Origin of the sequence: Cupriavidus sp. Met-2 (assembly GCF_049843575.1) — a bacterium.
In the GTDB taxonomy this organism is placed as follows: domain Bacteria; phylum Pseudomonadota; class Gammaproteobacteria; order Burkholderiales; family Burkholderiaceae; genus Cupriavidus; species Cupriavidus metallidurans.
Genome location: NZ_JBBHZL010000016.1, coordinates 1 through 57,272, shown reverse-complemented (window position 1 = coordinate 57,272; position 57,272 = coordinate 1). Strand labels below are relative to the sequence as shown.

Annotated in this window: 56 protein-coding genes and 1 pseudogene (1 of these 57 running past the window's edge); 51 read left to right on the top strand and 6 right to left on the bottom strand. The window is 59.5% G+C overall.

The genetic code is table 11. The features are described from left to right. The 46 genes and pseudogenes from WD006_RS26480 to WD006_RS26255 all read left to right on the top strand — a co-directional run. Window positions 1–176 carry the end of an LPD7 domain-containing protein gene (locus tag WD006_RS26480; protein WP_024569708.1) on the top strand. 1,948 nt of this gene lie to the left of the window's left edge, so the window shows 176 of its 2,124 coding nt (coding positions 1,949–2,124); the start codon falls outside the window, past its left edge; the stop codon is at window positions 174–176. Between the two features lie 90 nt (window positions 177–266). After that, a pseudogene (locus tag WD006_RS26475) lies at window positions 267–1,181 on the top strand (recombination-associated protein RdgC); the annotation flags it as partial. Window positions 1,182–1,339: 158 nt separating this feature from the next. Further along, window positions 1,340–2,164 carry a KfrB domain-containing protein gene (locus tag WD006_RS26470; protein ID WP_024569710.1) on the top strand — a complete coding sequence of 275 codons (825 nt, stop codon included), beginning with the start codon at window positions 1,340–1,342 and terminating at the stop codon, window positions 2,162–2,164. Window positions 2,165–2,203: 39 nt separating this feature from the next. Next, window positions 2,204–3,916 carry an ankyrin repeat domain-containing protein gene (locus WD006_RS26465; RefSeq protein WP_080672768.1) on the top strand — a complete coding sequence of 571 codons (1,713 nt, stop codon included), beginning with the start codon at window positions 2,204–2,206 and terminating at the stop codon, window positions 3,914–3,916. Window positions 3,917–4,037: 121 nt separating this feature from the next. Beyond that, window positions 4,038–4,358 carry a hypothetical protein gene (locus WD006_RS26460; protein ID WP_024569712.1) on the top strand — a complete coding sequence of 107 codons (321 nt, stop codon included), beginning with the start codon at window positions 4,038–4,040 and terminating at the stop codon, window positions 4,356–4,358. After that, complete coding sequence (locus WD006_RS26455) at window positions 4,358–6,988, top strand: DUF5710 domain-containing protein (RefSeq protein WP_024569713.1); 2,631 nt, start codon at window positions 4,358–4,360, stop codon at window positions 6,986–6,988. Before WD006_RS26460 ends, WD006_RS26455 begins: the two co-directional genes overlap by 1 nt. A 67-nt stretch (window positions 6,989–7,055) precedes the next feature. Continuing rightward, window positions 7,056–7,775 (top strand): hypothetical protein, encoded by a 720-nt coding sequence (locus tag WD006_RS26450; protein ID WP_024569714.1) that lies wholly within the window; start codon window positions 7,056–7,058, stop codon window positions 7,773–7,775. Between the two features lie 18 nt (window positions 7,776–7,793). Beyond that, window positions 7,794–8,066 (top strand): hypothetical protein, encoded by a 273-nt coding sequence (locus WD006_RS26445; protein ID WP_024569715.1) that lies wholly within the window; start codon window positions 7,794–7,796, stop codon window positions 8,064–8,066. Between the two features lie 266 nt (window positions 8,067–8,332). Further along, window positions 8,333–9,328 carry a hypothetical protein gene (locus tag WD006_RS26440; RefSeq protein ID WP_024569716.1) on the top strand — a complete coding sequence of 332 codons (996 nt, stop codon included), beginning with the start codon at window positions 8,333–8,335 and terminating at the stop codon, window positions 9,326–9,328. Between the two features lie 104 nt (window positions 9,329–9,432). After that, a complete protein-coding gene (locus WD006_RS26435; RefSeq protein ID WP_024569717.1) occupies window positions 9,433–10,020 on the top strand; it encodes a hypothetical protein in 588 nt (195 codons plus the stop codon). Window positions 10,021–10,023: 3 nt separating this feature from the next. Next, complete coding sequence (locus WD006_RS26430) at window positions 10,024–10,992, top strand: KfrB domain-containing protein (RefSeq protein WP_035835047.1); 969 nt, start codon at window positions 10,024–10,026, stop codon at window positions 10,990–10,992. Between the two features lie 4 nt (window positions 10,993–10,996). Continuing rightward, window positions 10,997–14,134, top strand: a complete 3,138-nt coding sequence (locus WD006_RS26425) for an LPD1 domain-containing protein (RefSeq protein ID WP_060784993.1) — start codon at window positions 10,997–10,999, stop codon at window positions 14,132–14,134. 51 nt (window positions 14,135–14,185) lie between these two features. Then, on the top strand, window positions 14,186–15,871 hold the full coding sequence (locus WD006_RS26420) for a DNA cytosine methyltransferase (protein ID WP_029700459.1): 1,686 nt from the start codon (window positions 14,186–14,188) through the stop codon (window positions 15,869–15,871). Between the two features lie 82 nt (window positions 15,872–15,953). After that, a complete protein-coding gene (locus WD006_RS26415) occupies window positions 15,954–16,778 on the top strand; it encodes a KfrB domain-containing protein (protein ID WP_024570532.1) in 825 nt (274 codons plus the stop codon). A gap of 115 nt (window positions 16,779–16,893) precedes the next feature. Further along, window positions 16,894–17,472, top strand: coding sequence for a hypothetical protein (locus tag WD006_RS26410; protein WP_024570533.1), 579 nt, complete (start codon window positions 16,894–16,896; stop codon window positions 17,470–17,472). Window positions 17,473–17,572: 100 nt separating this feature from the next. Then, on the top strand, window positions 17,573–18,001 hold the full coding sequence (locus WD006_RS26405; RefSeq protein WP_152536358.1) for a hypothetical protein: 429 nt from the start codon (window positions 17,573–17,575) through the stop codon (window positions 17,999–18,001). A gap of 646 nt (window positions 18,002–18,647) precedes the next feature. After that, window positions 18,648–18,938, top strand: a complete 291-nt coding sequence (locus tag WD006_RS26400; RefSeq protein WP_160171262.1) for a hypothetical protein — start codon at window positions 18,648–18,650, stop codon at window positions 18,936–18,938. A gap of 176 nt (window positions 18,939–19,114) precedes the next feature. Then, complete coding sequence (locus WD006_RS26395; protein ID WP_160171263.1) at window positions 19,115–25,633, top strand: Eco57I restriction-modification methylase domain-containing protein; 6,519 nt, start codon at window positions 19,115–19,117, stop codon at window positions 25,631–25,633. Window positions 25,634–25,678: 45 nt separating this feature from the next. Then, window positions 25,679–25,981, top strand: a complete 303-nt coding sequence (locus WD006_RS26390) for a hypothetical protein (RefSeq protein ID WP_024570539.1) — start codon at window positions 25,679–25,681, stop codon at window positions 25,979–25,981. Window positions 25,982–26,087: 106 nt separating this feature from the next. Continuing rightward, window positions 26,088–27,410 carry a type IV secretory system conjugative DNA transfer family protein gene (locus tag WD006_RS26385; protein WP_035835992.1) on the top strand — a complete coding sequence of 441 codons (1,323 nt, stop codon included), beginning with the start codon at window positions 26,088–26,090 and terminating at the stop codon, window positions 27,408–27,410. 18 nt (window positions 27,411–27,428) lie between these two features. Further along, window positions 27,429–29,771 carry a type IV secretory system conjugative DNA transfer family protein gene (locus WD006_RS26380; RefSeq protein ID WP_024570541.1) on the top strand — a complete coding sequence of 781 codons (2,343 nt, stop codon included), beginning with the start codon at window positions 27,429–27,431 and terminating at the stop codon, window positions 29,769–29,771. A 36-nt stretch (window positions 29,772–29,807) separates the two neighbouring features. Further along, window positions 29,808–30,554: a lytic transglycosylase domain-containing protein gene (locus WD006_RS26375; protein WP_080672892.1), complete on the top strand. Its 747-nt coding sequence runs from the start codon at window positions 29,808–29,810 to the stop codon at window positions 30,552–30,554. Window positions 30,555–30,582: 28 nt separating this feature from the next. Beyond that, window positions 30,583–31,686: a putative bifunctional diguanylate cyclase/phosphodiesterase gene (locus WD006_RS26370; RefSeq protein WP_024570543.1), complete on the top strand. Its 1,104-nt coding sequence runs from the start codon at window positions 30,583–30,585 to the stop codon at window positions 31,684–31,686. A 132-nt stretch (window positions 31,687–31,818) separates the two neighbouring features. Beyond that, complete coding sequence (locus tag WD006_RS26365; RefSeq protein WP_024570544.1) at window positions 31,819–32,241, top strand: hypothetical protein; 423 nt, start codon at window positions 31,819–31,821, stop codon at window positions 32,239–32,241. 17 nt (window positions 32,242–32,258) lie between these two features. Further along, window positions 32,259–32,582, top strand: coding sequence for a hypothetical protein (locus WD006_RS26360; RefSeq protein ID WP_060784995.1), 324 nt, complete (start codon window positions 32,259–32,261; stop codon window positions 32,580–32,582). Between the two features lie 472 nt (window positions 32,583–33,054). Further along, window positions 33,055–33,354 carry a hypothetical protein gene (locus WD006_RS26355; RefSeq protein WP_152536359.1) on the top strand — a complete coding sequence of 100 codons (300 nt, stop codon included), beginning with the start codon at window positions 33,055–33,057 and terminating at the stop codon, window positions 33,352–33,354. A gap of 18 nt (window positions 33,355–33,372) precedes the next feature. Then, complete coding sequence (locus tag WD006_RS26350) at window positions 33,373–34,056, top strand: hypothetical protein (protein ID WP_024570547.1); 684 nt, start codon at window positions 33,373–33,375, stop codon at window positions 34,054–34,056. A 41-nt stretch (window positions 34,057–34,097) separates the two neighbouring features. After that, window positions 34,098–34,457: a hypothetical protein gene (locus WD006_RS26345; RefSeq protein WP_024570548.1), complete on the top strand. Its 360-nt coding sequence runs from the start codon at window positions 34,098–34,100 to the stop codon at window positions 34,455–34,457. A gap of 18 nt (window positions 34,458–34,475) precedes the next feature. Next, complete coding sequence (locus WD006_RS26340; RefSeq protein WP_024570549.1) at window positions 34,476–35,228, top strand: ATP-grasp domain-containing protein; 753 nt, start codon at window positions 34,476–34,478, stop codon at window positions 35,226–35,228. Window positions 35,229–35,246: 18 nt separating this feature from the next. Continuing rightward, complete coding sequence (locus tag WD006_RS26335; protein WP_024570550.1) at window positions 35,247–35,666, top strand: hypothetical protein; 420 nt, start codon at window positions 35,247–35,249, stop codon at window positions 35,664–35,666. 158 nt (window positions 35,667–35,824) lie between these two features. Beyond that, window positions 35,825–36,250 (top strand): PH domain-containing protein, encoded by a 426-nt coding sequence (locus WD006_RS26330; protein WP_024570551.1) that lies wholly within the window; start codon window positions 35,825–35,827, stop codon window positions 36,248–36,250. A 52-nt stretch (window positions 36,251–36,302) separates the two neighbouring features. After that, window positions 36,303–36,542 (top strand): hypothetical protein, encoded by a 240-nt coding sequence (locus WD006_RS26325; RefSeq protein ID WP_024570552.1) that lies wholly within the window; start codon window positions 36,303–36,305, stop codon window positions 36,540–36,542. A 168-nt stretch (window positions 36,543–36,710) separates the two neighbouring features. Beyond that, on the top strand, window positions 36,711–36,989 hold the full coding sequence (locus WD006_RS26320; protein ID WP_024570553.1) for an HU family DNA-binding protein: 279 nt from the start codon (window positions 36,711–36,713) through the stop codon (window positions 36,987–36,989). 115 nt (window positions 36,990–37,104) lie between these two features. Continuing rightward, window positions 37,105–37,368, top strand: a complete 264-nt coding sequence (locus WD006_RS26315) for a hypothetical protein (RefSeq protein ID WP_024570554.1) — start codon at window positions 37,105–37,107, stop codon at window positions 37,366–37,368. Between the two features lie 15 nt (window positions 37,369–37,383). Then, window positions 37,384–37,554 (top strand): hypothetical protein, encoded by a 171-nt coding sequence (locus tag WD006_RS26310; protein ID WP_155714392.1) that lies wholly within the window; start codon window positions 37,384–37,386, stop codon window positions 37,552–37,554. Between the two features lie 11 nt (window positions 37,555–37,565). Then, window positions 37,566–37,823: a hypothetical protein gene (locus WD006_RS26305; protein WP_024570555.1), complete on the top strand. Its 258-nt coding sequence runs from the start codon at window positions 37,566–37,568 to the stop codon at window positions 37,821–37,823. An 11-nt stretch (window positions 37,824–37,834) separates the two neighbouring features. Further along, complete coding sequence (locus tag WD006_RS26300) at window positions 37,835–38,023, top strand: hypothetical protein (RefSeq protein ID WP_152536360.1); 189 nt, start codon at window positions 37,835–37,837, stop codon at window positions 38,021–38,023. A gap of 19 nt (window positions 38,024–38,042) precedes the next feature. Beyond that, window positions 38,043–38,273 (top strand): hypothetical protein, encoded by a 231-nt coding sequence (locus tag WD006_RS26295; protein ID WP_024570556.1) that lies wholly within the window; start codon window positions 38,043–38,045, stop codon window positions 38,271–38,273. Window positions 38,274–38,314: 41 nt separating this feature from the next. Next, window positions 38,315–38,887, top strand: coding sequence for a hypothetical protein (locus tag WD006_RS26290; RefSeq protein ID WP_152536361.1), 573 nt, complete (start codon window positions 38,315–38,317; stop codon window positions 38,885–38,887). A gap of 1,122 nt (window positions 38,888–40,009) precedes the next feature. Beyond that, entirely contained in the window at window positions 40,010–40,321 is a 312-nt protein-coding gene (locus WD006_RS26285; protein WP_024570560.1) for an H-NS histone family protein, read from the top strand. Window positions 40,322–40,351: 30 nt separating this feature from the next. After that, the gene (locus WD006_RS26280; RefSeq protein WP_412093862.1) at window positions 40,352–40,744 is read left to right on the top strand and encodes a DUF6283 family protein; all 393 of its coding nucleotides are present in this window, start codon (window positions 40,352–40,354) and stop codon (window positions 40,742–40,744) included. Continuing rightward, complete coding sequence (locus WD006_RS26275; protein WP_024570562.1) at window positions 40,726–41,151, top strand: hypothetical protein; 426 nt, start codon at window positions 40,726–40,728, stop codon at window positions 41,149–41,151. Before WD006_RS26280 ends, WD006_RS26275 begins: the two co-directional genes overlap by 19 nt. Before the next feature lie 64 nt (window positions 41,152–41,215). Further along, the gene (locus WD006_RS26270; RefSeq protein WP_024570563.1) at window positions 41,216–41,422 is read left to right on the top strand and encodes a hypothetical protein; all 207 of its coding nucleotides are present in this window, start codon (window positions 41,216–41,218) and stop codon (window positions 41,420–41,422) included. A 53-nt stretch (window positions 41,423–41,475) separates the two neighbouring features. Next, the gene (locus WD006_RS26265) at window positions 41,476–41,658 is read left to right on the top strand and encodes a hypothetical protein (RefSeq protein ID WP_080672895.1); all 183 of its coding nucleotides are present in this window, start codon (window positions 41,476–41,478) and stop codon (window positions 41,656–41,658) included. 4 nt (window positions 41,659–41,662) lie between these two features. Beyond that, window positions 41,663–41,986: a hypothetical protein gene (locus WD006_RS26260; RefSeq protein ID WP_029700466.1), complete on the top strand. Its 324-nt coding sequence runs from the start codon at window positions 41,663–41,665 to the stop codon at window positions 41,984–41,986. Between the two features lie 12 nt (window positions 41,987–41,998). Beyond that, window positions 41,999–42,307, top strand: a complete 309-nt coding sequence (locus WD006_RS26255; protein ID WP_425648323.1) for a zinc finger domain-containing protein — start codon at window positions 41,999–42,001, stop codon at window positions 42,305–42,307. Here WD006_RS26255 and WD006_RS26250 read toward each other — a convergent pair. Then, window positions 42,219–45,185 carry a Tn3 family transposase gene (locus tag WD006_RS26250; RefSeq protein WP_024570564.1) on the bottom strand — a complete coding sequence of 989 codons (2,967 nt, stop codon included), beginning with the start codon at window positions 45,183–45,185 and terminating at the stop codon, window positions 42,219–42,221. The two genes, WD006_RS26255 and WD006_RS26250, sit on opposite strands and share 89 nt — an antisense overlap. A 145-nt stretch (window positions 45,186–45,330) precedes the next feature. On the opposite strand from WD006_RS26250, the gene WD006_RS26245 reads away from it, so the two are divergent. From WD006_RS26245 to WD006_RS26225, 5 genes are all read left to right on the top strand, one after another. Next, window positions 45,331–47,034, top strand: coding sequence for a site-specific integrase (locus WD006_RS26245; protein WP_024570565.1), 1,704 nt, complete (start codon window positions 45,331–45,333; stop codon window positions 47,032–47,034). A 431-nt stretch (window positions 47,035–47,465) separates the two neighbouring features. After that, entirely contained in the window at window positions 47,466–48,683 is a 1,218-nt protein-coding gene (locus WD006_RS26240; protein WP_152536362.1) for a YncE family protein, read from the top strand. 43 nt (window positions 48,684–48,726) lie between these two features. Next, window positions 48,727–49,209, top strand: coding sequence for an MFS transporter (locus WD006_RS26235; protein WP_200876159.1), 483 nt, complete (start codon window positions 48,727–48,729; stop codon window positions 49,207–49,209). Window positions 49,210–49,367: 158 nt separating this feature from the next. Next, complete coding sequence (locus tag WD006_RS26230) at window positions 49,368–49,757, top strand: CzcE family metal-binding protein (RefSeq protein WP_024570568.1); 390 nt, start codon at window positions 49,368–49,370, stop codon at window positions 49,755–49,757. A 165-nt stretch (window positions 49,758–49,922) separates the two neighbouring features. Further along, window positions 49,923–51,818, top strand: a complete 1,896-nt coding sequence (locus WD006_RS26225) for a heavy metal translocating P-type ATPase (protein WP_024570569.1) — start codon at window positions 49,923–49,925, stop codon at window positions 51,816–51,818. 68 nt (window positions 51,819–51,886) lie between these two features. Here WD006_RS26225 and WD006_RS26220 read toward each other — a convergent pair whose 3' ends face one another. The 5 genes from WD006_RS26220 to WD006_RS26200 form a co-directional block, all read right to left on the bottom strand. Further along, the gene (locus tag WD006_RS26220; RefSeq protein WP_024570570.1) at window positions 51,887–52,201 is read right to left on the bottom strand and encodes a P-II family nitrogen regulator; all 315 of its coding nucleotides are present in this window, start codon (window positions 52,199–52,201) and stop codon (window positions 51,887–51,889) included. A 248-nt stretch (window positions 52,202–52,449) separates the two neighbouring features. Beyond that, complete coding sequence (locus WD006_RS26215; protein WP_024570571.1) at window positions 52,450–53,694, bottom strand: ATP-grasp domain-containing protein; 1,245 nt, start codon at window positions 53,692–53,694, stop codon at window positions 52,450–52,452. A gap of 102 nt (window positions 53,695–53,796) precedes the next feature. Then, entirely contained in the window at window positions 53,797–54,732 is a 936-nt protein-coding gene (locus WD006_RS26210) for an aldo/keto reductase (RefSeq protein ID WP_024570572.1), read from the bottom strand. Between the two features lie 1,245 nt (window positions 54,733–55,977). After that, the gene (gene dmeF / locus WD006_RS26205; RefSeq protein WP_024570573.1) at window positions 55,978–56,982 is read right to left on the bottom strand and encodes a CDF family Co(II)/Ni(II) efflux transporter DmeF; all 1,005 of its coding nucleotides are present in this window, start codon (window positions 56,980–56,982) and stop codon (window positions 55,978–55,980) included. 44 nt (window positions 56,983–57,026) lie between these two features. Further along, window positions 57,027–57,272 (bottom strand): metal/formaldehyde-sensitive transcriptional repressor (locus WD006_RS26200; RefSeq protein WP_425648321.1); only part of this gene is annotated, 246 nt, incomplete at its 5' end.

Below are 57,272 nucleotides of genomic sequence, written 5' to 3'. Positions count from 1 at the left end.
TCGAGGAAGGGCGCATCGCGCAGAAGGCCGGTCGTGACCCCAACAAACTCATCTGGCATGACGTCTCCAAGCTGCAGGGCAAAGTGCCTGGTGTCGGTGAGTGGGCAGAGATCAACTATAGCCGTGGCGTCGGGCAGGTGAAGGAGCAGCCGCGCGAGCAGGCGCTTGCGCGATAGGTGCCATCCGGGGCAAGCCCTTCGAACAAACTGAACCGATCCCAAATGAGCCGTCGCGTGCGGCTCCAACTCACATCAAAGGACAACGTCATGTGGTTTCGCAACCTTTCAATCAACAAGCTTGGAGCGTTCAGGCTGAATGCCACCGAGTTGTCGCAGGCGCTCGCGAAGCACGCGTTTCATCCGGGTACCAGCCTTGAAATGCAGACCATCGGCTGGGCCGCTCCGCGCGAAAACGGCGAGCTTGTACACGCAGTGGAGCGCCAAATGCTGCTGACACTACGTACCGAGAAGAAGCTGTTGCCGGCGAGCGTCGTCAATCAGGTCACGAAAGCCCGTGCGGCAGAAGTCGAAGAGCAGCAAGGCTTCAAGCCAGGCCGCAAGCAACTCAAGGAGCTGAAGGAACAAATCACGGAAGAACTGCTGCCGCGCGCTTTCAGCATCCGCAGTGATACCCGTGTCTGGATCGATCCGGTCAACGGTTGGCTAGTGATCGACGCCGCCTCCGCCGCCAAAGCCGACGAGGTCAGGGGCATGCTCTTCAAAGCGGTGGACTCCCTGCATCTGACTACGTTGCAAGTCAATGTGTCGCCGGTTGCTGCTATGACGGAATGGCTCAGCGGTGACGAGGCACCTGGAGGCTTCACGATTGATCAAGATATCGAGCTGCAGTCGTCGGCAGAAAGCAAGCCTACCGTGCGCTATGCACGACACCCGGTGGACGTGGACGACGTCGGCCGTCACATTGCTGCGGGGAAACGCTGTACCAAGCTGGCGATGACATGGAATGACCGCGTTTCTTTTGTGCTGACTGAAGCGCTGATCGTCAAACGCGTGGCGCCGCTGGACGTGCTGAAGGAAGGGAAGACGCAGACAGAAACCGCCGACGAGGCTTTCGATGGCGACTTTCTTTTGATGGCCGGCGAACTGAATGGCTTGCTTGGTGACCTGGTGGAGGCACTCGGCGGCGCACGGGTGCCAGAGGGGGCGAGCACGGAAAACCCGGCTCACAGTGGCGATGGTGTGGCGGGGAAAGGTCGGCCGCACAGTCAAGAACGCACTGTGGAGCAACTGGCAGTGCCGGAGCCCGCATGATGATTGCGGACGGGAGTGATGGGACGCCCGTGGTAACACCGAAGTCTATCAACGCGTGAGGTGGGAATATGAGTGAGAAGGAAACAACCCCCGAACTGGCGATCAGCGCAGCCGAAGCCGAACGACGCATTGAAGGACGCTGGGAGGCGTCCTTTGATGAGATGGATGAACAGACTGCCCGCGAGTGGGCGCGACTGGATGTGGAAGATTTCGGCAAGATCAACGACAAGAACCTTGCACGCTTTGCCGCCGTCACGATCACCGACAACATGAAGAACCCGGCCTACAAGGCTGAATTTGAGCGCGCGGGTGTGCAGGCTGTAGCGAACATTCATGCACTGAAAGCGGCCGATGACGCCTTGGTCGCGGAGAAGGAAGAGCGCAAGGCGCGTGAGTCCCAGGCCATGCGTAAAGAACGCCAAGAGCGCGCGATGACCTGGACGCCAGAAGAGGCGGCTGCTCAAGTGCAGAGCGATGTAGTGGACTATGCCAGCGCGCTGTATGACCAACTCACGAATTTGAGGCCCGTGTCGCGCTACGAAACGGACTACCGGCTCAACGATATGGCTGAGTATGCCAAGTCAAGCCCAGCTTATCGTGAAGCGTTGGAGAAAGCTGTCCCAGACTTGGCAAAGGAAGTCGCCCAGCGAAATACGATGGCCGAACAACTGGCGGTCACAGGGACGTATGTGGGCAAGGTCACGGCACTGAGTGGCACCCATTTGGAGCAGAAGGTCGGGCGAGATCCGCGTGATGTCATGGTCCACGATAGGCGAGCGTTGAGCGGGGACGACGCGGCGCTTGGCAACGTTGTGACGATCAGCTACGAGATGGGCAAAGGGCGGTTGCGCAATCACGATCTGGCTGTCGAGCAGCGGGGGATGGGACGTTGATCCCTTTCGCCATTTTGATGTGTTTTAGATTCGGGGGGAATGATGTCGAAGGACAATACTGGTGGTGAAGTCGCAATGATGGAGGCGCTTGCGTCGGGCGACATCGATTCGGCAAAGGCGCTGTTGGCCGAGCACAAGATCCCGGCCACGGTGCGGGATTGGACACGTTCCAACATGTCGCCGCTGGCGTATGCAGTACGCCGCAACGACGCGGAGTTCGCTGCCGAGTTGATTGCGGGTGGCGCCGACGTGAATGCATTCGCGTTTGGAGACATCCCCTTGGTCGCGCTGGCGAACGCAGAGTGTGCTGAACACCTTGTGCGGGCGGGCGCCGACGTGAATGCGTCGATCAGGCGGGATTCCAGCGCGCTTGGCCTGGTGCAGGGCGCCTCCGCGCTCATCCGTGCGGCACACCGCAACGATGGCGCATTGGTCGCAAAGCTCATTGAGTTGGGCGCGGACACTCGTGCGGTTGATCGCTTTGGCAGGACTGCGCTTCACTACGCCGCACGTAGCAATGGTGAGGCTGCCAAGCAGCTTGTCGCGGCCGGCGCGGACCTCATGGCGGCCGATCAATTCGGTAAGACGCCGAGCGACTATGGACTGGCCAGCAGTGCGCCAGCGCGGACGTCCGAGACGCGGACCCGCACGAATGCTGCAGTTCGCGCTGCCCTTGGGGCAGAAGCCCCTGCGGAGGAGGACCTCCTGCAAGCGCTCGACGGGTTCGAGTACGCGGTGGGAGACAAATTGTCTTTGGACCACGGCGAATTCCTGTACCTGGATGGCAAAGACAGTTTGGGCAAGGGCATGAACTTTGCCGTGATTCCACGCACGATTGACCTTCCGGTGCACCGGTTCAGCGAGGAAGGGGAGTTGGAGTCCTACATGGCTGGCCAGGAACTCGTGACGCGCGAGCGCGACGCCGTGCGTGCGTTCTTCTTGATCAGCCAACTGCGCGACCGTCAGGCACACGAGCTGATTGCTGAGCCGCCAGAGAATGCCATCATCGGCATCCCCCGCACTGTCAGCAACAGTGCCATCGACTTGAACGAATACATCTCGCGCATTGAGAGCAGCGGTAGCCCGGCTGTTGGCGACGTTACACAAGACGGGCCGGATACGCTCCTTCGTGGCCGATATGTCCGTGATGGCGCAGGGCAGTACCGCCGCCTCGGCGAGGAACACATTGCCCTGGTGGATGATGGCGACAAGATCCGGTTCGCGGACAAGGAAATCGACACCTTCCAGGCAGCGAGTGAACTGGCTGATGCAAAAAATTGGCAAGGGATTGAGGTCACGGGCGAGGTGGAGTTTCGCGCTAAGGCCTGGTTTGCTGCACGGCTCGCAGGGTTGGATGTGCGGGGTTACGAGCCGACCAACAAGGATCTCGACCGCCTTGAAATCGCAGTGGGGCAGGGGCTATCGAGCTTGCTGGCAGACGCTCCCTCCCGTGTAACAGGGGGAATACCGTCACGGACGGACGCACCACCTCAGGAGATGACCCCGAATGGCAACACACTCTACCAGGTGCCGGAAAGCGGGACATTCGTAGGCAAAGTCATGGCTCTGAGCGCCGGTCACCTTGAGCAAAAAGTCGGACGCGACCCCCGTAACGTTGTCGTGCATGACCGTAGCGTTCTGAGCGGCGATGACGTGCAGGTCGGTCACCTGATCACGGTCAGCTATGAGCGAGGCAAGGGCCGGCTACAGAATCACGATCTGGCTGTTGAGCAGCGCGGAGTCGGGCGTTGATTTTGGGGTAACGGCTACGGTATGGCACGCGAAGCAGTCATCGCGCGTGCCAACTATGTACTCGTCCTGTATGATATGCAACATTATTTGATGTTATGCGCGTGGACTACCGAGCACAAGAATGATCCCGATTGAGGTTTTTGCTGCAAAAGATCCGTCCGGGGCGCTGCAGGGAATCATGATCACAGTCCCTGTGGGTTGCGGCCTGAAGCAAGCCGACACCCTCCGCATCCATGGAACGCAACTACTCGCCCTGGAGCGGCGCTCGATCCTTCCTATCGATCTGCCGAAGGTCGACGAAGAGACTCTGAAGGACTTGGTGGAGATGGCCAAACAGGGGCGCCCGCTAGCCATAGGCGAATTCACGGCGGTGGGCCTTGCCGACTGCTACTTGGTCACGCTCGAAGTTGCCGGCACGCAGGCTTCTGAGGTAGGCCTGTAATGGACCAGATTCAAGAGATTTCACCCGCGCCGGCCGATGCTGAGCCGGCGTTGCAGGCGAAGGAAGACGCGCGAGCGGCAGGGTATGCGCACCGCCTGGCGATTGCCAAGCGTTTTGGGGAGCGTGTGGAGGCCGGCGACGCCGTATTCATGAGCGGCGGGACCGTCGCCATGGAAATGCCCCATACCGTCAGCGCTGGTGAGCGACGGCCGATCACGGGCTTCAACCGGTGGATGTTGCTGCAGGTGATGCAGGATCGCGGATGGTCCGATTCGAGATTTTTCACAAGCCAGCAGATATCGGCCTCGGGTTGGAACTTGCGCGATAACGCGCAGCCAGTTGTTCTCCAGTTCGTGAACGCGACGGATAACACTGGGACGGCGCTGGCGGTCCCGGAGGTCAAACGGTTCGCCGTGTTCAATGCCGTGCACGTCGAAGGCGTACCTGCTTATGAACCCGCTCCGAAGCTCTCCAGCAAATCGCTGGAAGCTGCAATGGTGGCGGCGGACTTCGAGCCTGGCACAGAGATCCTCGAAGCGCTGGCGGATTGGGTAGATACCCAGTACCGCGAACTCGGCGGGCAAGATGGGCAAGCCGATCAAGCTTTGGCGCAGGCGCTGGCCATGTCGGCGGTGTTTTCCGAAATCGATTGGCAAGCGTCACCAAACATTTCCGCTCAAGTTGCGTTGCAGAAGCAAGTGGCGCGGTGGTCTAGCTCAGAGTGGGTGCGCGACACGGCCGCACTGATCGAGGCCGACCCATCGGCATTCTTTGATGCCGTACGCGTTTCAGAGCTTGTGGCATCCCAAGTCATTACCCAAACGCGCGTAGCGCAGCAGGAGCTGCAGATCGCAGACGAGGTTGCCGTAGCCCGCCAAGAAGAAATATCAGAACCACAGGCGGAGCAACTGGCACGGAGGCTACAAGGAACAGGCCTAAGCGAGGTCACGATGGAAGAAACTCAATCTGTTTCACCGCACAGCGGCAGTGACCGGCAAGCTGGCAATGTTGCTTACGGCGCGCGTCTGGAAGCCATGTTTGCGGAGCGCGAAGCGGTACTTGCCGTGCCATTTGAGGAAAAGGACCGTGCCAAGGAACTCGGGGCTGTTTGGTACAAGCCGCAGATGGTGTGGTTCGTGCCGAAGGGCTTGGACTTGGCCAAGTTCAAAGAGTGGGACCCGCGCGACCACTGCCTGGGTAAGACTGCTGCCGAGAGCGAGGTCATCAACAGCTTCCGAGCCGCAATGATGGACATGAATCTTAAGGTCCCCGACGACATTAAAGCGGATGGGAAATGGCATAACGTGCGCGCCTTCAGCAAGAAGGGACCGAATACAGCAGGCGCCTATCTTCTGGATCTCAAGGGAGGTCGCGATGGCACACCGATTGGCGCGATCAATGACAAGTACACGGGCGAGCAGCAGTCATGGAGGTTCGATGGCCCGCTGCTGACACCAGAGCAGAAGGCGCGCATGCGCGCCGAGGCCATGCGTCGAGCAGAGGAAGCCGACCGAGCGACGAAGCGAGCGCAGGCGGTTGCGGCGGAGCACGCCGCTGAGGTTGTTGCTCAAGGACAGCCGGCAGCCGGCCACGGGTACGTGATCAAGAAAGGGATTTCGACCGAAGGCCTGGTCCAGGTCTCGGGCAAGGTCTTGCTCGGATACGCAGAGTTCGTCGGCGAGAACGGCAAGTCGGCGATCCGTGAGGATCAAAACTATTTGATCGTGCCGATGCGCAACGCGGCGGGCGAGATCCGGGCGGTGCAGGCCATCAATGAGGATGGCACTGTCAAGTCGTTCATGCGCGGGGCGCAGAAGAAAGGAACGATGACGGTGCTGGGCGCGCCGTCTCTTGATGCCTTGTGCGCCCATGCTGTCGCATCGCCTGATCAAGCGGCCAGGGCAGCGCTGTTCGTGGAGGGCTTCGCTACCGGCGCATCGCTCAGGCAACCCACGGGCTTACCGGTGGTCGTTTGCTTTGACGCCGGTAATCTGGAAGCCGTGGCGGCCGAGGCTGCGCGCAAGTGGCCAGACAACATTGTGCCCATCATGGCTGTGGACAACGACCAGTTTCATGTGGAGCGCGCCCTCGGCTACTTGGCTAAAGACTTGGGCGTCAATCCGAATTCACAGCGCGGCAGCATGGTGGAAGTGCTCAGCGGCAAGAACTCCTCTCGCATGGTGTCGCTTGGCGATGCTGTGGCCGATGGCCAGTGGCACCAAGCGCCTCAAGGGCGCTATTGCATGTCGCTGGAGCGCGAGCCCGACTCTACGGAGGTGCGATCCATCTCGATTGAGGCTGTGACTCAAGAAGGGCAGCGCCCAGTCAGGCTTTCTTTTGGCAACCGGGGAGTAGAGGCCGGTCGCGCCGCGCTGGAGGCTTTCGCTGGGCCCGCGAAAGAGGGCGAACAAGAGCAAAGGACTTCACGAGCGGTCATGTTGGTGCCCGAGTTTAAGTCCCTTCAGGGGCGGCCGACTGACTGGAACGACTTGGCTGGGAGCGAGGGCGCTCAAGCGGTTTCCAGACAGGTTATGTCGGCGCTGGGGACTCCACAGCAGAGAGAGGTGCGAACGGTTGTTCAAAGCCCTGCGCGGGTCATGCAGCACACCAGCGGCGCGCTGGAACGGTAATGACACATAGGCGATGCGACCCACTCGCAAGCCCACGTGGAAAAAATCAGCCAACTTGAGGGTGACTATGGAAGCAAAATTTGAGACGGAGTTAGGCGTACGTCGTATGGCGCTGAGGAAAATTTTCAAGGCGCATTCTTTAGCAGAAAAGTTCGGAGGACCACGGGGTATTTGGCTGGGTGGAACGGGCTTGCTGGCTTTCACCACCATGTTTCTTTCGGCTGCCTGTGGAGTTTTGGGCATCGCCGTCTTTGCACTGCCATTGTTCGTGATTGCCGTGGGCATGGTCGGTATGCGGGGGACTAGCCATCGCGCATTCTGGGACAAGTTGTTTGAGCTACTGGAGGGATATGAGCCTCGTGCTCAGTGGGAGTATCAGCATTTGCAGGAGGTCGTGAAGGAGAATCGGTGGGATGAATTCAATGCCGCATTCCGGCAGTGGCACGCATCAGAACGCGTGTTCACTTTGCCGGCGCCTCCCCAGGCGAACAGTGGCGCGGCTCATCGCTTTGCGAGCAAGGCAATATCTCGCGAGCCGACTGTCATCGAGCCAGACGAGAAGTGGAAGGCTCACGCCTATCCATTACAGCAGGTTTCGATCTTTCTGCAGGGAACGCGGCACAGTGACAGGGCGAGCTTGGTCGATCTGCTTCAAACGGTGGTCGCCAGACTGCATGCGGGCGACATGGCGGGGACGGAGCATGACGACGACTTCGGATACAGCTTCAAGGTGGATCTGGCATCGAAGGGGCCGTCGTTCTTCGATGGCCCCTGCGGGAGCGCTTGAAAATCCGGAGCCTGACGTATGCGCAAAGAGAACGTTTTTTTGGTGACGGGCCGGCTTTCCGAGGGGACGGCGTCGGGCCGTGAGCCGCGTGGCGAGCTGATCCAGCGAATCGTGTGCGCCGCGAATGAGCCAGCGCTGCACGAGTTCTTGGAACAGTCGTTCCCGGGCTTCCTCGTGGTTGGCATGGTGAACCTGGCCGCCTTGGAGGATACAGCGCGGCAAATCAAGGCCGCTCTGGCTGGGACAGCCGGCGCGCTGCCAGTGTTCGTAGACCCCTCCATGTCTCATTGACGCAAAGGGCAACAAAATCTCACGCGTCTGGTGCTTCGGCCTGGCGTTCTACGCGCCTGCGTGCAATAATCGAAACTGTTAATTATGTGTTAATTAGGTGTTAATTGTGAGCGTCGGTGAGGGGTCCTATGGAGATGAGTGAGGCACGGCATTTGGGCGGTCGCCCCAGCTACATGAGCCCAACCGTCGGTAAGGACGGGGTATGGGGCTCTGCGGGCTCTCACGCGCTGCGTGGCGGCTTGCAGCGGCAGTCGCCCCGAGGGGTGATGGACTTGCTGAAGTCCATGGATGCCCATTCCATGGCCCAGGTTCTGCGCGAAACCAACTTCAAAGTCGATGAGAGGCTGGTGGCTCGTGGGCGTGCGGCGGTGTTTGAAAGCGTCAAAGCCGATCTACAGGCGGCATTGACGAAGGGCGTCGATGGATCTGGATTGCGCAAGGCAGAATCCGGAATCCGACGCGAGATGAATGGCCGGGAGGCGCAAGAAGCCGCCCGGCCACGTGTTGCAGCCGGGACAGACTTTGCCGGTGATCATCGTGCAGCGGAACTGATTCAATCCGTTCTGAAAGCCCCGATGGTGCGAGTCGCTACGCTCGGAGATCAGCCGCTCCCGCAGCGCGCCTCGCTGCAGATGGTTGCAGCGCAGGCGCTGCAAAAGGGCGTTCTTGGCTTCGGGTTCGATGGGCTGCCTGGCAAGTACGCTGTGCCGGCACCAATGGCCGATGTGGTTGAGCTGCATCGACAAGCGGCCATTGAAGTTGCTACGCAAACAACGCGTGCTGGCCTGCTCGCTTGGGCTTCTGGCACGAAAGTGACGGGGCTGAGTGAGTGGGTGCCAGACAGCGTCCAGCGACTACTGCACGGCAGCGTTTCACAGGACGCGGCCGAGATTGTCGTAAGTGGACTGACCAGTGGCAGCATTGCGCGCCATGCGCAGGAATACGGCCTCCACGGCGTAGCAAATCTGCTTGCAGCCAATGGTCTCGATCCCAATGCGCCGACTATTGGCGAACAGGCGCAAGAGATGGGGCTGCAAATCAAAGAGCCGGATCGCGAGCGTGGCCAGTATTTTGGGACAGTGGTCGCTCAGGACCACCGAGCGAGCCTGATCAAGGTCAAGCGCGATGAAGCAATTGAGCTTCCATTTGCGCAGATGCCGGGGGTTCGGCCGCGCATCGGCGAGGCGCTACGGCTCGGATTCAAAGCGGGAACGCTGAGCGTAAGTTCGAAATCCGTTGGCCTCGAAAGCAACGCGCGGTAGTTGCAAACGCTGCAAGCCAGTGAGGGGCGCGACTCGCTGGCTTCATCACTGAGGTGATTGCCTCATTCGATCGGTGCGCATCATTTATTCACAATTAATTAATAATGAAAATCGACCAGCAAGAACTCTCGTTGTATGTGCAGGCGATCAAATCGTCCTTTGAGAACGGCGATTTCTCGCAGTCAGACTGCCAACACCTGGCATACATGTTTGCCCAAGGCGGGCTGTACGGTTGCGTGCTGCAGCATGGCACTCTGCTGGACCTGCCGGCCAAAGCAGGCATCGCGAACTACATCAGGTTGATTCGCGAGAATCTCGAAGCCCCTGAGGTCGATGCGAACACCGATATCTCCTATGCGCTCAATCGCAAAGCTAATTACGTGAGCGCAGATCGCTTGCGGCCTGAGTTCGTCAAGGATTCGGACGTGTCTTTCAGAGAGTTCCTGACGAATCTCTTGAGCGGCATACAAGCGGATATTGTTGAACTCTCTGTTGAGGCAGAAGCACTGCCCACGGACAAAAAGGGTGATGCCCACTACGTGATTGGCATGTTGGAGGTGACTGCCCAAAACCTTGGAGCGGCTTTTGCCGGCCCTGCGGGCGCCTCCGATATGCCACCGAGCGAACTGACGCGCTTTTTCGAGGATAGCTGCCGCTTTGTCGCCTCGGTAAAGGGCGAGTTGCATCATTAATCAATGAACAAGGAGGGTGCGATGTCGGGGATGTTTGAACGCCTGCGTGCGGAAGCTGAGCGAGCGAGCGCAGCCAACAAGATGGCTCTGCTGCATACGAAAAGCCGTGGGAATCTGGATCTGGTGGACAAGTTCAGTGGCCGGGCGGCACAGCAGAGGATCCAGACTGGAGGGATCCTGGTGAGCGCCGGGTCATTCTTGGGAATGGCCGGCGTAGCCATGGCAAATCAAGCCGCCGCTATGGGCGCTTCTGGTCTGTTGGCGTCGGCTTCCACGGCGATGGCTGGGCTTGGCACCGTGGCTGTCGGAACTACTGTACTTCCCGCTGTAACGGTGGCGGCGTTGGGTGCATCGGTGGCAGGTTTGGCGGTGGTGGCGGCAAGCAAGCTGATGCGCGTCAACATGGATAAAGGATATGCGTTTGCCGATGCGCTCCAACAGGGGGATAAGGAGCAGTTGCAATCCCTGGGGAAAACAAACATCGGGCTCGGTGACTGGATCAAAGGGGCGCGGAGCCTGCTGGTCAACAGCTTCAAGCAGCAGAGCAATCTGGAAGCCAAACGCGATGTTCCCGCCGCAAAGACATATGACGCGGCGTTCGAGTACGAAATGGAGGATCTGTTTGGCGACGCCGAGGATTCCAGACTGGGCAAGCAGGGTCTGGTTGACCGGGTGGCGTCTGAGATTTGGGATAAGCATGGGATCGTCGTCACTGACGATAAGGTCCATGCTTGCCTCGGTAAGGCTCGTGGCAACGACTCCACTTACGGCAAGATCCTTGGGATCGACAAAGACCGAGGGCTTGTCATCCAGTCAATCGGCCGAGGTCAAGCCACGATTCACAATCTGAAGGACTTTGCCGTTGAACCCAAGCTGGGCGCGGAAATGATGGTTTCCTACCGATCCGGCCAGATGCTGAATACACCGGCAAAAGACATGTCACGCAGCGTCGGCAGCGATCTGGGTCGCTGAGATCATGTCCAAGGACAACGGCAACCTCGCAGCGGCTTCGCTGCAAATGGATCTGTTCAGCGAAGCGGCGCTGCAGCATGCGCAGCGCGTAGAGCAGCCGACAGCAGTCTTTGAAAAGCCGACGCAGCCTCAACAGGCTGAAGCAAAGGGAGGGCCTGCCGTTGCCGCCGCCGTGGAGACGGCGCCGGCCGTAGTCGGGGGCATTGCCGACGCTGGTGAGGAGTTAGTAGCCAATCGGCGCAATCGCGGCAAGGTGGCTACCACCTGGTCGGATCTTGAGGGGCTGAATGACACCCTGAAGGTAAAGGAAGCGGTAAAGGCCAATGTCTGGCTCAAGCCGGACTACCAACAGCTCATCGATGCCGGTATGCAGCCGATGGTTGCGCATATCTTCAAGCAAGTCTACGACAGCGTCGCCGCGAAGCCTGCGATCACCGCCACGAAGACTACCGATGCGCACCTGCAGACCTACATCAGCGGACTGCAGCGCATCGAGCAAGGCTTGATGAAGTGGACGCAGGACACGAACGCGCTCAAAGCCTGGGCCAATTCGAATATCCGTGTAGCAGGCGCCATGCTGGGGAAACAGGTAGCGCTGTCTGAACTCGGGCCGACCACGTCTCTGCTGGAGTATGTTTATCCGGACGGATGGCGTGCCCATCGGGATGAACTGCGGATTGTCGGGGGGAACAAGCTTCTCGGCGCCCTGCAGCCTGGGTACGAAGAGATCAAGCGCGCGGGCAAGGCTATCGATGCCGGTTGGCCGAACAAGCGAGAATCCTGGGAAGTTCAGGGATACAAGGTTCTTGAGCAGCCGAAGGTAAGCGTTGACCCCAATGAGTTCAGGTCCAGCAAGAAGTACTCGCTCTCGGTCGACCGCTACTACCTCGATACATTCAACACGGAGGAAGCCGCACAGGCAGCCGCAGCGGCCATTAAGCCTTTTGTACTGGTTGGCAAGCGTGGCTTTGTAGGCTCGTTCGACTCGCGCGAGTTGGCAGTTGAGGCGGCAAAGGGACGTTCTCGCGGCGGCAAAGACACGGAACGCCAACTGATCGAGAAGGGCTACAACGTCGTCGACGCTGAGCGCGTTGGCGTGAATCGGCGCATGGACGGCGAGGACATCAGCAGCGAACGGCTGATGGAAGAGTTTGGGCTGCGCGGTGTGAACTTCGGCAATTGGATGAAAACGCCTGCAGCGCGTGCCGAGGCTCAGATGCATCTGAACCATGCCTATGACGCCTTTCACGATCTGGCCGACATCCTGGAAGTGCCGCCGAAGGTATTGTCGTTGGGTGGCATGCTCGGGCTGGCCATCGGCGCGCAAGGGCATGGAGGCAGGAACGCAGCGCACTTCGTGCCAGGTGTGAACGAAATCAACCTGACCCGTACCACTGGTGCCGGCGCCCTCGCGCACGAGTGGGCGCACGCCGTCGATCACTACTTCGCCCGACAGGCGGGGCTCGATACGGCTGAAGAGCCCTACCTTAGCGAGCATGCTCTCTTAGGCGACACGAAGACCCGGCATGAACTGGTCGGAGGGAAGTTCGTGGCCGTTGCCTCGCCGCGCTTTGGCGAAGTTCGCTCAGAGATCGTTGGGGCCTTCAAGGGGCTGGTACAGACGATGACCAAGCGCCCCCAGACCGTGGAAGAAGCGCAGGCCGTTGATGCGGCCTATCAGCAGCGGCTGGAGAAGAATGTTACTGGATGGCTTGCCTCGATTGGCCGCGACTTCAAGGGGCAAGAGGCTGAGTTCGGTGTGCTGGCTGAGCGCGTGCGCAGCGGCGATTTTGGTGGTGAAAGGGTCGCGGTTGGTCGAAGCACTTTGCTGCATCCGGTCGTGCTGGAGATGCGAGACCTCTACAAGGCCCAGCATGGCCGTGTCTACTCGATTGAGCAACTCAAGGGTCTGCAGAGCAATCTCGACTCACTGGCTTTTCGGCGAGAGAAGGCCGAACACCAGCAGGCGATGGCTGCGGACGCGGAGGTGGTTCCCGAGCGCCGACAGGTCAGCACCGACTACGCGTTGAATGCGGCCAGGCTGGACAAGGACAAGGGCGGAAAGGTCTACTGGTCCACGAAGTGCGAGCTGTTCGCACGTGCCTTTGACTCGTTCGTCGCGGACAAGTTGGAGGCGAAGCAAGCCAAGAATAGCTACCTCTCCTTCGGCGTACGGGAAACGGAAACCGTGCCCGTTGGAACGGAACGAGATGCCATTCACTCGGCCTTCGATAGCCTCATCGGCGAGTTTGTCGTACGCGAGTCGGAGCTAGGACCGGCATTGTTTTCGGTCGGGCCGGAGCGGGGTTCGACGCTACCACTACCCGAGATCCACGCGGAGATCGAGCGTCTGCGCGGCGCGTGGAAAGGTATGCCGCCCGTGCTGGTCATAGGTAAGCCCGCCGACTTGCCGTTCGATGTGTCGCCCTATGCTGATGGCGTGTACCACGATGGCAAGGTCTACGTGGTGGCGGGAAACATCGGCGACATGCGACAGTTGCAGAAGGTGATGGCGCACGAATGCATCATGCACCATAGCCTGGAGGAGATGCTGGGGAACTATGGCTTTGCCAAACTTCACCACGGCGTCCAATCACTCATCGCAAAGGGCGACGAGACGGTATGTGCGATTGCCGAGAACGTGAGATCACGTTACGGCGTCCTTCCTCCTGATATGCAGACCAAGGAAATTGTGGCCAGGGCAGGGGAGCAGTGTTTGGATGAACAGGGCAATGTCCGTGTCCAGTACGGATTCATGAAGGGAGTGTTTGCGGGCGTGAGCGGCTGGCTGCGCGATCACGGCATCTCAGTGCCTTTCACCAATGTCGAGCTGCAAGGCATTCTGCACAAGAGCGCCGAGTGGGCAAAGGACGGCCCTTTGCTTGGCGCCGGCCGTCGTGAGCAGTCGCTGCAGGAAAAGGTTGTGGGCAAGCTGAGCGGTCTCTTTATCGGAAAGATTGTGGGCGTCGGCGATGGGGTGGTGACGCAAAAGATCGGCCGAGCCGGCGAGGCTGTCGTGCACTCCATGGCGGATCTTTCCCGGCCAGTAGAAGTCGGCGAGATTGCAGAGATCGCCTACCAGGATGGCAAAGGTGTCGTGCGGGAGCAAGACCGTGGCCAGGTGCGCGGCGTTGATCGCTGAATGCAGCGCACCGCAAATTTCAATGTTTAAGAACCAGAAGAAGAGGCGGCCATGATCGACGGCTACTACATCAAGAGAATCGGGCAGAACCGTGGAGCGCCCAGAGTTTGGCTGGATCGTCAGACGGAGCGGGCCGGCTTTGAGCCTGGCCAGCGCTATGACGTTGTCGTGCAGGGACGCACAGTCGTACTGCAGGCGAATCCTGACGGGAGCCGCGTTGTATCCAGCAAGAAGGATGGCGAGAAGACCAATCCGGTCATCGACTTGAATTCACGCGAGCTGCTCGCGTTGTTCGATGGCATGAGTTCGATTCGCGTTGCAGTACAGCATGGGAAAATTTTCCTGTTGCCGCTCGCATCCGAACTGAAAAAGCAGGAACGCTTCGGCCGGCTACGCGAGAAGCTTGAGGCGGGTGATCCGTTGGCCGTGGGGAGTCTATCGCACGGTGGCGGGATTTTGTCCCATGCGATCCATTCGGGCCTGAAGGCCTCCGGTGTTGATAACAGATTGGCCTTTGCGAACGAGATTCGTGAGGAGCTACTGGAGCATGCAGCCGTCCACAACGACGCATGGGACGAGAACACCGTGCCGTTCGCTGCACCCTTGCAGGAGCTTGCCTTTGATGAGCGCGGTGTTGCGCAGATTCCGAAGGTCGAGATCCTTGAAATGGGATTGCCTTGCAGCGGCGAATCGCGTGCTGGGAAGGCCAAGCGCGGGCTGAGCAGCGGCGAAGCGCACCCCGATGTCGGGCACCTGGTTGTAGGCGCGTTGGTCATCTTGAGCAAGGCGAATCCGGCAGCCGTTGTTTTCGAGCAAGTGCCTACCTACGCCACCAGCGCGAGCGCCAATATTCTGCGGAACCAACTGCGTGACATGGGGTACGTCTGTCACGAGCGCTTGCTTCGCGGCAGCGAATGGGGCGCCCTTGAAGATCGAACTCGTTGGTGCATGGTCGCAGTGAGCGAAGGCATTGAGTTCGATTTCGATCAGCTTCAGCCGCCTGGCCGTGGCCAGCAGAAACTGGGGGATATCCTTGACAATGTTCCTGCGGATCACTCATCTTGGTCGACGATGGCGGGTCTCCGGGCAAAGGAAATCCGCGACCGGGAAAATGGGAAGAATTTTGCAATGCAGATCTTCGACGCCGACAGCGATCACGTTGGCACCATTACCAAGGGCTATGCCAAGGTGAGATCGACAGATCCTAAATTGCGTCACCCCACTGACCCGACTTTGCTTAGACAGTTGCGTCCAGCGGAACATGCGCGCGCAAAAAAAATTCCAGAGCATCTTGTGGAAGGAGTCTCTGCGACGATAGCCCATGAGATCCTCGGACAAAGCATCGTGTACCCGCCGTTTGTCGGCGTAGGGAAGCACCTGGGCGAGTCGCTCGAATCAGTGGTTCCTGGCCGACGGCCAGCGCGAAAATCGGCCGTGATCGTCAATGACGATGACGCGCCACTCTCGGCAGAGGTGCGAATTGCCGCGCTCGCTGCGGAGGTGGTTGCGGAGTTGAAGAAGCCCAACATGCAGGCCAGCACCTATTTCGGACGGATCGTCGCGGCTGATCGCGACGTGTTCATCATGGATGTTGGCCGACAGTCAGGCATTGTGCTGGAGCGTGAGGCGCTGGATCGAGCGCCCAAACTGGGTGAGAACGTTCGCGTGGTGTGCCGGGAAGGCAGGGCTGTTGTCGAGGCGCAGGCGAAGCCCGTGCAAATGGCACTGGGCCTGTAGCCTGGGCATCGAGCGGGGGCTGTACTCCGGCCAATTGCTGGGCGTAGACCGCTGAAGTCGGTCCTTCACGAGGCTCGCAGAAATGGGTACGGAAGCGGCTCTCTCGGTCGATGAGTGCAAAAGAGCAGTCATCGAGTTTTGCCAAAGGTACCCAATTGCGCTCACAATTGGGTACGTGATCAGAGACAAGCAGGAGGATGCCCTTGGAATCCCAGAAGCCACAAAAGAATGCGTCGGCACCATTGCAGGAGCCTACTTTCCTGCAAGACGTCGAGTCGCCCTCGCAGTTTCCAACATTCGTGGTACGCAAGACGTTGAACGAACGCTGCGACACGAACTCCTCGGGCACCTTGGAATCAATTCTTTCTCGGCAACTGACAAGCGAGCCCTACTCGCCGGGATCGCAGAGGCCCGAGAGCAGCCAGGCTTAATTGATCTGTGGCGTGATGCGGAGGACGAGTATCCGCATGAGCCTGTCGGGAGACAGGCTGAAGAGGTGTTTGCCTCCGCCTGCGAGTTCATTTCGCCTGAGTGGTACCGCCGCGCGCCGGCTGGACAGGCAGCCTTCGCAGACGTGTGTGTGAGCCGCAAGCGCCCGATGTCGCTGCAGGACCTGGTGGACATTGCCGCGCTGGTAGCGGATGGACTGCACCGGGGCGAGCGGCAACAACAAATATTCCCAGTCCGAGACAACGATCAGTTCTGCGACGGCTCGTATGTTGGTCCCATCTTGAAGATCGATGGTCCGGTCGCTTTGCAGCGCATCAATCGGCAAGGGGAAGTAGTGAGGCACAGCCTTGTCGCCCTCTCCGGGACGGTCGAAGCGGGCAAGTTGGTTGAGATCAGCTACAGGGATGGCCTCGGGCGCGTCAGCACGCCGGGCCCAGCTCGCGAAGTAGAGCGGTGATGGCGCCGGATCCTTGTGGGAAGTTTTTGGTACGCTCCTCACATCAGTACGCGCATTCGTTACCGCCATGATCCGCAGGCAAACCACAACGATATCGCTCGCAGACGTTTCCCCCATGCTGGCCGAGCGTCGCACGGCGCTGCCGCGCACCGGCGTTTGGTCCTTCGAGCCGAAAATGGACGGCTACCGCATGCTGGCCACGCGCGACGCGCTGAGAACGCGCGGCGGCGCGGATGCGACGCGCTGGTTTCCGGAGCTTGTTCGCGCCCTGTCTGCCCTTCCTGCTGGCCACCACATCATTGACGGCGAGGTCTGCGTTCTGGATAGCGTCGGCCGGTCGGATTTCAACCGTCTTCACGAGCGAGCCTTGCGGCGGGGCTGGTATGCCGGCGCCGACCCAGTGGTGCTTTGTGCGTTCGACCTGCTGGTGCATGCTGGTGTCGACATTCGCTCCCTGCCAATCGAGGCACGAAAAGAGCGCCTGCGGGACTTGGTGGCTGGCGTGCCGGGTGTTTTGCTGGTTACGGGCACTGACGACGGCGCCTGGCTATGGGGCCACGTCGAAGCGCTCAAGCTCGAAGGCATAGTGGCCAAGCGTGCGGGCAGTGTCTACGTTGCCGGCCCCTCGCGTGACTGGCTGAAAGTGAAGCGCACGGGAGCCACGCCGGCAGGGAAATTCCATAGGCCTGAATGAAAGAGGAGGGCGCACGTGCGCGTCCTACGAGGCATTGGTGCCTTCGGTCGTTCCCCCGCCTGCTGGATGCTGTATATTTATACAGTATTCTGAGCGAGCAATGGGAAACACGAAATCTGCTGCCGGTTGCCAATTTCCGGCACCGCCACTCATCAATCGTCCAACTGTCCGGCAGGCTGCGAAGCGCCTGTTGGTGGCGCTTGAGCGCCTGAGCGATGGTATGGAGGCGCCTGGCTTCCACGGCTGGGAGAACGGCAATGGAGACCAGGTGGGCGACGAAGTCGAGGAGGCGCGGCACGAACTGGAGGTGCTGCTGGCCGAGACTCCCCGTGCGAGCCAGCTTTTGACTGGGGCGGATTTTGACCCGAGCGCCTTTGAAGCCGTGTGGAGGTCTGATGCTGTCCAGCTAGCCGGCAGAGACTATGGGTTTCGTGGGATCGCGGAAGCCATTTGGGCGGCGGCGTTTTGTCAGGCGCAGGAGCCTCTTGGCGCCACGCCTACTCGCGTGGACGACACTTCTCGGCCATAAACAGTGGAAGCCGCCCGGCGCGCAATCCGAAATGGACAAGCAAAAGCCCCGCAATCGCGGGGCCGGCCTCTACTTTTGCAGCAAAAGTGGGCGGGGCAATGCACTGCAAACTATAGGTGGATTTTTCCGAAGTCACTTGATGTAAAGTGTTAATTCGGTGTTAAAGAAATGGACGGATACTCGTCCGCAACGTAGCATTATTTATTTGCCATCAGTTTGGAGATACAGATGCAGCTCGACCTGTTCGGCGCCACACGAGAAGAGGCGACTCAGGACACGGCACCGCCCGTTCTAGCCCAAGAGGGAACGTGGCGTCCCCCTGAAGCTCTGGCCTTCGATGCCGCCTTGCGTAGTGGATCGCTGATCAACGTCGTTGCGATACTGAACAAGCTCAAGACCGAAGCTGCGGCCAAGGTTCTTCTCGCATCGGGGTTCGCGGTCACTACGATGAAAGACCGGGCCCAACTCATGAAGGATGTGCAGCCGCAACTGATGGCGGCAGTGCGCCTCAAAGTGACTGGATCCGAACTGCACGAACATCGCCGCCAAGGGCAGCAGCCCCAACAAACCGCCCTTGATGTGCCGGAATCTGGTACATTAATTAATAACATTGACAACACACAGGACCCGGCTGGGAGCCATGATCATGGAAGCACTCTACAAACGCGAGCTGTACGGGGAGACGACGGCCCTCAAGATCGAGGTAATGGGATCGACGGCGGTCTCCATCGCGAATCGCTGGGCGATGGGTTGGCCGGATCGAGTGGTCTCGCTGCTGGTGGCGAACCAGTACCTGGGCAAGCTGACCGAGCAGACCGATCTGGAGAAGGACGTACTGGCGAACGAGACGGACAACACGCATCTGTCGCGCAACGAAATTCTGACGATGCACGGCATCCAGCAGGAGCCACCGGAAGTGAATCGCCCGGTGGACTGAGCGCACCGGCCACGGGTGCCCAACCACCCTCCGCTCAAACCGCTAACAACGGCATAGCCCTACTGCGCCAAATCGAAGAGGCCTGGCGTCGCGCCATCCCCGAAGACGGCCGTTTTGTCACCCATCACCTGTACCCGGCAACGGTGACACTCAATGGAGTGTCGCGCCGGTTTGGCGTGAGCAAAGCCAGCGGCGCCGGCCCCTTCCACCTTACGGCCTTGGTGAAAACCCAGCATGGCCCCCAGTTCAACTACTACAAGCTCACCCGAGGCGGCGAGTTGCTCCGGGAAGGGCAGAGGAACCTTTGGGCGCTGACTGCCGAAGCCCGCGAGATTCAGATTCAAGAATTCAGGGACGTCTTTCAGTCGCCGGCAGTGGACCAGCAAGCGCCGACTGTTGCCACGCCGAGTATTGCGCCCGCCGAAACACCTACTGCTGTCGCGCCTGCGCCAATGGATCAATCGCCAGTTGACGCGCAACAGGCTCCGCAGCCAGGCGTCGCCACAGAGGCAGCCATCCCCTCCATCCGCCGCCCCGCTTTTGTCGGCCCAGTTTCGTACACCCGCGAGCAGTTGGAAAGCTTGTACGTCACGCAGATGACGGACCAACAGTTGCGCCAGGCCTCCACGTTCTTCACCGAGGGCAGCCGCGCGCAAGCGATTCGCCTGCAAATCGAAAAACGCGAACAAGAGGCACGAGCCGCCGAAGCTGCAAGGCAGCAAGCGGAAGAGGCCCAAGCGTTGGCCTCGGTGCGAGAAGTTAAGGCGGCAGGACAAGAGCGATACGGCGAGCGACTGGACCACGTCATCACGGATGCCGACCGGATCGGGCAGGGCGGTCTTATGGAGAAGTACCGCGACAACGTCCGTGCAATCGAACTGGTGCGCACGCTTGATGCGCAGAACCGCAATGCGACAGAGGATGAGCTGCGCGTGCTGGCCAGGTATGTGGGCTGGGGCGGACTGAAAGGCGTCTTCGATCCTGAAAACAAGGCCTGGGCGCAACAGCATATTGAGTTGAAGTCGCTCCTGACGGATGCGGAGTGGGCAGCGGCGAGCCGCTCGCAGCTTGATGCCTTCTATACGGCGCCGGTGGTTGTCGATGCCATGTACGCAGGCCTGTCCCGGATGGGCTATGACGGTGGACGCATGATTGACCCGTCCATGGGCAGCGGCAACTTCGTCGGCATGATGCCGGCAGAGATGCGGCGCGAGTCGAGCATTCACGGCGTGGAGTTGGACATTCTGACGAGCCGCATTGCTTCGTCGTTGTACCCAACGGCAAAGATCGCACAAGCTACGGGTTTTCAGGCATACAACGCCCCGGCCGGCTACTTCGATCTAGTAGTAGGCAACCCGCCCTTCGGGAGCCAACCCATCGCAGACGAGCGAGGGTCGGCATATTCCGGCTGGTCCATTCACAACTACTTCTTTGCCAAGAGCATAGAGCTGCTGCGTCCGGGCGCCCTGATGTCCATGGTGGTCTCCCACAACTTCCTCGACAAGCTCGATCCCCATGTGCGGCAGTGGATTTCGCGGCGTGCGAAGTTGGTGTCAGGCGTGCGGCTGCCCAATGACGCATTCAAAGGCAACGCCAACACGGAGGTCGTGACCGACGTCCTGATCTTCCAGCGTGTCGACCACGAAAACTCGCTCGGCCGTGACGAACGTCCGGACTGGCTGGAGACGACGGACATTGGCATCGAGAATCCGAAGACGGGCGAGATCGCCTCGCTCGCGGTCAACAACTACTTCCTGAAGAACCCGCAAAACGTTCTCGGCACGCATTCGGCCGAGGGCACGATGTACCGGGCCAACGAATACACCGTGCTGCCAGACGAGTCCAAGGGCACGCTGCAGGAGCAACTTGCGCGTTGGGTCGAAACACTGCCGCAAGGCATCTACTCACGCGTCGAGCGCACGGATGAGGTCGAGGTATCTGCAGAGACGACCGACATCCCAGAGCACGTGAAGGAAGGGTCGTTCTTCATCAAGGAGGCAAAGGACGGTCCTCAGGTCTGGCAGCGCTTGTCGGATTTGCGAAACGTGCAGCGCGCGGCCCAATGGGAGGCGCCCAATGAACGCGCTGGCGAACGGATGGTGGGAATGATCCGCATCCGTGAGGCCTTGCGCGAGCAAATGCGTCTGGAGCGCAGCCCAGAGGCCAGCGATGTGCAAATTGAGGCGAGCCGCAGAGAGCTGAACCGAGTCTATGACGGCTTTCGCGGCAAGTCCGGCTTCCTCAACGATCCCGTCAACCGGCGCATCTTCCTTGACGACACCGAGTCGCCTCTGGTGCAAGCGCTTGAGTTCGATTACGAGAAGGCAATCTCTCAGACCTACGCGCAGGAGCATGGCGTCGAAGCCAGGCCTGCGCGTGCGGTAAAGGCGGACATCTTCAGTCGTCGCGTGCTCTTTCCTCCCGGCGAATTGGAGGTCGTGGAGACGGCCAAGGATGCGTTGCTGCACTCCCTCAACCAACGCGGTCGCGTCGATCTGGAGTACATGCAGCGTGCCTATGGCCGAGGGGAAAAGGAGATCCTTGCCGAGTTGGGCGAGTTGGTCTACTTGGATCCCAAGTCCGGTACGGTGGTCACGGCCGATGAGTACCTGTCGGGCGACGTGAAAACGAAGCTTGAGCAAGCGCTGGCCGCAGCGAAGGATAAACCGGAGCTGCAGCGCAACGTGCAATCCCTGCAGGGCGTCATCCCCGCCGACAAGATGCCTTCGGAAATCCACGCCGCAATCGGTGCGAGTTGGATACCGACGAAGTACTACCAAACCTTTGCCCGCGAGATCTCAGGCGGTGAGGCCGCCTTCACCTATGTACGCGCCACGGGCCAGTGGCTCATGAGCGAAAAGCAGGGCATCGATTTCGCCAAGAACAATGGCGAGTTCGGCACACCAAAGTTGGGCGCCATCGAGATCCTGGCGCTTGCGATGAACAGCCGCGCCCCAGAGGTCAAGAAAGCAGAGGTAGTGGATGGGCAGACCCGCTACGTCACCGATGAAGAGCAGACTGAAGCGGCACGCCAGGCGGCCGACAAGATTCAGTCGCACTGGGACTCCTGGCTCTGGGCCGACCCTGACCGGGCGCAAGAATTGGCCGGGATCTACAACGAGCGGTTCAATCGCTCGGTGGAGCGCAAGTTCGACGGGGCGCATCTGACATTCCCCGGTATGAATCCGGCCATCGAGCTGCTTGGCCACCAGAAGAATGGGGTGTGGCGAGGATTGCAAGACAGAGTGGAGTTGCTGGACCAGACCGTTGGTGCCGGTAAAACGTTTGAGATCATCGCCTTGCTTATGGAGGCACGCCGATTGGGGATCTGCAAAAAGCCGATGCTCGCAGTCCCGAACCATCTCACGCTGCAATGGCGAAGCGACTTCTACCGCCTCTACCCCGGCGCGAACGTCCTTGCTGCCACACCGCAGGATTTCGAGAAGGAGAACCGTGAACGCCTGTTCTCCAAGATTGTCACGGGAAACTGGGACGCCGTGATCATCGGTCACTCGGCCTTGAAGAAAATCCCTTTGCCGCCTGGCGCAGAGATAGAGGTCATCGGCGAGCAGCTTGACGACATCAGCGGCGCCATTGAGGACATGAAGCGTGAGCGCGGGGACCGCCACGTCATCCGCGACATGGAGAAGATCAAGGCCAATTTGGAGGCCAAGGTCACGCGGCTTAAAGAAAAAGCTGGCGAGAAGAACAAGGTGGTTGACATGGCCGATCTGGGTGTGGACGCGGTCGCCATCGACGAGAGTCATGAGTTCAAAAACCTCTTCTTCAACACGCAGATGAACCGCGTAGCGGGTCTGGGGAACCCGGCAGGTTCTGGCAAGGCTTTCGACTTGTTCGTCAAGACCCGATGGCTGCAGAAAACCTATGGCGAGGATGCGCTGATGATCCACGCCACAGGAACGCCGATATCAAATTCGCTGGCCGAAATGTTCACGGTCCAGCGTTACATGCAATACAACAAGCTCAAAGCCCAAGGCCTCCATGTCTTCGACGCCTGGGCCAAACAGTACGGCGACGTGCAGAACGTCTATGAGGTCGCGCCCTCTGGCACGGGCTATCGCTTGTCGCAACGCTTCGCCAAGTTCAAGAACCTGGGCTCGCTCATGGGCGAGTACCGCAGCTTCGCCGATGTGGTCACGCTCAATGATCTCAAAGCGCAAGAGCTGGCGCGCGGCAAGGTGTTCCCCGTGCCGAAACTCGCCGGTGGCAAGCCCATGAACATTGTCGTGCCGCGCTCCAAGCTGCAGGAAGCCTTCTTCGGTGTGCCTGAAATTGCGCGCGAGAACGACGGAAGCATCCGCTTCGAAATGAGCCTGGATCCGGACAAGCCCATCAGCATCCAGCGAACTGAGGACGGAAAGTTCGAGATGCAGCAGCAGGATGGCGGGTACGTGCGTCGGGGTGCCCGTCGCTATGAGACGGCGGAAGAGGCGGCCTACATGACGGCGCTATCTGCTATCACCCCGGTCATGCGCATCGATCCTCATTCGATCATCGGCCAGTTTGAGAATCTGCGGCAACTCACGCGCGAGACCAAAGGCAAGATCAATGCCTTGTCGCTGACAGGGCTGGCCAACAAGGCAGGCCTGGACTATCGCCTCATCAACCCGACTGCGCCTGACGACCCCAACAGCAAGATCAACCACGCCATCGACAATATGGTGGACCAGTGGAAGCGATGGGACGCGGACAAGGGAACACAACTCGTGTTCTGCGATCTGTCGGTGCCTTTGTCGGCCAAAGCAAAGATGGCCAGCAAGGAAAAACGGGTCTACGTACGCGACGAGAACGGGGCGCTTACCCACAAGAAGGGAACGCTGCACACGCTCAAGGAGTACGAGGGCCTTCCGTACTACCTTGTCGCCAGCGGGCGCAAGAACGACCGAACATTCTCGATGTATGACCCGACCACGGGCCAGCTCATGAAGGAAGGGCTGGACAGCAAGCCAGGTGCGCACGAGTTCTTTTCGCGGCTTGTGAAGCAGGAGGGCGGAACCGAGCGCTGGCTGGACATGCGCGAGCAATCCCGTCCAATCGGCGAGGATGAGATTGAGGAGTACAAGAACGAGAATTCGCTGGACGTGGAAGGTGACGCTGCCGACGTTGAGTTCTCGATGGCGGACATCGAAGGTGCCACGGGGGTCTCTGGCTTCTCCGTCTACGACGACATGAAGGCCAAGCTGATTGCGCGCGGCGTGCCAGAGTCGGAGATCGAGTTCATCCACGATCACGACACACCGCAGGCAAAGGATGCGCTCTTCAAGCGCACGAACGCCGGCGAGGTGCGCTTTCTCTTTGGCTCGACACCAAAGATGGGCGCCGGCACCAACGTGCAGAAGCGCATCGTCGGCCTCCATCACATCGATGCGCCGTATCGACCATCAGATCTGGAACAGCGCGAAGGCCGGGGTATCCGTCGCGGCAACATGCTGTACGAGCGCGATCCAGAGGGGTTCGAGTTGAACGTGTATCGCTACGCCACGTCGCAGACCTATGACACGAGGCGCTGGCAGTTGCTGGAGCACAAGGCCTCGGGCATTGAGCAATTGCGCAACTATACGGTGGGCGTGAATGAGATCGAGGACGTGACCACGGAGGCTGCGAACTCGGCGGACATGAAGGCGGCGGCCAGCGGCAACCCACTTATCCTGAAGGAAACGCAGCTCTCCAACGAAGTGAAGAAGCTGCGCAACCTGGAGCGCGCGCACCGTGATGGACAGTTCTCGCTGCAGTCGCGGCTCCGCGCCAACCAGTATTTCGTCAGTCAGGACGGTCCGAACGAACTGGCCTTGTTGGGGGGCTTGATGAAGCGGCGCGATGCAGCGAAGGCGCTGGGTGTGTTCGAGGGCCAGCAGCTTTCGGCTAAGGACGCGGTGATGGAAGCGATGGACGACATTCAGGCTCATGTCACGTCATTGAGCATGGCCAAGAGCCTGACCTATCGAGGCCTTGAATTCCAGTTTAGTTTTGACAAGCAAGCGAACTGGTACCTGATGGTCATGCCCGATGGCGAAAAGCGAGGGATGGAAGCGTTCTCTCGCTCCGGTGTGGTCACGCGCATGGACAACTACTGTGAAGGCTTGGAAAAGGCCGTGACCGTGGTTCAGGCCCAGATGGCACGCGCAGAGCACGAGGTGCAGAGCCTTACCGAACTCGTCGGAAAGCCCTTCGAACAGGCGCAGGACTTGCTGGAAGCCATTGCCGAACACGGTAAGGTCCAGCGGGCCCTGCGCAAGTCCAACTCTCTGGCAGCAGTAAAGCCCGAAGAGGCAAAGGCGTTCGCGTCAGCAGTGGATGTGCAGAAGGAAAAGCTGCGCGCCATGGGTTTTGGTGAAGCCGTGGCGGAGATCGAGCGCGAGGAGCGAAACGAAGTCCAGCTCGCGCCAGGTGCCATGGGGGGCCAGCAGAGCGAAGCGCAGGCTGTGGACACGAACGGCGCGAACATAGGTGGTCCGGGTAGGCAGCTATCTGGCGAGTTTGTCGGCCAGATCATCAAGATCGAGGGGGACGACGTGGTCCAGAAGGTCAATCGTGCCGGGGAGACCGTTACCCACAGCCTGCGGGACCTGGAAGACGCTAACGGCCGGCTCAGCGTCGGGGAGGTGGCGACAATCAAGTACGGCGCCGGCAGGGCGGAAGTGCTCGCGCGTGACACGGCTATCACGCTCGGCTAGCGAATGGTAAAATGCACTTCGAGATTCCCGAGCGCATTGTGACAAATGGAGCACATTGAAGTGGCGAGCGAAGCAATGACGAGCGATATCAACCCTAGGCGAGTTTTTCTGGTCCAAGGGCAACTAGTCGAGCTGAAGGTAGGTGGACGCGAAGGGATCAGCCCTTCGGTCACGCAGCGGGTGGTGATTGCGGACGATCCTGTCGAAGCGTTGAAGCGACTGGCTGAAGCCGAGCCGATGTTCAGGCCATTGGGCAGTACGTCGCTGGCCGACTATGAAGACGCTGCGAGCCGTCTGCGCGCGGTGGCTGAAGGGCGCAGTACCGAATGGAGCATCCTGGTGGCCTGACGGGCCATTAGGGGCTCCTATAAGCGGCAAAGGAGGTCTTCCTCTTTTGCTGCAAAAGACGCAAATTATTGTTTGATGTACATTACTGCGTATTGCATACGGAGGCATGATGAGCGGATTCCTTAGGTTTCTCGGTGGAATGTTTGGTGCTGCGAGAACAGCATGGGCCGGTGGCGCCGTGATCCGGGCACAAGGGCTCCTTTCCGGTGGCGATACCTCAGGCGTTGTCATCGGTGCCTGGAAGGGTCGTCCCATGATTGACACGAGCATGAAGCCCGTCGTCGTGGTCGGCCCCGCTCGAAGCGGGAAGGGCACAACGGTACTCGTGCCCTCACTACTGACCTGGCGGCAAAGCGCTGTCGTGATCGACGTGAATGGTGAACTGGCAGGCATCACCGAAAACTGGCGCCGCTCTACGGCTCACAACGTCATCCGTCGCATTGATTTTGCCGACGGATCGAGCCCAGACACCTACAACTTTCTTGACGCGATTCGTCGCGACACATCTCACGAACTGGCCGACATCGAGGCCCTCGCTGCATCACTGGTGCCGGCGGACAAGGGTGGCAAATTGGTCGGCCACGCCCGTGCGCTCCTGACCCTGTGCATCATCGCAAAGCGCCATGGTGGCGCGAGCTTGAGCGACGTGTTCGAACTGCTCATAACGCTCGACGGACCCTATGCGACGGCATTCAGCTTCAGAGACACCGCGCTCAGCACCGAGCTATGCCAAGCGGCCGAGTCCCTCTCCTATGAATTTCTGAACCTTTCCTACGGCGAGGCGACTACCGCGCTGCAGATGGTGCGGGCAGCCCTCACCCCATTCGCGCACCCGGAGATTGCAAAGAACTCCAAGCGCAGTAGTTTCAGGATCACGGAGCTGCGAGGCGAGGGAGCGCCCGTCACTCTCTACCTGACTGTCAAGCCTTGGGAGCTTGTCCTCTTGCAGCCCTTGATCAACGCATTCCTGTCCCAAATCGCACGCTACGCTGCACAAGACGAGGCGCAGGCCAATGCGAACCGCCTGTTGTTCCTCCTGGATGCCTGCGACAGCCTTGGACACCTGGACTTCATGGACGAGCCGTTGGCTGGATTGTCGGAGCGCGGCGTCAAGCCTCTCATTGCCATTCGAGGCATCAGCGCCGACGGCGCTGAAGGCCGCGCCTGGCAACAAGGCGAAATCCGCGTTGTCCTCCCGATGAATCGTCCTACCACTGCAGAGATCATCGCCAACGAAATCCGAGCGAAAGCTGATCACGGCGTCACGGGAGCCGAACCCCGTCCAGTCACGCCAGAAGAACTAATGCAGATGCGACCGCAAGACGCTGTCATTCTGGGCCTCGGCAAGTCACCGGTTCGGGCAGGCTTACGTGGCTTCCACGAAGACCCGACGTTTCGGGCGCGCACGAGCATGGCCACAGCCCATTGACACCCGGAAGTAAGCACCATGGCCGCTCTCCTCAAATACACCTCGCGCCGCACACCACTGCAGAACGCCATCCTGACGTTCATTGTCGTGATCGTGGGGATGCTGCTCGCCGGCACGATTCCAACCCAGTGGTGGGCCTGGAAGTATCACTACGATCTGCGTCTGGGGCAACCGCTTTTCAGGCTCGCGGGTTTCGCTTTGTACCAGCCGCTGCAGTGGGTGATGTGGGGCTGGAAGTATGGGGACGTGCTCTCGCTGCGCTCGTCTGTGCACACGATGTTCATGATTGCCGGGGCTGCAGAGGTCGGCGCGATGATCTCCGGTGGACTCATCGGCTACAAACTCGCGAACTACTCCAAAGGCATGGAGGGCCTGCATGGCACGGCGCATTTTGCTGAGCGTGACGATGTGGACAAGACGGGCTTCATTGATGCTCCGGGCCACAAGGCCGATGGCGTGATAGTGGGCTCAGTTATGCTGGACCGCAAAGGCAAGGTCATTCACCCGCACCACCCGAAATTTGCGCAGCGCTACGAGCCGATCATGGTCCGTGGCACATGGCGCGAGCGCTTCCGAAAGATCCCGAAGCGTGACGGCAACAAGCGGCCGATGTTCAAACTGAAGAAGACCATCGTTAAGAAGGTCGAGATCCTCCGGGACGGCGGGAATACACACCTTTTCGGCTTTTGCCCGACCCGTTCCGGTAAAGGTGTCGGCATGGTGATTCCGACGCTGCTCACCTGGCGCCACTCGGTGATGGTCAACGATCCGAAGGGCGAAGCCTACGCGCTATCTGCTGGCTTTCGCAATGCCGCTGGCCAAACCACCATCAAGTTCGAGCCTGCCTGTACTGATGGCACAGGGGCTTGCTGGAACCCGCTCGATGAGATTCGCATCTTCACCCTTCGAGACGTGGCGGATGCCCAGATGATCATGACGATGGCCTGTGACCCAAAGGGTAAGGGCCTCGATGACTACTTCGACAAGGCGGGCTATGAGTTCCTGACGGCCGTGGCCTTGCACGTCCGCTATACGAGCCCTGAAGGCTCGCTCGCCGCTTGCGCGAACTATCTCGGTGACCCGAACTGGGACAGCGACAAGCAGATGTACACCGAAATGATGCAGGCGACCCACGACCCGGAAGGGAAGATGGGTTGGAAGGACTCGTTCGGCAACCCGACCAAGACGCATCCGATGATCGCCAATGCAGCGAAGACGATGCTCAACAAGGAAGACAAGGATCGCTCCGGTGTGTTGTCCACAGCGAAGTCGCTGCTGTCGCTGTACCTGGATCCGATTGTGGCCAATAACACCAATCGCTCGGACTTCCTGGTGCGAGATCTGATGACGGGTGAAAAACCCGTGTCGCTTTATTACGTGGTCAAACCGGACGACATGGAGCGCCTAACGCCGCTCACACGCCTCTTCTATGCGATTTTCATACGGCGTAACGCCAGCGAAATGCACTTCGAGGGCGGCCGGAGCGTCGCGAGCTACACGCACCCGCTGCTGATGATCATTGACGAAGCGGCCTCGCTGCAAAAGCTGCCGATCCTGCAAGAGGCGCTGGGCTACGTGGCAGGTTTTGGCATCCGAATGTTCTTCCTCGTGCAGGACATTGTGCAGATCGAGGAGTTGTACGGCGACAAGCAATCGTTCGACTCAGGCGCCGAAACGCGAATCGCGTATGCACCCAATAAGATCGAGACGGCAGAGAAGTTGGCCCGCATGACCGGCAAGACGACTGTGACCGAAGAGGGGGCGTCGACCAGCCAAAGCATCATTGGTATTAAGGGCGGCAATGTTTCCGTGAGCACGAACAAGACCGCCCGTGATCTTGTCACGGCTGACGAGTTCATGGTGTTGCACGACCAGGACATGATTGTCTTCGTGAAGGGGCAACCGCCAATTTATGGGCGGAAAGCGTTCTACTACGAAAACCCGACGTTGTTGGCTCGTGCCTCCATGCCTGCTCCAAAGGAGTCGGTAAGGCTACGCCTTTCGGCGAAGACCCTGCAGGCGGAGGGCCAGGCTGAAGAGCCTGTAGAAATTCGAGAAGCCACGCCGGAAACGCCTAAGGACAAGTGGGCGGCAGGACGAGAGGCCATGCGAGAGCGGATCGCCATCGCAGCCCAGCCGCAAGGCGCTGGCCAAGTTGCTGCGAAACAGCAAGCTGCGGATGCAAGATCCGAGACCCGTGTCGGGGCACAGTCCGACAGCGACGAGTCGGCGAAGCCGCGTCAGCGCAGTCGATACGCGGACCAGATTAAGACCATCACGCCAGAAGAGCGGCGCCAGGTCGAGGAACTCGTGGCCAGCGTTGGCGTTGTGAACAAGGTTATTTCCGTGTCTGCCTTCTAAGCAGGATCGTCATTCAGTCCGTATACTGTTAATCACATGTTAATCCCAATCATTCGCCGCTGGCGCCATGCGCGCATTTTTCAATGTTCATTGATTGCCATCGTGGCTAGCGCATTTGCGGTCGGTCACGCGAATGCTCAAGTGATGGTAGCGGGCGTTGACCCCGAGCTGAGTGCGCTGCTCGCGCGCTGCGCGCCTACGGTCCATCCGGAAACCATGGCTGCGGTCATTTCCGCTGAGTCGCGCGGGCATCAGTTCGCGATTGCCGACGCCGGCCCGGTGAAGCTTCCATGGGCACAGCGCAAGGCGCTCGTGCGTTCGCTCTATCCGGGTTCGCTTGAGGAGGCAGTAAAAACGGCCCAGACCCTCATCGCGAATGGCCATACGGTCTCGCTCGGGGTAGCACAGGTCAATGACCGCAACCTGGCACGCATGGGGGTGTCGATTCAGGACGTGTTCGACCCCTGCGTCAACATCGCCGTTGGCGGAAAGATCCTGACGGATTTCTATGAGAAGGCGGTCGGGAAGTTCGGGAATGGCCCAGCCGCGATGAACGCGGCCCTGAGCGCGTACAACTCCGGGGACTGGGAGCGTGGAGCAAGGGACGGTTACGTCAACCTGATCTACAAGCAAGTGGGCAAGCCTTTGGCGCTTCGCACGGAGCGTGTTGTCCCGCGCATCACTCGTACGGCCGCCGTGGCGGCCGACACACGAGCAGAACAGACCAACGAGCGCGCCTTCACGATGAAGGCGACTAATTTCTCAGTAGCAGAGATGCGCTGAGACGGCACGGCTAAAGAGGGAGATGGCGATGGGTACTGGGTTGCATGCCCTAGATCGAAACAACGACTACCAGGCTACCGTGATTGCAAGCACGAGGGACCGGCTCATTCAGATGGAAGCAACGTCGCCTCCGCCTCCTTCGGAAGCAACTCCCGCGCTAGAGGTTCTCGCCGATCAACTCCTCTCAATGCGAGCCAAGGGCTTTGCGCTTGAGCGCTTGGCCTCGATCCTCACTCAATCCGGAATCAGCGTAGCCATCAATGAACTCGACGCATTCCTGCAGCATTCCATGTTGGCAAGAATGTATGCCTGCGAAGCGAAAGTCGAAGAATATGGACGGCGCGGGCATGTCAGGTCTACTGAGCGCTCCGCATTCATCGAACGGGGGCTGCGACGCGCGCTTGAGACTGGCGAAGGCCTGTTGCTCCATTACCAGCCTCAGGTGAACATGCACACTAGGGCGGTGGTCGGCGCAGAGGCGCTACTTCGTTGGCGCCATGGGTCTGATCTCGTGAGCCCGACCGAATTCATTCCTGTCGCAGAAGAAACCGGCCTGATCGAGGAGATCGGCGAGTGGGTTCTGCGGGAAGCCTGTGCCGAGGCTGTACGCTGGCAGCGTTTTGGCCTGGGGCAGGGCAAAGGTATCAAGGTATCAGTCAACCTTTCGGTGAAGCAGTTCTCGGATCGCTTGGTGGACGTCATCCACGGCGCGCTCTGTGACGCCGGCCTGAGCACCGAGCTGCTCGGTGTGGAAATCACGGAGAGCTTTCTGGCGGATGAGCGCTCACAAGATCTCCTGCAGGCACTCCACGATACGGGCCTCCATCTCTCCATTGATGATTTCGGGACCGGTTACTCGTGCCTATCTCGCGTAAGCACACTGCCGCTCGACACAATCAAAATTGACCGCGCTTTCGTCGTTGATCTTGGGCGCACTCCGGGCGCTGCCGCAGTAGTGCAGTCCGTCATCGGCCTTGCGGAGAAGCTTGGCATGTCCACCATTGCCGAAGGCGTTGAGACCCAACGGCAAGTGGACCTTCTGAGGGCTCTCGGATGCACCGTCGCGCAAGGGTATCTCTTCGCCAAACCGTTACCGGCCGCCGAGTTCGTCCAGTTCGCGTCGGAACAGTGATCGCCCAGTCTCGGGCTGCCATCGAGGCCGCGTAGATCGAACTAAATAACCGTTGCGCGCAACGATAAATTGACCATATACTCGCTTTATGGTCAGCGCAGATGTGCCGATAGAGCAAAAAGGAAACTAGTGATGCCAACAGCAAAGGCCGCATTGAAAAGTCAAAAGGCGACGCTCGATGAATTCCGCGCTGCGGTCAGGTATCTGCTAGTCAACGACTACGGCATGCCTGAGTTGGTCGCGGATGAGACGCTGAACATCGATGCTCAGTACGTCCAGAACTCCTACGAGGAGAGTTGTCCGAATGATTCGTCGATTTCGGATGTCGCCGACGAACTTGCAATCAAGCCTCGCGAGAAGCGCGAATGGGTGAGGGTAGACTCTGGGCAGTTAGTCGTCACGATCAACGATCGTATTGAAGACTTGCTGAAACGCCTTGCAAACACGGGGCTCTACGGCGATTCCATTCCGGATGTTGCAGCCACAATGCTGTGTCGTGGCATCGAGGCGGTCTTGCCTGCGCTGTCGCTTGACGCGACTTCGGCACGCCGCTGACACCAAGGGAAATGCAGATGACAACCGACATCAAACTGCAGCTAGACATCAAGACATGGCTGGTGCGATCCGTAAGCGGCATCGCATTCTGCTCGGCCATCCCTGTTGCCATCGTTCTTCTGTTGTATTGGAAGGGCGTTTATACGTACACCGCAGGTGGTAGCTACGACTCGCCATCTGAAGCTCTGCGGGCATTCCTCGGCATGCTGGGACTTGCCTTGCTGGCCGGGGTTGTCTTGGCGTACAAGTTTGGCTGCTTTCAGCGCGACACGAGCGGCTACTTCGACGACGTAGAACAAACCGTAACAAGCGAAGCGCTGTCGAGCCAGCTTCCTGAATAGGAAAAGAACATGACTACATTCACCCCTCCGAATTGCCCGAAATGCAGTGCTCCGTCGATCGCTCCGACCCGTTCAGGCATGGGGAGTACGCCGTATCAATGCACGCGCTGCGGTCATGCATTCAGCGGACTCGTCATTCCCTCGGCAATGGCGAAGGCCCAGCCGTTTCGCCTCTCAATCCACGAGACGACGGTTGGTCATACGGTCGTAATCGGACCGACTGGCAAAGGCATGTCCGCAGGCGCATGGAATTGACCGATCCCGAGCGCAAAGCGCTAATCGAGCTTTGGATGGGTGAGAACCTATCCGGAATGGACAACCATCGACCTGCGTTCCCTGGCGCAGTTGGTCGGGATGGAGCCGCACTGGTGAAGAGGGGGCTTGCAGAGCGCATCGGACCGATCACTTATGAGCGCGGCGTTCGGTACACGGCATATAAGCTGACCGAAGCAGGGAAGGATTGCGCCAATGAATGCGTTCCAGAAACCGTAAAGCGCATGGCCAGCTTGGACGGCCATCGATAGGAAAAGCAACGATATGGGCGCGAAGCCCCGAAGCGGCCGGTAGCTTAGATGATCAGGAAGAGGAAATGGTGGAACAAACGATTCTGTCGATTGGCGCTGGTCTACCAGTGGTTGTAGTCATGCTGGTCACTGTGACGTGCATCGGCTTTCGTTTAGGCCGACGCATTGGTCGCGAATACGGCGCAGCAAAGATGATGATTACGCTCGCGAGTTCGTGGACAGCCGCTGGCAAAGCGGACCACGCGTAAAGCCCACGGAACACCCAGATGACCTATCCCGATAACGTAGTTGTTCAGGCTTTCAGAACAGTACGGCATCTGACGCAACTTGCCGAAGCGCTCTCTGATGCAGCGCGCTACCGGCGCATATCGCCCGCAGTCCAGACACAAATTGTTCATTGTACGGATCGTGCTGAACACATCGCGCAAGAGTTTTTGCCCGACAGCTTTGGAAGCTGGCCTGAGAAGACCAATTGGGTCCGACAATCGTTGTTACGTGACGTTGAGTGGATGATTGCCGTCATCGCCTGTGACGGGGTGCAAGAAGTACTTGCGAATAGTGTGTTGGCGCGCCCGCACACCGAAGAGCTTTTGTCGTTTGCCACCGCATTGCGTAGAAATCAAAATGGCGAGGTGTGCCCCGCACCGGGGTCAGCAGCCGTGCTCAAAGAGAAAGTGAACATGCCCGGATTTAAAGATTTTATCGACCAACTCAAGGCGGCTGGCGTAAAGATTGAAGGCGAGGCCGCCCTTGCAGCTAAGGTTGCTGCAGCCGATCAGTGGACCGAAGAAGTGGCGAGCCTAGCGCTTGTAGGGCGCAAGGACGGGATTCGGTTTACTCGGGACAGCATGGACCACCCGTCCAATAAACAGATCTCCGCTATCGTGCGCGGCTACCCGTTCACGGCGATTGAGCAATCCCACGTGGTTGACAACGTGGTGCAGGCGTAGCGCTCGAAAGAGCGCCGGCCGCGCCGGCAGAGGAATATGAGATGGCTGCTGCTGCCCCTATCGTGGATCGCTTTCTCGCGGATCTTCTGGCAGGTGAACCTGACCCGGTCGAGCTTCTGGTCGAGGACCAGACGCATGCAATGGCTTGGAAGATGGGCCAGTGCCAAGACGCGATGATGAAGCACGGACGGCTGGTCGCACTTTCCTGTGGACACTTCACGATGACCAAGGCCCTTCATCGAGCGAAGTGCCGACGCTGCGGCGAGATGATCCGAGCGGGGTACGACTACGATGCGTTTCGGAATCGTGGTGAGAGCGATCGCTTCTCCTGGCCTAGCGACCCGCTTCGCCCCCTTCATGAGCGGGATGAAGCAATTGAGAACAAGTTCAGTCCGATATAGAAGAGCGGAAGAAGTGAAATGGACGCACCAACTGGCATCCTCGTTGAAATCAAGGGCAGTGGCTTGCTGGGCCGCGAGGAGGCCATCATGGTCGCTTTTGCAGAGCGTCAAGGTATCGCCGTGGCGCGTGCGTCGGAGAAGCAAGTCGAGCGGAAGAGGATTCGCCTTTCTCCAGGCGTAGTGGCGGTGGGCTCGGTTCCATTCGTGAGGCATGCACTGCGGCAACTCGGAAAGGACCTGCCGGCGCATACGCCGTATCCGGCAAGTCTCGGTCATCTACTATATCGGCAGGTGCGCAAGCTGCCTTCGCTTAACGAGGCGCTCGCCTTGCTGCGGGCAGGACATCGGTTGTTCATCAAGCCAGCCGATGGGTGGAAACGCTTCACCGGCTTCGTGGCCGAATTTGAGGATGACTATCGCTTCAATGGAGCATCGCGCTCGAAGCCCGTATGGGCCTGCGATCCAGTGCGCTTCATCAGTGAGTGGCGGGCATACGTGGCGGACGGGATTATCCTGGAAGTCCGTTTCGCAGACCACGGCGGGGATAGGGGCGAAGCTCCGGACCTGGCCGTGATTCGGCAGGCGGTTGCGCTACTTGCCGCGCATGCCGATACGCCAGCGGGCTATGTCATCGATTTCGGCGTACTGGAGTCTGGCAAGACAGCCTTGATCGAGATGAACGACGGATTTTCGTTCGGCGCCTACGATGGCGTAGCAGCGGAAACATACTGGAAGGTTACGGTCAGGCGTTGGCAAGAGCTGACGGCCTGATGCAACGGAAAAAAATCCATGAGCGATTTCAGCATCTTCAACGATCCGCCGACGCAGGCAGAGATTGACGGCGCCCTTCGCGCGGATAGCAGAGGTCTCACGACCGGCGAAAAGATCGCGCATGGCCCTGGCATTCTCGGTCTTGAGGTTCTTGTGGGCGCGGCCGTTGATGCGTACAACGGCGAATTAACGCCGAAAAGATCTCCGTGGGAGACCCAATCAGGGGCCATTGATTGGGACTGGTCGAAGTCGATCTTCACGCAGAACTACGCAGAGAAAGTGCGTTCGATGAGGCGCGAGCTGGTACGCGGTGAAGTCACGGCGATGACGCGCCAACTTCACATGGAGGAACAAGCCTTGTCGGCGGTGAAAGACGCCGGGAAGGTCGCCGGCAACATCGCTGGAGCGATTATTTCCAGCGTCGTCGGCAAGAGGTGAACGGCAAAAGCTCATCAGGTTTGGCTCCACCATGGCTGGGAGGAAGCCACCCCACTTGTTTCCGGAGGGCTGGCGGGACGGTTCGCCCGTACAATTGCAGTCGCGGTCGAAGTAGTTTGTGTGATGTTCAACAAAAAAGTGAAAAAAAGGGGTAATCAATGGCATCTTTCGTCGAAAACTCGCTGATTCCTGGCGAAAAAATCGAGGCGCAGGCGACGATCACCTGGCTGAGCCAGTTCTGGTATTTCGTGCTAGCAATCATTCTGGTCATGACGGTGATCTTCCCGATCATCTTCATCCTGCTGGCGGTCCTAAATGTGACAACGACAGAATTGGCTGTAACCAACAAGAAGGTTATCGGGAAGACTGGCTTCATTCGACGCGTTTCCATTGATCTGCCGCTTGAGAAGCTCGAATCGGTCAATATCAACCAAGGAATTGTTGGCCGCATTTTGGGTTACGGCCGAGTCTCGATCCGAGGCATTGGCGGCAACAATGTGAGCATTCCGTTCATCAAGAAACCAATGGATTTCCGGCGCGTCATCATGGGACTGATGGATCAGAAAACCGGCGCGGCTGCTTGACGGGCCAGAATCGACACAGGCCGCTATAAGCGGCCTTTTTTCAAGTGGACAGATGACAGAAACGAAACGTGGCCGGGGACGCCCTGCCACAGGTGAAGCGAAGACTCCCACGCAGCGCGTCAAAGACCTGGATGCCGCGCTGGTTGAATCAGGCGGGCGCATCCTGAACCGTGTGCGGCTGTCGCCTGAGGCAACGGCGGCACTGGCCAACCTGTCGCAGCACTACGACTCGGATCGGGCCGTCATCGAGGCCGCGTTGATCGAGCTAAATAATCGTTGCGCGCAACGGTAAATAGACCTACACTGGCTTCCGGCGCACGTATGCCGATAGTGCGTAAAGGATGTGGTCGCGCAAGGGAAGTCACCGCGCATGGCGGCGCCAGACCAAATTGACACAACGGGAACAGGCGCGAGTTGCGCCCCGAAGGTCGGCCGGTAGCTGACGCAGAGAAAGCAAAGCATGACAAAAAGCGAACTGATTGATGCAATCGCAGGCGGTGTAGATGGTCTGACGAAGGCCAAAGCGGAACAAGCACTGAACGTAACGCTGTCGGCCATCATGGACGCCGTGGCCAAGGGTGACACCCTGAACTTGATCGGCTTCGGCAGTTTCAGCAAGGGGGAACGCGCCGAGCGTATGGCGCGCAACCCTCAGACTGGAGAGGAAATCAAGATTGGCGCAGCCAAGACCGTGAAGTTCAAGGCGGGGCAGAGATTTAAGGACGCCGTCAACAACTAACCAGGCGAGCTGGCTCCTGATCCTTGCCGCTGCGTGGCGGCGGCAACAGTCAGGTACCTGGCGCACAACGCCCCGCGTGCCGGCCGGTAGCCGGAACCTAAAGGGAAATCGTCATATGCAAACGAAAGAAATTCTGCAAGAACTTATCGCGGTCGTTGAAGGCGGTGGCGACGCGGCTATGTTTCTCGGGCATGCATTCGTGAGCTTCTATCGTGGCGGGAAAAACAAGATCGACCTGCGCAGCGTTGACAAGTTGGATCAGAAGAATTTTCGGCTGTTCTCCGAAATGCTGACGCTTCGCCGCCGTCCTGGTTGGTCTGACGACGAACTGTTTCAGGCGGAACAGACCATCAAGCACATTTTTGGCAAAGCCGCCTGACGCCACGGAAAAGCAATGGCGAAACTCTCTCAAGCGGCCATTCAGTTGCTTCGCGATGCTGGTTGCACTGAGGTGGCCGACGACTACATTTTGCTCGGTGACACAGACCTGCGTGTGCTGCTGTCGCACCGCGCCGTCACCGATTTGAACCAGCAGGCTCGCGAGCTGGCTGACCCCAACAACTGAACGCAGAAGCCATGACCAAACATTTCGTGTGTGTGGGCATCGAGATCGAGACGCAGCGATGCATTGGTGTCGATTTTTGCCGCGATGAAGAACATCTGCGCTTCAAGGCCGATATGTATCGCCGGGACTTTGGTGATGGCTATCTCATCATCGAGCATCCGTCGCGTGGGGACGCAATTGCAACTACGGCGGTCGAAGTCATGGCTATGGCCTGCGAGCACAAAGCATTCGAAGCCAGCCGGGAAGCGCTGCAGCGGCTCGGTAGCTAAAGGAGAAAGCCATGTCGAGTCGCCAACCGTCGCACTGGGACGAACCGCTCTCGCCGCTGTGTGAACACGGTAAGGGCTATAGCTGCAAGCATTGCCGGGGAGTGTTTCCTTTCCCGACAGAACCGTTGCCTCACCAGACTGGCTATCGCTCCAGCGGGGGCGAGCACCAGGCGGATGATAGCGGTCGGCAGGGCGAGTGATAAGCGCGAAGGAAAAACTATGTCTGAGTATCACCAGTTTTTGATTGGCGGTGCTGTCGGCGTCGGCCTTTATCTCATGTGGCGTCTCATTGAGAAGGTGTCGGAAGTAGTAAATGAGTTGCGGGCGCTGCGTTCCCTTATTGATCGGACCTTTCATGGTGATGACGGCGGAAATTTCCCGAAGTACTCCTACAGGTGTCTGAGCGAAATCCTCGACGAATTGAAAGAGCTTCGTCGCAACCATCCATAGGAAAAGCTGGTGCAGGCCGGCACAGAGGAAAACGCTACCACATGTCACAGACTCCACTCGATCCACGGTTCGTACGGAAACTCTCGTTGCTGTGTTGTCACTGTGTTCGCAACATTGCTTATTATCGCGTTGGTTTCATCGCCGAAGATGGCACTGGCAGTCTGAAGCAGACATCGCAGTTCGGCGCAACGGTCAACGGCAACATGCTGGATATCGCTGTACTCGAATGGTGTAAGTTGTTCGCAGATGGCAAGGCGCGGCATCACTGGAAGCGCCTTGTGCGGAATGACGCAGATCAGCAGCAATTTCTTGCGGGCCTTTTGACGGCGACCGGAATCAATATTCAAGCTTGGAAGCGGTACCTGGATGAGATGCGCGTCTATCGTGACAAGTTCGTCGCACACCTCGATGATCAGAACGTAATGAAAATTCCGACGCTGGAAGTTGCTTTGAAATGTGTGCTCTTTCTTTACTCGCACGTGCGGGCAACGTCGCCAGCGGATATCTTCAAGACGCCACACTTAGCGCATCTACCAGACGATCTCGCAGCCTACTATGGCACTTGTTGTGCTGAAGGCCGTGCCGCCTATGCAGCAGCAGTGCCTGCCAACTGACGACGGAAAAGGGATGCGACATGCATAGGGGCGGGGCCTGTTACCCCGCTAAACAGAACTGCCAGGCAGCGCCTTCGACCGAGGGCAATATTAGGGGCATGCTCGACGATTCCATCCAACTCGTCGACGAATAACGATCGGAAAAGCAGATGAATGTGAAGGGCGCTATAGCAGGGGGCGCAGTCGTTCTTGTAGTTGCCCTAATCGGCCAGTTCATAGGCACGTTCGAGGGCAACGCTGACGGCGAACGCGCCAAGGTTCGGTTAGAAATCGTGTGGCCCTCGCTAATGTCGATGCCACAGGAGGATCGCGCACTACTGGTTGGCCTGGCTATGAGCTGTCACCTCGAACGGCGGCCGGCAGAAGCCGGCGAGATCGTGGATTGCTTGCGGCAGGCAGCGAATTCTCCGGATGCGATCCTTCCGAAGGGCGCTGATCGGGCAAGCGTTCCAGCGCGCCTCGACCGGTTGCTGGCGCAAACGAAAGCGTAGGATCTTATGTCCTTGATGCGACGGTTGGCAGTGACGCTTGCTTGTGTATCGGCTATCTCCGCCTGCAGCCAGAGGGCGCCGAGGGAGTTGGCTTGTGATGGTCAAGTCAATTTTGGTGGGGACGTCACTGCCGACAGATTTATCCTGAGAGTCGACGGTGATGCTATCGAGATCCGTGGTGAGCCAGGGACCGCCTACACATTCGACGGTGCGATGTACAAGGTCTGCTCTGAAAGCCCCGATGAGGTCGAGTTCGAGTACGTGGCCCAATGCGGAAGCGGCAATCCTACGCGTTCCGGTGAGCTGCAGAAGGTTGGCGGCGAACTGAAGCTCAGTAGGTACGACATGGGGAAACCGTTCACTGGCATGTACAAATGCAAGCGGGTCAACCGCGCTCTCGGTGAGTGAATGTCATACTAATTGTGTAGACCATTCTGGATGAGTGCGTCGCCTGTCTGTCGGGTTATGAATAAAGCTTATGTTAAATCGCAGTTGAGCGATGTTATTTTTAGCTCTAGCGCGTTCGCCGGAACGGGACAGCAGGAAGATTGAGAAAAGCACCTGGCGCACGTGCGCTCCGCACCGACCGGCAGTCGGATAGAAATGTCAAACAAAAAGGAATGTCGTTCAGATGGCCACCTATAAGCAATTGCTGGCGGAGAAAACGCGCCTTGAAGCCCAACTGGCTGAGGTCCGCGCGCAAGAGATTTCTAACGTAATCGCAAAGATCCAAGGACTGATGGCCGATTACGATTTGACCGTGGAAGACCTGATGCCGCGTAAGCGCCGAGGCCGGCCCGCGACTGGCGCGAAGAAGCCCGTCTCGGGTCTTCCGCCGAAATATCGCGATCCCAAGACAGGTAAAACATGGTCGGGTCGTGGCCGCGCACCAGGTTGGCTTGGCAAGAATCCGAGCCGGTTCCTGATTTCCACGGAGGCTTGATCGGTAAGGCTCCCGCGCAGGACGAATGCGATGAGTTCATGCCAACTGAGCAAGCTGAGTGCGCCGTGTGCTTCGTGCCCATGGCGGCGCGACTCAGTAGCCGGCGACATTGCTAATTTTGATCTCGCACTGGCCGAAAGTCTGGCTGCTACTTGTCCCGACCACCGAGGCATGGGGCCCGACTTCGGTGCGGGTGTTTTCGCCTGCCACCAATCCAAGGAAGGGGCGGAGTTCGCCTGCGCGGGTTGGCTTGCCAGAGTTGGGCACTGCCATCCGAGCGTGCGCTTGGCCGTAACGGTCGGGAGACTTGATCCAGCCATGCTTGCGCCTGGCGAGGGCTGGCCTGAGCTGCACGACGACTACGGTCAGGTTCTCGAAAAGCTTCGACTGCAAAGCACAGACAAATGCCAGACAGCATCATGACCCAATCCACTGACGCCTACTTTGCAGGACGGATTTTTGCCCGAGGTGAGCAGGATGGCTACCGCTTCTTTCTGTGGGGTGATGTGCCTGTTGGTCAGCGGAACGATGCCGGGATGTCATTCACGTCTCTGTACTCCGAGCCGGCCGACGGTGCGTTCCTGTGTCAACTCGACTCCGGCTGGCTCTTCGTGACCGGAACGAGGGAGAATTCATTGCGGCGCAACACCTTCCTGGACGATACGCCGGATGCGCCCGCCAATGCATTGGCGCTCCAGGGGCTCGGTTGCGAGGTTCTGACTCTTGACGAAGGCAACGCCCGCGTCCAAGCTGACGGCGTGCCCCTCTACTCGGTCACGGGGGAGGAAAAGCACCGAGCCACAGCATTGGCGAAGCACGCCAAGGGGTAGCGGAAAAACGCTGACGAAGCGAACCAGGGCGCCCTCGCGCTGGTCCAGCGGATCGGAAAACAGGATGAGGAAAATTGAGCGACTGACAGTCCGAGCCAACTATACGGTGACGAAGGATGGCAAGGAAACGACCGGCCAAGTCGAGTTCATAGCGCGCGTGGCGGATTCATCCAAGGGATATGGCCTCGAACAGCGCGCCCGCAACGCTGTCTCTCGGCGCGTGGGTGTTCCCGCGTCAAGCGTCCGCATCATCGGCGTGATCAGCTTCTAATTTCACGCATCGACACAGCATGCAATCAAAAGCGACAAAGCAACAGAGAAGCCATGCCAGAATTGACCGTTGCTGACGCATTACGACTGGCGATTAACCTGCTGCGAGATGCAGCGGAATCAGGGAAGATGCCCTCCGGAATTCCGCTGGATGAAGCAGGTATCTCGCTGCATTCCGCTGCAGCGGAGACGCTGCAGGATTCGCTCGACAGCATAGTCGAGCACGGCTCGGAGTAGAGAAATGGGACAAGCGAAACAACGTGGGACGAAGGAACAGCGCATCGCGCAAGCTCAGGCGAAGCGCGCTGCGCTGCGCCCAGAGAACTTGGTATGTGGTGCATGTCAAACTGCAGTCTCGGAGTTCGAAGAGATGGACACGCGAGGCGTGAGCGGCATCGACGCAGCCTTTACTGGCCAATGTCCAGCTTGCGGAGAGACCGTCATTGCGCTTAAGGGCGACCCAGAAGCCGTCGCTGATTTCGCGCAAGCGTGGGAAGACTCGATGGGTGTAGAAGCAAAGATCGGGACTCAGTCGATGGATGGTCGTTCCATTGAAGTCGAGTAGCGATTTGCAGCGATGTCATCCAGCGCGCTACCACTGAATGTCAGATGCCCGCGTTGCGGTGCAGATGTAGGGTGGCCGTGCAAAACGCCGTCTGGGGCGCAAAGTCTCGCGCACAGGGCGCGTTGGATTGCCGTCGGGATAGTGTCGCCGACCGACTGGGATTTGCTTCGGGATGCTGAGGGGGCGGCTTCAGAATTCGGAAAATATTGCCCTCTAAGACCTCGCTCGCGAGTTAGCGCTCGGCTAGACGCCGCAAGGGGCGGAACTTTCCAGCTTCCGGTTTATGGCTCATGCGCCACACGTAGTCGCCGGTCAGGTTGATGTGCTCCCACCCCAAGGGCGACAAATAGGGATACAGCGTCGGATCGACCGGCATGCCGCGGCTCTCCATTGCCTGCACAGCGCGCTCAAGATAGACGGTGTCCCAGAGAACGATCGCCGCGGTCACCAGGTTTAGTCCGCTGGCGCGGTACCGTTGCTGCTCGAAGCTGCGATCGCGGATTTCGCCGAGACGGTAAAAGAAGATGGATCGCGCAAGCGCATTGCGGGCTTCCCCCTTGTTCAAACCAGCATGAGTGCGGCGGCGCAATTCCAGATCCTGAAGCCAGTCGAGGGTGAACAACGTCCGCTCGATGCGTCCCAGCTCACGAAGGGCAACGGCCAAGCCGTTCTGCCGCGGATAGCTGCCAAGCTTGCGTAGCATCAGTGAGGCTGTGACTGTGCCCTGCCGGATAGACGTGGCGAGGCGGAGAATCTCGTCCCAGTGAGACCGGATCAGGTTTTCCCGATAAGTGCCGCCAATCATCGGCGCCACGGCCGGATAGTCATCTGGACTACCAGGGATATATAGCTTTGTTTCCGCGAGATCGCGAATACGCGGCGCGAATCGGAACCCGAGCAGGTGCATCAGGGCAAAGACGTGATCGGTGAAACCGTTGGTATCCGTGTAATGCTCCTTGATTCGCAGATCTGACTCGTGATGAAGCAGGCCGTCAAGTACGTAGGTGGAATCACGAACGCCGACGTTCACCAGCTTGGTGTGATATGGCCCATACTGGTCCGAGATATGGGTGTAGATCATCCGGCCGGGCTCCGAGCCATACTTCGGGTTGACGTGGCCGGTGCTCTCGGCCCGCCCGCCGGCCTTGAAACGCTGGCCGTCTGAGGACGAGGTCGTGCCATCACCCCAATGCGCGGCAAATGAATGCGCCGACTGCGCGTTGATCAGCTCTGCCAAGCTTTGCGAATATGTGTCGTCCCGGATATGCCAGGCTTGCAGCCACGCCAGCTTGGCATACGTGGTACCGGGACAGGATTCTGCCATCTTGGTCAGTCCGAGATTGATGGCATCGGCAAGAATCGTCGTCAACAGCAACGTTTTATCGGAGGCTGGCTCGTCGGTTTTCAGGTGCGTGAAATGGTGAGTGAATCCTGTCCATGCATCCACCTCCATCAGGAGTTCGGTAATCTTGACGCGTGGCAGCATGAGGGACGTCTGGTCGATCAATGTCTGTGCCTCCATCGGGACAGAGGCGTCAAGCGGCGAGATCTTCAAGCCTGACTCAGTGATGATCGCATCCGGCAGCTTTTTTGCGGCGGCAAGCCGGTTAACGGTGGCCAGCTTCATTTCCAGTAGCCGGCGCCGCTCTTCCAGGAAACGGTCGCAATCGGTAATTACCGGCAGTGGCAGCAAGCGATTCTCCCTAAGCGCACCGAACTTTTCGGTCGGCAGCAGATATTCCTCGAAGTCCTTGAATTGCCGCGATCCTTCAACCCAGATATCACCGGAGCGCAGGCTGTTCCTCAGTTCGGACAGTGCGCACATTTCATAGAACCGTCGGTCGATGCCGTTCTTGGTCTGTACCAGAGGCTCCCAACGTTTCTTGATAAAGGAGGTCGGTGCGTCGGCCGGGACCTTACGGGCGTCGTTGGCGTTCATTGTCCGGATCGTTTCGATTGCCGCCAGTAAGTCCTTGGCTGCCGGCGCTGCACGCATTTTCAATATGTCGAGGAACTCCGGTACATAGCGACGCAGCGTGGAGAAGTAGTCGCCAACCAGATGCAGGAAGTCGAAGGTTTCTGGCTGCGCAAGCTGTTCGGCCTCCGAGACGCTCTTCGTGAAAACGTGCCAAGGCATCACAGCTTCGATCGCCTCGAATGGGTCGCCGCCGTTTTCTTTGGCCTTCAGGATGGCGCGGCCGATCTTCGAGTACTGGTGGATCTTGTCGTTGAGCGCCTTGCCTGACAGGTGAAACTGCTCGCGATGCTTCTTCTTTGCCAGATTGAACAGCCGTCCGAGGATACGGTCATGGAGGTCGACGATTTCGTCGGTCACCGTTGCACGAGCCTCAACGACGATCGCGGTCAGCGTTGCGTGACGGCGTTGTTGCTCGAATTTCGCAAGGTCATAGGGTGTCATCTGGGCGCCCTCGCGGGCAATCTTGAGCAGCCGGTTCTGGTGAACCAGTCGTTCGATTCCATCTGGCAGGTTGATCGCTCGTAGCATCTTCAAGCGATTGATGTGCTGCAACATCTGGCGGGAACTGGCCTTGCCCGGAGGTAAGCGCAGCCAGGCAAGCCAGGTTAGGCGCCCATCGGGCCGGCGATGCAGAAGTTGATCCAGTTGATGTCGGTGGTGATCTGTGAGCGGGTCGGTCAAGACCTGGTATATGCGACGAGTTGCTCGCGTCACGGCTTCCGCACAGATGCGCTCCATTACGTTGACGCCGGGGAGCAGCAACGCCTGCTGCCTCAGGGAATCGATCAGTGCTGTGGCCAAGATGATTCCCTTGTCGGTCTGCTGCGCTAGCTCGACGAGTGCCTGCACTGCTGCGCGATAGTCGGCCATTGTGAAAGCACGCATCTGGAGCACGGCTTGCAGTTCTGCCTGATGCTCTCTACGGGTCTTATCGCGCCTTCCGTAGTCTTCCCAATGCGATGGCGCGATGCGTAGCTGGCGAGCTACCATCTCGAGCAATGCTTGGGGTGGTTCCTCGCCGGCGGGCAGCATGATGCCGGGATAGCGCATGTAGCAGAGTTGCACGGCGAACCCGAGCCGGTTTTCAGCTCCGCGACGCTGCCGGATTAGTGCAAGGTCCGTTTCATTGAACGTGTAGTGGCGAATGAGCTCGTCCTCACTGTCCGGGAAAGAAAGCAGACTTTCTCGCTCGGTGTTGGAGAGTACGGTACGACGTGGCATGCCATTCCTTGAAAAATCGGATTCCAGCGGGGGCGCTACGCCGATTTCCGGGGGTAAGGTTTGTGAAAATTCTGCAGTCTATATCGTTGTGCTGAGATAATTGGTATTATCGCGGCACGTGTTTTTATTAATGTAAGTGGAGCCGATGAAATCGCGCCAGACCCGACGCACCGCTTCCGCGCCTGCTGAGCCCAGCCTCCCGGATGCGGATGCGCTGGCTGCATTGCGCGGCTGGTATGCGGGGATCAGTTCCCGTGCGGCGGTAGCACACTACCTTTCTGGCCGCAAAGCATCGGGCCAGTCCGCACGCGGCATGCTGGGGGACATTCGTCGACAACTCGTCGCGTTCGCGGAAAGCCGCCACCGGCCGGATCTGGCCGCACTGTTCGAGCACACCCCCGCAGAACGGCAGGGGCGCGCCGGCGCGGTCGAACGTGCGATCAAGCTGCTGCCCTCGCTGCCGGTACCCCAGCCCGAGATCAGCGACACCATCGATCCATGGCTCGCGCCACGCACCGTCAAGGCGCTGCAGGCCCATGGCATCCGCACGCTGTCGGACCTGACCGTGCGTATCCCACGCCGGCGCGGCTGGTGGAAGGTGATCGAGGGGCTCGGCATCACCGGCGCCCGGCAGGTCGAAGCGTTCTTTGCCGCTCATCCGCAGCTTACTGAGCGCGCCCGGGCTCTGATAGCGGTCGCCCATCCCCGCGGCATCGTGCCGTGGGAGCAGTTGCGTGTGCCGCGCGAAGTTGATGGGTCGCAGGGCAGCTTCCGCGCACCGCGCGAGGCCTGCACGCTGAACGCCACGAACGATTACGAGGCGGTACGAGCCTGGCTTTCGCTCCACGAAACAGCCGCCACGCAGCGCGCGTATCGCAAGGAAGCCGAGCGGCTGATCCTTTGGGCAATTGTCGAGCGGGGTCGGGCGCTCTCGTCGCTGACGACCGATGATGCCATCGCGTACCGGGCTTTCGTCCGGCGCCCAACGCCGCGCGAGCGCTGGGTTGGGCCGCCGCGGCCGCGTGACTCGGTGGAGTGGCGCCCCTTCTCTGGTGGCCTGTCGGCACGCTCGGCCGCCTATGCGCTCACGGTGTTGTCGGCCCTGTTTCGGTGGCTCATCGAGCAGCGCTACGTGCTGGCCAACCCGTTTGCCGGCATCAAGGTTCGCGGCCATGCCTCGCGACCGGCGCTGGATACGGCTCGAGGCTTTACCGAAGGGGAATGGCTACTGCTGCGGGCCATCGCGGACGGTCTGGAGCGGTCCTACGGCTGGTCCGAGCCGGCGGCGCAGCGCCTACGTTTTCTGCTCGACTTTGGGTACGCGACGGGTCTGCGCGCCAGCGAACTGGTCGGCGCTGCACTTGGCAACGTGCACCTCGACGGGCACGGCGACCGCTGGCTGCATCTTGTCGGAAAAGGGAGCAAGCCCGGGAAGGTAGCCTTGCCGCCCCTCGCATATACGGCGCTAGACCAGTACCTGGCACAGCGGCAGTTGCCGATCAGCCGGGAGAGATGGAATCCGAAGACTCCCCTAGTGGCGAGCCTGGGCGAGGATGGCGCCGTTGGTATAACCGGCGCTCATCTTTGGCGCTTGCTAAGGCGCTTCTTTGCGCAGGCCGCCGACGCGATCGACGCCGATCACCCAGTGGCTGCGGAGAAACTGCGCCGTGCAACGCCCCACTGGATGCGACACAGTCACGCCAGCCACGCGCTGGCTCGCGGGGCTGAACTCACCGCCGTGCGCGACAACCTGCGCCACGCGTCGATCGCCACCACGTCCATGTACCTGCACGGCGACGAACTTGAGCGTGCCAAACAGATGCGGCAGGCATTCGGCGCACGCAAATAGGCGTTCATAGCTGAGAGATTGTCGGGTATCCGCAATTTGCGGGTTGATGCCCTAACTGAATGCTGCAGTGCAAGGATCGAGCAGATCGAAAGCTCGAACTTGCAGGAAAGTCGGCTGTCCCAGAACGACCCTTCTCGGTCGCTCACGATTTGTTGTGGCCGGACGAGAGCGATCTCGGCGTGGAGTTGCCAAGCATGGTCCGCTAGTCGCACTCCGCCTCGGTGACTTGCTCCGCCGAGACGACTCCTTCACGTCACTATGAACAAAGCCCCCAAAACGACTGGGGGCTTTGTCAACAATCCTAGCGCTCCTTGATGGAGCGTTTTATTTCCCCCAATCCGTGCGAGCGTCCCGGCCTTCGGACACCGGCCTGCCCTACGAAGAAAAAAAGCGAGGGGGGCGGAGTCGCGGCGACGTATAGGTACTGAAGCTTGTGCTTCAACTTCGTCGCCCCGGTAAGGCTCATTCTGCCGGAGCGTTCCGTCCATTGGCTTTGCTTCAGCCAGCACTCTCCTTCGTCCTCGAAAATGTCGCGTACTCAATATTTCAAGCCTGCCTCGCTGTTCCTTGCGGTCGTGTCCCTGTGTGCCGTATCCGCGCACGCGGCTTCCGTCGAACCCGGTAACCGCTCCTTTGCGGGCTACAAGCTGGAGCGGGCCGCCGCGCTACCCAGCACGGATACCGGCTGGGACTACAGCTCCCTGGACGAAAAACGCGGGAACATGTTCATCGGCCATCGTAAGGATGGCATTCAGGTGTTCGATGTCCGTCGTGGGGTTCCGGTCAAGACGCTGAAGGAATCCACTGGCGCAAATGCAACCTCGGTCGCACCGGAGTTCGATATCGGCATCGCAGGTACGACCGACGGCGATGTCGTGGTGTTTCAGCTTTCCACCCTTCAGACGCTGAAGCGTTACAAGAGCACCACAGAGGGGTTCGACGGCGCCAGTTACGAACCATTCAGCAAACGTTTCATGATGATTGGCACCCCTGCCAAGGGTAGCCAGGTCACACCGGTGATGTTCTTCGATGCAAAGACAGGCGAGCCAGCAGGCAGCATCGATGTCCAGAGCGAAAAGATCGACCCTGCCCGGTCGGACGCCGCAGGCCACATCTTCCTTCCATTGCGCGACAAGTCAGCAGTAGCTCGTATCGATGTGCGCAACATGAAAGTCGATGCGACCTGGCCGATGCGCGAATGCCTGACGCCTTCTTCCCTGGCGGTTGATCCCGCAAATCAGCGTGTCTTCGTTGCATGCCGGGGCACGGACGCCGTTGCGCCGGCCATGGCGGTGCTCGACAGCAACACGGGGGCGCAGATTGCGAAGCTGCCGATCGGCCGTGGTACCGACGACATGTTCTTTGATGGGCCCCGGAAGACCATCGTAGTCGTCAATGGCGATTCGTCCATGACAGTGATTTCACAGCGTTCCGCTGACGACTATGCGCTCGCCCTCAGTGTCAGCACGCGCCCAACTGCGCGCAGCGGTGCTTACGACTATGCCAGCGGGCGCATTCACCTGTCTTCGGCAGAAACCGTGACCCGGTTCGACAATGCCGGCAAGCCCAAGACCACATTCCTTCCGAACACCTTTCGTGTGCTGACCTATGGCCGTGCCACGCTGAATGCAGGTGGCGCCAGCGAATAGTGCCGTCGAGCTGCAAAAGTCTGGCGGGCCGTCGCATTGGTTGATGCGTCCGCCAGGCCGAGGCGCGCTTATTGGTGGGGAGTGGAGCGGGGCGGTGCTGGTGGCGGTGGAGCATGCCCCGCCTGGCAAGCGGGCGTTCTATGGGAGTTGGCCGCAATGCGGCATTCCTGCGGGACTGGTGCTGTCGACGGCCGCCTTCTATCTGGTCCAGAAGCTGCCGACGAAAGACATGTTGAGCTGGGGCTGGCGTGTGCCATTTGTCGGAAGTGCGGCTTTGGTGCTGATCGGCCTGTACATCCGGCTCAAGATCGAGGAGACGCCAGCCTTTTCGGCAGTGAAGGAGCACAAGCAGAAAGCTCGCTTTCCGGCGGCGGAATTCGTAAGGTCATCATGGCGGTCGCTGTTGGTGGCCATCTTCGCGATGGCATCGCCGAACATCCTTTTCTATATCGCCACGGTCTTCATCCTGCGCTACAGTCCCGAGACCCCGGGTGTGCCGCGCGACGTGGTCTTGGGTAGGCACTGACCTGGTGACAGTGGTGGTATGGCCCCCAGATCGCAGTGCGGCCGATTCAGATAGAGTCAAACGCAGTTACCCATTTGTAATCCGTTAGCAAGGCTGTAGAACGCGGGCAATTTGTACACTCGTTCTCATTGATCAACGAGTTTTCAAGAGGGGTGACTATGAAAGCGAAGCGACAAGCCTTGTTGTTTGCGGCGATTCTGTTTGGTGGAGTGTCGATGTCGTATGCGATGGAAACGGCTGGGTCGAAGCCCGATGCTTCGGCTTCGGCCGGGAAAGCGCTGGCGAAGCGTCAAGCCGCTTTATATGGCGATCCGATTGGTCAAGCCCAGGCGAGCCGAATTGTGGACCTCAAGCCAGGCACGCGGTATGTCAACGTGAGTTCTGGAGAGACGGTTGCGTTTCGATCGGATGAGAAGATCTCTGCGTGGGCCTTTGCACAGATGGTGAGGGATACGAGCGTGGACCTCAACTTGCTGTTGCCAGATTTGCCTCGTAGCGCTGACGTGCGCATCTACATTGAGAGAAGCGACCTGGTCACGGGGGGCTGACCTCCTTGAGTTGCAAGCCTCCGAGCATCCTATCTCTCGGCGCATAGCCTGCCGAGCTCTGATAGCATGGTCGCATGACCGTCCGGCATCCGTCGCCATCGCCGGATCGGAGTAGTTGTGTAATTCCCTGCGACCTTGAGCACCAGCGTTCAGAGAGGCAGATGAATGGCCGCCACATCGCAATCGATCGAGCAAACACCCGCCGGGCAACGTGAGCCCGGTGTCCTTGACCTGATGACTCGCGAACGTTGGATCGAGGTTGGGCGAATCGCACTGACGGGACTCATTGCGTTTCTCTACTGGCAGCAGCTCGTGCCGATCGAGGTTCTCTGGGCGGCGGTCGCCATCGGTCTTTATCCCTTGGTGAAGACGGGTCTGAAGGACCTTTTCACCGAACGCAAGATCGGGACCGAGATATTCGTCACGATCGCGACCATCGTTGCCGTGTTTGGCGGCGAGACCATAGCTGGCGCCGTGCTCATGGTCATCATCCTGATCGCCGAGTTCATCGCCGAGTTGAATACGGATCGCGCGCGCGCGTCCATCAAATCGCTGATTGGATCGGTGCCCCAGGTGGCACTGGTTCGTGATGCCGGGGGTGAACGCACGGTGCCGATTGCGCAGGTTACGGCAGGGCAGGTCGTTCTCGTGCGCACCGGCGAGAAGATTCCTGTGGATGGGGTGGTGGTTGGTGGCGCCGGGGCGGTGAACCAGGCGCCCATCACCGGTGAAAGCGTTCCGCAGGACAAGGCAGAAGGATCGCAGGTATTCGCCGGTACCATCGTCGAGTCGGGCGCGATTGACGTGCGAACCGACAAGGTCGGTGGCGACACGATTTTCTCCCGCATCATTGCGCTGGTAGAGGATGCAGAATCCGAGCGGGCTCCTGTGCAGAAGCTTGCCGATCGGGTGGCGAGTTGGCTCATCCCGGTGGTGCTGGTATTTCTGGTGGGCGTCTTCCTGGTGACACGCGACGTGTCGAAGATCGTCACGCTGCTGATCTTCACCTCGCCCGCCGAACTCGGCCTGGCCACGCCGCTGGTCATGATCGCCGCCATTGCGCGGGCCGCCCGCACCGGCATTCTGATCAAGGGCGGCCTCTACCTCGAATTGCTGGCCAAGGCCGATGCCATGGTCTTCGACAAGACTGGTACGTTGACGGCGAACAAGCCGAAAGTCGTACGTGTGGAAGTACTGGAGCCAGGCCTTTCCGACACGGATTTTCTGAGACTGGCCGCCGCTGCGGATCGCAGGTCAGCTCATCCGCTGGCCAAGGCTGTGGTGGACGAGGCGGCCGCGCGCGACATGCAGGTGCCTGAACCGGACAACTTCGAGCAGATCCAGGCGCGCGGCGTGAAGGCGAGCGTGGAGGGGCGTGTGGTGCTGGTGGGCAATCCCGCATTGCTGCGGGAAGCCGGTGTCACACTGGATCGTAGCGTCGAAGATCCAGGCAGTACGCCCGTGCATGTCGCCGTGGATGGCCGCTTCGCCGGCGTCATCTTCATTGCCGACACCCTGCGGCCGGGTGCCGCCGAGGCGATCGCAGCGTTGCGTGAAAGCGGCGTCAAGCGGATCGTCATGCTGACCGGCGACAATGCGGCGACGGCCCAGGCGATCGCATCCCAGCTTGGCGTGGACGAGGTCAAGGCGGATTTGATGCCCCAAGACAAGGTGGCCGCCATTGCCCAGTTGCAAGCGAAGGGGCTGAAAGTGGCGATGGTTGGTGATGGCGTCAACGATGCGCCAGCGCTGGCGCGCGCCGAAGTTGGCATCGCCATGGGCGGGGGCGGTACGCAGGCAGCGCTCGAGGCTGCCGATATTGCGCTGATGACCGACGACCTGAACAAGATTGTCGCGGCCCGCAATATTGCACGTCGCAGCTATCGAACCATCCAGGAAAACCTTTGGGTAGGTGTAGGCGTGGTCCACGTTCTCGGGATCACCGCTGCACTGATGGGCTGGATCGGACCGATCCAGGCCGCATTCATCCATCTGGGGCCGGACGTCATGGTGTTCCTGAATTCGGTCAAGCTGCTACGCGTGCGTATTCCTCATGCCTGAATTCCAATGCAGGGTGCCAGCCCGAACCCAAAGGTGAGGGCGATCCGGAAGTTCGGGCTGGCAGGAATTCAAGTCTTTGCTTCCGTCGTATGGAGTGGCATAAACGTCTCCGTGGGAATGACGGCGATGATGCCGGCCTTATCCTTCGCTTCTATGGTTACGTCGGAGATTGCGGTTTGAATCGCCGGTACGCCGCTTTCTTCCACAAAGATCTCGACCTTTGAATAGAAGCCGGTTATGTCACTGACAAAGTAACTGTTGAATGGGCCGTGGCCTTTTACCTTGGTGATGGTGAGCCCAGGGGCATGTGTGGATGCAAGGGCTCGTTCGAGCTCCTTCAGCAGGTGAGAAGGAATGACGGCGATTACCAGTTTGATAGTCATGATCTCATACCATGAGGAGTTGCCAGATCGACGGGTGGTCCGTAGACGTCCCCGGCACTTTCTCGTAAGCGCACACCCACCGCGACGAGCCTTCATCCTGTATACGGCGGCGGGACCTACGACCCCTCGCCGACCAAGAAAACTAATCAGGTTGGCACACCGATTGTGACTTCAACACGGTGCGGAGCGGCGACCAATGCGGCTTCCCCGCACTCTAGAGATGGGGGAAGATGTCCAACACCAGGGCGTTAGGAAACCCGCTTCGTCTCTACTGTGGTGGCGAGCATGGCCTCGAAAGTCTTTAACAGCTTCCGCATGTGCGCCTTCTTGTAGGGAAAAATTTCCGCCGGATCGGCGTCATGGACCACTAGTGCCGTATCGGCCTCGAAAACCAGTAGTTCGCCCGTGGGTGTTTCGGCACAATCCAACACCACGTAGTCCAGTCCAAGTGCCGTGTAAGCGCCTTGCAGCGCGGCCGCATGGCGCCGCGCGCAGCCGTGATCGAAGCTCTCCATCAGCCACGACTCTTCCTGCCGCTTCGTCATGGATTCAGCCATGCCGGCATTCACATATTGCACCATCGAGTGGTTGGAGATCGCCACATGGCACAGGTACGGCACGCCTTGAATGAGGACGACGCGGTACTTCCGGAACCGCCCATCCGCACTGCGGTAGTCAACATACAGAGAAACGTGGAACGCATCGCCAGTCGTGCGAAGAAGGTAAGCACCGAGCGCCGCGCGATCATCGACTCGCTCTAGTCCGTGGCCAGCGTGCGAATCGCGGGGACGGATGATGAGCGGAAACCTGCCATGCTCCACGAGCCTGTCGACGAAAAATTCGCCAGTGACGAGGCCTTCCAGTTCCAGGCGGGTGGTGCCACGGATTGGTGGCATCGTCAGTCCCGCGATGCCTGTCAACAATTCCGGCACGTTGTCGGGCGAGAGGCGGCGTATATTTTCCGGCTGGTTCAGCACGGGCCGGGGCCATACCTGCGCGTGATGCGAGCATTGCTGAAGGATGTTCTGGTTGTGGCTCGACGCTCGAATGGCCACGAACAGGACATCGTGATCGGGTATCGTGTCCGGTAGCGTCCCATCGTCGTTCACGTACAGGACGTCGAGTTGCACGTTCGCGTAGGCGAGCAGGCAGTCAAGGGGGATGTTGTCCGTCAGTACGCCTGGCATCATCAGTGCCAGCACGCGCAATGACGGGCCATCCGACGTCCAGGAAGACAGCGCGGTATAGCAGCGCTGCAGTTTCAACGCTTCTGCTTGCATATGTCTGGCCGTTGCGTCATCGCCAATGACCTGAAGAACCAATGAGAGGTCCATCATTAATTTGGCGTCCCTCGGCTCCGCCTGCAAACGCTCCCGCAGAGATTGCGCTAGAGGTCGAAGGTCCTGGTTGGCCAACGTGCGACGGAGCACGCTATGCACGCTGATCAGCGTGCGGCGTGGCTCCAGCAGATTTTGGGAAGGGAAAGCATGCATGGAAGGCCCCACGATTGCAGTTCGTCAAGGGTACCCACGTCTCGTATCGACAGTGGACGCGACAATTTAAGACGCCAGCACACGCCGCGGCATGGAAGGCGTTCATCCTCGTAGGGAGCAATCTTGCGGACATACAGCGTGCAGGATGGCCGGCGCAATCTGCTGGCCGCGCTCACCCAACGCCTCGAACTGACTGACTAGCGCGAGGTTTTGCCGCAGATGCGCCTCGGTGAACATCGACGTCACGACCGTGCCGGTGCGTCCGGCATGGCTTAACGCAAAAAATACCGCGAGGGTGTTGTCATCGACGGGCGTCAGGCCCAGCGTCCGTAGCACGTGATAGATCGGGGGGCGCTTGACCGCGCCTTGCAGGGCACCGCCGCCACCGCCGAACGGACGCGCCAGGAACACCGGGCGGCCTGCGGGGTCGGGTGCCTTGCATAGCGCGTCGAGCACGTTCAGGTTGCCTTCGTAGAGCAGTGCCTGGGCATGCGCCGCAGCGGGACTCGACAACACGGGGGGATGGTCCGTGGCAATGCCCCAGCGGTCGATCTTGCCCGCGCGGCGCGCGTCTTCCAGAAATCCCAGCAGTTCGTCGCTCAGGTCTGCCTCGGCCGGGTCGTGAATCATGTAGTGGTCCACGCGCTCCACGCACAGGTCGCGCAACGATGTGTCGAGACAGGCGCGGGCATAGGCCGGGGAATAGTCGCGATGGGCCAGCATCTTGCGCGCCGCGGCCCGCGCCAGGCTGCGGCCGCCGGGCAGGTGCGACAACACGGCACGTGCGGCGGATTTCGCAAGGCCCAGCTTCGAAGCATTGCGCGGCGGCACGATGCCGAACTTCGTCGTTACGCTCACCGCATCGCGTTTGCCGCGCAGAAAACTGCCCAGCAGCATCTCCGCTTCCCCGAAGCCGTAGGACCGCGCCACATCGAAATGGGTGATGCCGTTGTCGTAGGCCACTTCAAGTGCCCGCAGTGCCTGCGCACGGCCCACCCGGCCGAGCATGGCGCCGCATCCGAATCCGAGTATGCTCATGCACGGCTCCTAAGTAAGCGATAGCCAAATGAGGGGGCTTCTGACAATCAAGTCGCAATCGGCGGGTCCGGAACCATCCAAGCAAACAAGTGTGTCTGCAGTGTCGCGGCGGGCGACGCAGTGGTGTGTGCCATGGGCTCACCGGTTTCGCCAGCGGTTTAGTGCGGCAGCTGTCTCTGTGTGGCTTGCTTTGCCGTTGTGACTGGTGAGCGGCGCGCACGCGAATCCGTTTGAGGCCAATGTACGAAGCGGGCCGCCGCCCATCCGTATGCTCGCCCACATGATTGATGACCGTGTGATTACAGTTCGGTCATAAAGATGCTAGATAGGCTGCCTGCATCGAATGGACTCCCAAATTGCCGCAGGTGTTTTTTTGCAGCGAGCAGTTCAATAGCGCCACGCTTCCCTTTTAGCCTGGGGGGTGTTGGCGTACCGGTGTCGACATCCCGACCGAGCAAGTCGCCATGTCGCCGCCCTCGGTTTAGCCAGATGGGCACTGGATCTGCCGTCATCGTCCGCACGCGAAGCTGTCAAGAGGCAAGCGAGCTTTTCGACTTCAGTCAGCCGTCTCAGCGGTGACCTACACTCGAATTACATCGGTGTTCTGCTTGAGCGCGAGATGAAACCTTGGACGAAGCTATTGCTGGTTGCCCAGTGCGTAGTCATTCTTGGCATCAATTTGGCTGCGCACGCCACGGAGTTCGATTTTCGGCCCCAGGATATGCCTGACCATGGCCGCAGGACGTTGCTTGCTCTGGCCGCGAATCCCCGCCACCACGCGGCGACCCATAAGAAAGAAGATACCCAGAAGAGGTCCAGCTGTTCATCTCGCGAGATCGACAGGTCGCACGCGCCGTACCCCGATCAATCGCCACATGCGGAGTGCCGGCCGGGATACGCATGTGCCAAGTTGCATAGCGGCGGCTGACCTGGCTAGCGGAGCGAAGCAGCGGCACGCGGTGGTGCGATGGTGCAGATCGGCCGGGCGCCTGGTTTTCTTCGGTCATGTCACACGCCATGAAGTCGCATGTGGCCAGCAGCGAAGGTGGCAGAAAGTGTGAGACGGGCACGAATCGCCGAGTTCCTGTGCGGGACGTAGGGAGCCCGTTTCGGTTAGTGGGCTGTGACCGACCCATCTCAGCCGCTCGAAGACCGACCCATCTCAGCCGCTCGAAGACTGACCCAGAAGGGCCGCTATGGTCGCGAATACGGACGGGTCACCTAGATCCGACGGTGAGTCGGACGTTAAATCGATTGCCCCACCGGGATTCGAGCGTGCTCATCTTGGTCGTTGTAGCGATGAATCTCGACCGTCATGTGTACGATTTCTTCATGGATGCTGAGCGCGCGCTTGATTGTTGCGGCCGACAACGTCTCATCGTTTGTCACTAGACTGATGGCACAGGAGAACTTCTCCTTGCCCACGCGCCAGACATGGAGATCGGCAAGTTGTGTGGTGTGGCCTCCAGTGCCCAACGTCGCTACGACTTCGCGGATCTCTTCGACTACGTGGTGATCCATCTCCCGATCCAGCAGGACGACGCCAGTCTGCCGAAGCAAGCCGAATGCCCAGGTGCCGACGAGCGCAGCGCCCACTAGGCCCATGACGGGATCGAGCCAGCCCCAGCCGAGCAGCCAACCGCCAGCAAGCGCGAGAATTGCCAACACCGAGGTTGCCGCATCCGCGAGGACATGCACGTAGGCCGAGCGCAGGTTCAGGTCGTGATGCTTGTGATCGCGCTCATGCGCATGCGCGCCGTGGTGGTGGCCGTGGTCGTGTCCATGACCATGATCGTGTGCACCGCCCAGGATGAGTGCGCAAGCGAGGTTCACCACGAGGCCAATTATCGTGACGGCCATGGCTTCCTTGTAGTGAATGGCTTGCGGAGTAATCATGCGCTCGACAGATCCAACCACCATGAGTGCGGCGATGCCGAGCAGGAAAACAGCGCTCGCGAAGCCGGCGAGCACCTCGATTTTCCAGGTTCCGAAGGCAAAGCGTGTGTCGTTCGCATAACGGCGCGCAGCAGCATATGCGAAGGCACTAAGCCCGATAGCCAGCGCATGAGAACTCATGTGCCAGCCATCGGCCAGCAGCGCCATGGAGTTGTACCACAGGCCCGCTGCGATTTCCACGAACATCATGGTGGCGGTAATCAGCATGACGAGTCGGGTCCCCCGTTCCGCCGCCTGGTTGCCGGTATCGAATATGTGGGAGTGGGTCCACTGGGATAGATCTTGAGTTTGCATGGTAGTGACCGGAAAAGGTGTACTTGTCTCGACGGCGTCTAGGGCTACTTGAAGTAGCTGCGAACAACCGCGATGAGCACCTCGCGCGCATCGCCTTCACTGTCGCTCCGGCTAGCCTCCGCATCGACCAGGTGGCAGCGAATATGCTCTTCCAGCACGACACTCAGGAGTCCGTTCATGGCGCCGCGGCAGCTTGTGATTTGCTGCAGGACGTCCATGCAACCCTTTTCCTCCTCAAGGGCGCGTTCGATGGCATCAATTTGCCCGCGAATACGGCGGACTCGGTTGAT

Excerpts from the sequence above, each read along its gene's own strand:
- WD006_RS26470 (WP_024569710.1), top strand. The coding sequence starts at position 1,340 with ATGAGTGAGAAGGAAACAACCCCCGAACTGGCGATCAGCGCAGCCGAA.
- WD006_RS26465 (WP_080672768.1), top strand. The coding sequence starts at position 2,204 with ATGATGTCGAAGGACAATACTGGTGGTGAAGTCGCAATGATGGAGGCG.
- WD006_RS26460 (WP_024569712.1), top strand. The coding sequence starts at position 4,038 with ATGATCCCGATTGAGGTTTTTGCTGCAAAAGATCCGTCCGGGGCGCTG.
- WD006_RS26455 (WP_024569713.1), top strand. The coding sequence starts at position 4,358 with ATGGACCAGATTCAAGAGATTTCACCCGCGCCGGCCGATGCTGAGCCG.
- WD006_RS26450 (WP_024569714.1), top strand. The coding sequence starts at position 7,056 with ATGGAAGCAAAATTTGAGACGGAGTTAGGCGTACGTCGTATGGCGCTG.
- WD006_RS26445 (WP_024569715.1), top strand. The coding sequence starts at position 7,794 with ATGCGCAAAGAGAACGTTTTTTTGGTGACGGGCCGGCTTTCCGAGGGG.
- WD006_RS26440 (WP_024569716.1), top strand. The coding sequence starts at position 8,333 with ATGGACTTGCTGAAGTCCATGGATGCCCATTCCATGGCCCAGGTTCTG.
- WD006_RS26435 (WP_024569717.1), top strand. The coding sequence starts at position 9,433 with ATGAAAATCGACCAGCAAGAACTCTCGTTGTATGTGCAGGCGATCAAA.
- WD006_RS26430 (WP_035835047.1), top strand. The coding sequence starts at position 10,024 with ATGAACAAGGAGGGTGCGATGTCGGGGATGTTTGAACGCCTGCGTGCG.
- WD006_RS26425 (WP_060784993.1), top strand. The coding sequence starts at position 10,997 with ATGTCCAAGGACAACGGCAACCTCGCAGCGGCTTCGCTGCAAATGGAT.
- WD006_RS26420 (WP_029700459.1), top strand. The coding sequence starts at position 14,186 with ATGATCGACGGCTACTACATCAAGAGAATCGGGCAGAACCGTGGAGCG.
- WD006_RS26415 (WP_024570532.1), top strand. The coding sequence starts at position 15,954 with ATGGGTACGGAAGCGGCTCTCTCGGTCGATGAGTGCAAAAGAGCAGTC.
- WD006_RS26410 (WP_024570533.1), top strand. The coding sequence starts at position 16,894 with ATGCTGGCCGAGCGTCGCACGGCGCTGCCGCGCACCGGCGTTTGGTCC.
- WD006_RS26405 (WP_152536358.1), top strand. The coding sequence starts at position 17,573 with ATGGGAAACACGAAATCTGCTGCCGGTTGCCAATTTCCGGCACCGCCA.
- WD006_RS26400 (WP_160171262.1), top strand. The coding sequence starts at position 18,648 with ATGGAAGCACTCTACAAACGCGAGCTGTACGGGGAGACGACGGCCCTC.
- WD006_RS26390 (WP_024570539.1), top strand. The coding sequence starts at position 25,679 with ATGGAGCACATTGAAGTGGCGAGCGAAGCAATGACGAGCGATATCAAC.
- WD006_RS26385 (WP_035835992.1), top strand. The coding sequence starts at position 26,088 with ATGATGAGCGGATTCCTTAGGTTTCTCGGTGGAATGTTTGGTGCTGCG.
- WD006_RS26380 (WP_024570541.1), top strand. The coding sequence starts at position 27,429 with ATGGCCGCTCTCCTCAAATACACCTCGCGCCGCACACCACTGCAGAAC.
- WD006_RS26375 (WP_080672892.1), top strand. The coding sequence starts at position 29,808 with ATGTTAATCCCAATCATTCGCCGCTGGCGCCATGCGCGCATTTTTCAA.
- WD006_RS26370 (WP_024570543.1), top strand. The coding sequence starts at position 30,583 with ATGGGTACTGGGTTGCATGCCCTAGATCGAAACAACGACTACCAGGCT.
- WD006_RS26365 (WP_024570544.1), top strand. The coding sequence starts at position 31,819 with ATGCCAACAGCAAAGGCCGCATTGAAAAGTCAAAAGGCGACGCTCGAT.
- WD006_RS26360 (WP_060784995.1), top strand. The coding sequence starts at position 32,259 with ATGACAACCGACATCAAACTGCAGCTAGACATCAAGACATGGCTGGTG.
- WD006_RS26355 (WP_152536359.1), top strand. The coding sequence starts at position 33,055 with ATGCGTTCCAGAAACCGTAAAGCGCATGGCCAGCTTGGACGGCCATCG.
- WD006_RS26350 (WP_024570547.1), top strand. The coding sequence starts at position 33,373 with ATGACCTATCCCGATAACGTAGTTGTTCAGGCTTTCAGAACAGTACGG.
- WD006_RS26345 (WP_024570548.1), top strand. The coding sequence starts at position 34,098 with ATGGCTGCTGCTGCCCCTATCGTGGATCGCTTTCTCGCGGATCTTCTG.
- WD006_RS26340 (WP_024570549.1), top strand. The coding sequence starts at position 34,476 with ATGGACGCACCAACTGGCATCCTCGTTGAAATCAAGGGCAGTGGCTTG.
- WD006_RS26335 (WP_024570550.1), top strand. The coding sequence starts at position 35,247 with ATGAGCGATTTCAGCATCTTCAACGATCCGCCGACGCAGGCAGAGATT.
- WD006_RS26330 (WP_024570551.1), top strand. The coding sequence starts at position 35,825 with ATGGCATCTTTCGTCGAAAACTCGCTGATTCCTGGCGAAAAAATCGAG.
- WD006_RS26325 (WP_024570552.1), top strand. The coding sequence starts at position 36,303 with ATGACAGAAACGAAACGTGGCCGGGGACGCCCTGCCACAGGTGAAGCG.
- WD006_RS26320 (WP_024570553.1), top strand. The coding sequence starts at position 36,711 with ATGACAAAAAGCGAACTGATTGATGCAATCGCAGGCGGTGTAGATGGT.
- WD006_RS26315 (WP_024570554.1), top strand. The coding sequence starts at position 37,105 with ATGCAAACGAAAGAAATTCTGCAAGAACTTATCGCGGTCGTTGAAGGC.
- WD006_RS26310 (WP_155714392.1), top strand. The coding sequence starts at position 37,384 with ATGGCGAAACTCTCTCAAGCGGCCATTCAGTTGCTTCGCGATGCTGGT.
- WD006_RS26305 (WP_024570555.1), top strand. The coding sequence starts at position 37,566 with ATGACCAAACATTTCGTGTGTGTGGGCATCGAGATCGAGACGCAGCGA.
- WD006_RS26300 (WP_152536360.1), top strand. The coding sequence starts at position 37,835 with ATGTCGAGTCGCCAACCGTCGCACTGGGACGAACCGCTCTCGCCGCTG.
- WD006_RS26295 (WP_024570556.1), top strand. The coding sequence starts at position 38,043 with ATGTCTGAGTATCACCAGTTTTTGATTGGCGGTGCTGTCGGCGTCGGC.
- WD006_RS26290 (WP_152536361.1), top strand. The coding sequence starts at position 38,315 with ATGTCACAGACTCCACTCGATCCACGGTTCGTACGGAAACTCTCGTTG.
- WD006_RS26285 (WP_024570560.1), top strand. The coding sequence starts at position 40,010 with ATGGCCACCTATAAGCAATTGCTGGCGGAGAAAACGCGCCTTGAAGCC.
- WD006_RS26280 (WP_412093862.1), top strand. The coding sequence starts at position 40,352 with ATGAGTTCATGCCAACTGAGCAAGCTGAGTGCGCCGTGTGCTTCGTGC.
- WD006_RS26275 (WP_024570562.1), top strand. The coding sequence starts at position 40,726 with ATGCCAGACAGCATCATGACCCAATCCACTGACGCCTACTTTGCAGGA.
- WD006_RS26270 (WP_024570563.1), top strand. The coding sequence starts at position 41,216 with ATGAGGAAAATTGAGCGACTGACAGTCCGAGCCAACTATACGGTGACG.
- WD006_RS26265 (WP_080672895.1), top strand. The coding sequence starts at position 41,476 with ATGCCAGAATTGACCGTTGCTGACGCATTACGACTGGCGATTAACCTG.
- WD006_RS26260 (WP_029700466.1), top strand. The coding sequence starts at position 41,663 with ATGGGACAAGCGAAACAACGTGGGACGAAGGAACAGCGCATCGCGCAA.
- WD006_RS26255 (WP_425648323.1), top strand. The coding sequence starts at position 41,999 with ATGTCATCCAGCGCGCTACCACTGAATGTCAGATGCCCGCGTTGCGGT.
- WD006_RS26250 (WP_024570564.1), bottom strand. The coding sequence starts at position 45,185 with ATGCCACGTCGTACCGTACTCTCCAACACCGAGCGAGAAAGTCTGCTT.
- WD006_RS26245 (WP_024570565.1), top strand. The coding sequence starts at position 45,331 with ATGAAATCGCGCCAGACCCGACGCACCGCTTCCGCGCCTGCTGAGCCC.
- WD006_RS26235 (WP_200876159.1), top strand. The coding sequence starts at position 48,727 with ATGCGTCCGCCAGGCCGAGGCGCGCTTATTGGTGGGGAGTGGAGCGGG.
- WD006_RS26230 (WP_024570568.1), top strand. The coding sequence starts at position 49,368 with ATGAAAGCGAAGCGACAAGCCTTGTTGTTTGCGGCGATTCTGTTTGGT.
- WD006_RS26225 (WP_024570569.1), top strand. The coding sequence starts at position 49,923 with ATGGCCGCCACATCGCAATCGATCGAGCAAACACCCGCCGGGCAACGT.
- WD006_RS26220 (WP_024570570.1), bottom strand. The coding sequence starts at position 52,201 with ATGACTATCAAACTGGTAATCGCCGTCATTCCTTCTCACCTGCTGAAG.
- WD006_RS26215 (WP_024570571.1), bottom strand. The coding sequence starts at position 53,694 with ATGCATGCTTTCCCTTCCCAAAATCTGCTGGAGCCACGCCGCACGCTG.
- WD006_RS26210 (WP_024570572.1), bottom strand. The coding sequence starts at position 54,732 with ATGAGCATACTCGGATTCGGATGCGGCGCCATGCTCGGCCGGGTGGGC.
- dmeF (WP_024570573.1), bottom strand. The coding sequence starts at position 56,982 with ATGCAAACTCAAGATCTATCCCAGTGGACCCACTCCCACATATTCGAT.